The sequence below is a fragment of the Nocardioides epinepheli genome, assembly GCF_037936805.1.
GTDB lineage: Bacteria > Actinomycetota > Actinomycetes > Propionibacteriales > Nocardioidaceae > Nocardioides.
Window position 1 is genome coordinate 57,672 of sequence record NZ_JBBMMC010000010.1, and the last position, 57,671, is coordinate 115,342.

The window sequence follows — 57,671 nt, forward strand, 5'->3', positions numbered from 1 at the left end:
CATCAAGAGCGCCCGCGAGGCCGCCGACGACGGGCGCCCGGCCCGGCAGAAGGACTGAGGTAGACCCGTGAACTACTACATCCCGCAGTGGGAAGAGCGCACGTCGTACGGCTTCCGCCGCATCGACCCCTACGGCAAGCTGTTCGAGGAGCGCATCATCTACCTCGGCACGCCGATCTCCGACGACGTCGCCAACGCCGTCATCGCCCAGCTGCTGTGCCTGCAGTCGATGAACCCCGACCAGGACATCAGCATCTACATCAACAGCCCGGGTGGCTCCTTCACCGCACTCACCGCCATCTACGACACGATGCGCTTCATCAAGCCCGACGTGCAGACGGTGTGCCTGGGCCAGGCGGCCTCGGCCGCGGCGATCCTGCTCGCGGCGGGCGCGCCCGGCAAGCGCCTGGCACTGCCCAACAGCCGGATCCTGATCCACCAGCCCTATACCGAGGGCACGTTCGGCCAGACCTCCGACATCGAGATCCAGGCCAACGAGATCCTGCGGATGCGCGAGCTGCTGGAGAAGATGATCTCCGACCACAGCGGCCGCTCCATCGAGGACGTCAGCCGCGACATCGAGCGCGACAAGATCCTCACTGCCGAGCAGGCGGTCGAGTACGGCCTCATCGACTCGGTCCTGGAGTCGCTGAAGACTCCGGCGCTGGCCTGAGCCCGTGTCCCACCCGGTACCGCCGTGTCCGGCCCCCGCGCGGGGCCGGTACGCGGTACCGTCGGGGGTCCGGTTATCGCCCGGCCCCCACGCTGCGCCCCACCGCAGCCCGTACGACCGCTTGATCGACCTGTACCAGACCTGGAGGACCGACCGTGGCACGCATCGGTGACGGAGGCGACCTGCTCAAGTGCTCTTTCTGCGGAAAGAGCCAGAAGCAGGTCAAGAAGCTCATCGCCGGCCCCGGCGTCTACATCTGCGACGAGTGCATCGACCTGTGCAACGAGATCATCGAGGAGGAGCTGAGCGAGGGCGCCGAGGTCAGCCTCGACGAGCTGCCCAAGCCGAAGGAGATCTTCGAGTTCCTCAACTCCTACGTGATCGGCCAGGAGCAGGCCAAGAAGGCCCTCGCGGTCGCGGTCTACAACCACTACAAGCGGGTCCAGGCCGGCCTCCAGCCCGCCGCCGGCGGCAAGGGCAAGCACACCAAGGACGAGGTCGTCGAGGTGGCCAAGTCCAACATCCTGGTCATCGGTCCCACCGGTTGCGGCAAGACCTACCTGGCCCAGACGCTGGCGCGGATGCTCAACGTGCCGTTCGCGATCGCCGATGCCACCGCGCTCACCGAGGCCGGCTACGTCGGTGAGGACGTCGAGAACATCCTGCTCAAGCTGATCCAGGCGGCCGACTACGACGTCAAGAAGGCCGAGACCGGGATCATCTACATCGACGAGATCGACAAGGTGGCCCGCAAGGCGGAGAACCCCTCGATCACCCGCGACGTCTCCGGTGAGGGCGTGCAGCAGGCACTGCTGAAGATCATCGAGGGCACCACCGCCTCGGTGCCGCCGCAGGGCGGCCGCAAGCACCCGCACCAGGAGTTCATCCAGATCGACACCACCAACATCCTGTTCGTGGTGGGCGGCGCCTTCGCCGGGCTCGAGCACATCATCGAGCAGCGGGTCGGCAAGAAGACCCTCGGCTTCACCGCCGAGGTCCGCGGCGCCGAGGAGCGCGCCCAGGAGGACCTGCTGGCCATGGTCCGTCCCGAGGACCTGACCAAGTTCGGCCTGATCCCCGAGTTCATCGGCCGGCTCCCGCTGATCGCCAGCGTCAACAAGCTCGACCAGACCGCGCTGGTCCAGATCCTCACCGAGCCGCGCAACGCGCTGATCAAGCAGTACCGCAAGCTCTTCGAGCTCGACGACGTCGAGCTCGAGTTCACCGTCGAGGCGATCGCCGCGATCGCCGACAAGGCCCTCGAGCGCGGCACCGGCGCCCGCGGCCTGCGCGCCATCATCGAGGAGGTCCTCCTCCACGTGATGTACGACGTCCCCTCCCGCGGCGACGTCGGCAAGGTCGTCGTCACCGAGCAGGTGGTGCTCGGCGAGGACACCCCGACCCTGGTGCTGCGCGACGCCAAGCCCAAGAAGAAATCGGCCTGACCCGTCGCGAGCGCACGCCGACCCCCACCTGCTCGATCCTCGACGACGCTGACCCGTCAGCTATAGCTGACGGGTCACCGTGGGATCTGCGCTGACCCGTCAGCTATAGCGGACGGGTCAGCGCAAAATGGGTCAGTCGGGCTGGTCGGCCAGCTCGGCGAGCACCGAGATCTCGGTGGCGTCGTCGGCGGGGGTGAGGACGAGGTCGCCGGTGATCCGGCCGACGGCGCGCAGGTCGGCCTCGGCGCGGCCGATGGCCTCGACCGCCTCGGCGGGCCCGGTGATCTCCACGCGGGACAGCGGCGTCTTCATGCTCACCTTGGCCGTCGACTTGGCGCCGCGGATGCCCGCCAGGGCGGAGGCGACCGCCTCCAGCATGGCCGGGTCGGCCGCGGCGGCGGAGCCGAGCTCGGTGACGGTCGGCCAAGAGGAGCGGTGGATCGAGCCCTCCTGCCACCACGACCAGACCTCCTCGGTGACGTAGGGGAGGAAGGGCGCGAGCAGCCGCAGTTGGACGTCGAGGGCGATCACGAGGGTGGCGCGGGCCGAGTCGCGGGCGGTGGACTCCTCTTCGGCGTAGGCGCGCTCCTTGACCAGCTCGAGGTAGTCGTCGCAGAACTCCCAGAAGAACTTCTCGGTGACCTCGAGGGCGCCGGTGTAGTCGTAGGCCTCGAACGCCTCGGTGGCCTTGTCGACGACGTTGGCCAGTCTGCCGAGCAGCGCGCAGTCGACGGGCTCGACGACGCGGACGGGGTCGAACGCGCTGGCGCCGATGTTGCCGAGCACGAACTTGGAGGCGTTGAGGACCTTCATCGCCAGCCGGCGCCCGACCTTCATCTGGGTCTCGTCGAAGGGGGAGTCCATGCCGGGGCGGACCGTCGCGGCCCGCCAGCGGACGGCGTCGGCACCGAACTTGTCGAGGATCTCGGTGGGCACCACGACGTTGCCCTTGGACTTCGACATCTTCTTGCGGTCCGGGTCGAGGATCCAGCCCGACAGCATCGCGTGCGACCACGGCGTCGCGTGGTTCTCGAAGTGGGCGCGCACGATCCGCGAGAAGAGCCAGGTGCGGATGATCTCGTGGGCCTGGGTGCACAGGTCCATCGGGAAGACCCGCTCGAACAGGTCCTCGTCGACGCTCCAGCCTCCGGCGATCTGGGGGGTGAGCGACGAGGTCGCCCAGGTGTCCATCACGTCGGGGTCGCCGATGAAGCCGCCCGGCTTGCCGCGCTGCTCGGGCTCGTAGCCGCGGGGCGCGTCGGTGGACGGGTCGACCGGGAGCTCGGCCTCGGTGGGCATCAGCGGGTGCGCGTAGTCGGGCTCGCCGTCGTCGTCGAGCGGGTACCAGACGGGGAACGGGATGCCGAAGAAGCGCTGCCGGGAGATCAGCCAGTCGCCGGTCAGGCCGCGGACCCAGTTGTCGTAGCGGGTCCTCATGTGGGCCGGCAGCCAGGTGATCTCGGCGCCGTGCTCCAGCATCTCCTCGCGCAGTGCGGAGTCGCGGCCGCCGTTGCGGATGTACCACTGCCGGGTTGCCACGATCTCCAGGGGCTTGTCGCCGCGCTCGTAGAAGTTGGCCATCCGGGTGGTCGGCGTCGGCTCGCCGTCCAGGTCGCCGGACTCGCGCAGCAGGGTGACCATCTCCTCGCGGGCCGAGAAGATCGTCTTGCCGGCGAGCCGTTCGTAGGCCGCGCTCGCCTCGGGGGCGGCCAGCCACTCCGGTGTCTCGCGGGAGAGCCGGCCGTCGCGACCGACGACGGTGCGCACCGGCAGGTCGAGCTCGCGCCACCACTGGACGTCGGTGAGGTCACCGAACGTGCAGCACATGACCAGTCCGGAGCCCTTCTCCATGTCCGCGGCCGGGTGGGCGACGATCGGGATCTCGACACCGAAGACGGGCGAGGTGGCGGTGGTGCCGAAGAGCTCCTGGTAGCGCTCGTCGTCGGGATGGGCGATCAGCGCGACCGCCGAGGCGATCAGCTCGGGGCGCGTGGTCTCGACGTAGATGCGGGTGCCGTCGGGCTGGTGGTACCCGACGCGGTGGTAGGCGCCGGGGTACTCGCGGGCCTCGATCTCGGCCTGCGCGACCGCGGTGCGGTCGGTGACGTCCCACACCGTCGGCGCCTCGGCCAGGTAGGCCTCACCGCGGGCGAAGTTGCGCAGGAAGGCGCGCTGGCTGATCTCGCGGGCCTTCGGTCCGGCGGTCGTGTAGGTCTGCGACCAGTCGACCGAGAGGCCGAGGGTGCGCCACAGCGACTCGAAGACCTTCTCGTCCTCCTGCGCAAGCTCCTCGCAGAGCGCGACGAAGTCGGGACGGCTGATCGGCACCTGCTTCTTCGGGTCCGGCTTCTCCGGCGGGGTGAAGTCGGGGTCGACCGGCAAGGACGGGTCGCACCGGACGCCGTAGTAGTTCTGCACCCGGCGCTCGGTCGGGAGGCCGTTGTCGTCCCAGCCCATCGGGTAGAAGACGGTCTTTCCGCGCATCCGCTGGAAGCGGGCGATCAGGTCGGTGTGGGTGTAGGAGAACACATGGCCCACGTGCAGGCTGCCGCTCACCGTCGGCGGGGGCGTGTCGATCGAGTAGACATTCTCGCGCGGCTGGCTGCGGTCGAAGGCGTAGGTGTCGTCCTCGCGCCAGCGGGCCGCCCACTTGTCCTCGAGGCCCTCGAGGGCAGGCTTGTCGGGTACGACGACGGCACGGGGATCCGTGGTCGTCGTGTCCGTGGCCTGCTCGATGATCTCGGTCATAGGCGAAATCCTAGGACCTCGGGTGTCAGATCAGCCGCTCGGGCGCGTAGCGTCGCTGCCATGTCTCGGGGGGAAGTGGACGACAGGGCTGCCGCGCGCCCGCAGCGCAGCATCGATGTGACCAGGTTCGTGGTCGTCTCGGTGATCGGATTGGCCATCGCGAACTCGGTCGGTCTGGGACTCGGATTCGTGGCTCAGCGGCTGCAGGACTCGGTGGACACGCCCTTCTATGAGTCGGTCGCGAATCGCGGGACGTCGTGGTGGACCGACGTGCTGTCGGTCGTCACCAAGATGGGCAACGTCCCGCAGACCAAGGTGCTCACCGTGGTCCTGGCGGTCGTGCTCGCCGGCTACTTCGCCGTGCGTGGATCGCGGTGGTGGATGCCGCTCCTCGCGCTCCCGGGAGCGTGGATCGTCACCAGGCTCGGGCAGCGGGTGCTGGCCAAGATCATCGACCGCGATGCCGGCCTCCCGAGCATCACCGGGACGCCGATCGGCGACTTCCCCTCCGGGGGCTGCGCACGCATCATCGTGGTCCTCGGGACGGCGGTGCTGCTGCTGGTGCACTACCTGCGGCTCTCGCGGCGCACATCGCGAGTGCTGATCGGGGTGGTGGTGCTCGCCGGGTTGGTCGAGGCCTACTGTCGCGCGAGCCTGAACCAGCACTGGCTCACCGACGTGATCTCCGGCGTCCTCTACGGCGCGATGATGATGGCGGTGATCGTGACCGCGCTGCGGGCGCTCGACCCGGACCCGCCGCACCTGCGCGCGCACCCGGGCGCGTGAGCGAGTGAGGTTGTCGGGCCCTCGTTTAGGCGACGAACCGACGGGCACGTGTTCCTCATGCCCCGAACCACACGCGTCCTGCTCTCCGCCGGCCTGCTGGCCTCGAGCGCGCTCGTGACTGGATGCGACGGCGGCGGCACCGATCCGTTGCAGGGAGGCGACGACTACTCGACCCTGGATGCGCTGGGCGAGCTCCCCGAGTCGGCGGCGGGCGACGCCCCGCTGGTCCTTACCGGCGACCTCGCCCGAGCCAGCGAGATCGGGGGCCTCGACCGGCCATCGAACCCCGACGACTCCGACCCGGTCCACGAGTGGATCAGCGGCCTGGGCGGAGGCACCCTTCAATCCGACGTCTTCGTGCCGTGGCCACAAGCGCTGTTCCCGTCGACGTCGCAACCGGTGGAGGCGAAGGACACCTACGGATGGTCGGTGCTCGACGTCGACGCCTTCGCCGCCGTCTCCCTGCCGCCCGACGACTTCCTCGTCGTATCGGGTGACTTCGACGACAAGACGCTGGACGGCGGTCTGGCCGAGGTCGACGGCGAGGAGGACATCGTGACCGACCTCGACGGCGCGGACCACGATACGGGCACCCTCGATCCGACCCCGCTCAATCGCTACGGGGCGCCCACGCGTCTCGCCGAGGACGACGGACGGATCGCAGCGTCTCCGAACACCGAGGCGGTCCGCGACTGGCTCGACGACACCGAGTCGCTCGCCGACGACGACTCCTACGCCGATCTCGCGCGCGCCCTCGACGAGCACGACGTGTACTCGGCGGTGTTCACGGCGGCGGAGGACGGCGACCCGGCAGCCGCCATGCTCGGCGAGGGCGCGGGCCCCGAGGAGGTGGAGGAGCTTCGCGCCGAGCTGGACGGCGTGCTGCCCGACGACCCCTACGACACCATCGGCCTCGGCTGGGCCTCTGACGACGACGGTGCGCTGGTCGTCACGGCCTATCACTTCGACTCCGACGACGCTGCCGAGAACAGCAAGGACGCCCTCGAGGAGCTCTATCGCTCGGGCACGGGCCAGCGCTCGCAGACGTCGTTCAGCGACTACCTCGAGGTCGACGGGGTCGAGGCCGACGGCTCCGTGGTCGTGGTCACCTCCCGACCGGCCGAGGAGGCTCCACTCGGCTACGCCTTCGAGGCCCTGCAGTCGCGGGAGTTGCTCTTCCTCAGCTCCTGAATCAGCCCACCCGGCTTGCTCAAGCCCCGCGGCCGGCCCGGTGCTCGCACTGCACCGTTCGGCGCGATTGCGCCGTCCGGGTCATCGACCGCTGCTCGTACTGCACCGTTCCGCGCGATTGCGCCGTCCGGGTCATCCGCCGCCGGCGTCTTTGAGGACAGCAAGGTGGTTTCGTCGGCCTGCTCAGCCTCCCGAGACGGGCCGGGCCCGGATCGCTCATGGAGGAGCGACCCGGGGCCCGGGTGGTGGGTCCGGTCAGCGCTTGAGCTTGCGGAACCGGAAGGTGGTGCGGTCGGTCGCGTAGCCGTCATCGCCGCCGTAGGTGGCGACGACCCGGTAGGTGCCCGCCTTCAACCGCGGGCCCAGCGTGCAGGTCGCGCGGCCGTCGACCACCGTGGCGGCGCACAGCCGCTTGCCGCCGCTGGTGAAGGTGACCTTGCCGGTGGCCTTCTTGGCCACGGTGGCGACCAGGCGCACCGGCTTGCCCGCCTTGACCGTGGCGGGCTTGGCCTTGGCGCTCAGCCGGGCGTCGGCCAAGGTCTTCTCGGTGATCGTCAGCACGACGAACTTGCGCGAGGTCTCGTGCTTGGCGTCGCCGGAGTAGACCACGTTGACGACGTACTCGCCCGGAGGCGGCATGACGCCGATCTTGCAGGTGGCGACGCCGTTCTCGACCGTGGCCGTGCACAGCGCGTCCTCGCCGTTGAGGAACTCGACCGTGCCGGTGGCGGTGTTGGGGCTCACGGTCGCACGCAGTGTGACGTCGTCCCCGAAGGCCGCCTTGACGTTGCCCGAGGCGACCTTCGTCGCGGTGAGCACCGGCTCGGCCGGCTCCTTCACCATGACCACCCGGCTGGCGATCGCCTGGTTGCCGTTGGCGTCCCGCACCACATAGGTGAGCCCGTAGGTGCCGGCCGTCGCGGTGTCGACCAGGCCGCTGACCTCGACGTCGGCGGTGACGTCGCCGTCGCTGTCGTCGATCGCGGTGACGCCCGCCATCGGGTCGAACGCAACTCCGACCTCGACCACATTGTCGGGGTTGTCGGCACCGGACGGCACCGTCAGCACCGGAGCGGTGACGTCGGTGCCGGCAGCCGTGGCGACGAAGACGCCGCCGAACTGGCGCAGACCGCGGACGACCTCACCGCCGGCGGTGCGGCTGTCGGCCACCCACGCGTAGAGCTCGCCGTTCTTCAGGCCGCTCCACTTCACCGTGGCCGGCCAGCCCGACTTGGCGGTGGCCTCGCCGATCACGGTGTCGGTGGGGGTGACCACGGTGAGGGCGTCGGTCTCGAAGGAGGTCTTGCGGGTCTCGAGGTCGACGGGCAGGACCAGGTTGTCCTCGGCGCCGTTGTAGCGGTGCCGGTCGTCGTACTCGGTGGCGCCGAAGTTGTCGAAGTACGGCGAGTAGGTGTCGATGCTCACCTGGGACCTCTCGACGTCGAACTGGAGCAGCCGGAGGAAGCTCGCACCGAACTGCAGCAGGTCGCTCGCGTTGTGGTCCGCGACGCCGTCGCCGTCGAGATCGATCCGCCCGTTGACCACCTTGTCGGGCCACAGCTCCCCGGCGGAGACCTTGTAGAACTGGTAGTCGGCGAGGAGCTCGACGACGTTGTGGCTCACCGTGGCACCCACGTCGGACTTCACGTTGGTGCCGACGCCGTGCTCGTGTCCGGCCAGCACCAGGAACACGTTGGGGTTGTCGGCGACGACCTGGTCGTAGAGGCGGTTGCCGTCGGCGGAGAAGGTCGAGCCGCGCCCGTCGGGTGCCGAGGACGGCGCGAGGTAGGCGTGGGTGATGAGGATCCCGTTGCGGTCGCCGTAGCGCTCGAAGACGTCGTTCGCCCAGGCGGCCTCCTCCTGGGTGACGCCGTAGGAGAGCCCCACCGCGACGAAGTCGAGGCCCCCGGCGGAGAACAGGATGTAGTTGTTCTGGTTGTCCTGTCCCTGGGTCACGGTGGCGCCGTTCTCGTCGGTCACCTCGTCGTAGGCGTGGTAGGACGCGCCCTCGGGCCACTTCTGCGCGGCGTCGTAGTAGCGCTCGGGCCCGTACCAGCGGTTGAACCGCGAGTCGGGGCCCGACTCGTTGCCGAGCTGGTTGTCGTGGTTGCCGGCGATCACCTGGTTGACCACGCCGGCGTCGTCCATCGTCGCCTGGGCGGCGGAGGTGAAGTCGAACTCGGCGGTGACCTGTTCGTCGAGACCGGGCCAGCGCAGGTTGCCGTTGGCGTCGGTGGCCAGCGGGTTGTTGTAGTCGTTCTCGATGACGTCGCCGGTGTGCGCCGCGTAGGCGATCTTGCGGCTCTGGGCGTTGTCGGCGATCCACTGCGTCGAGGCCTCGTAGGCCGAGGCCCAGACGTCCTGCTCCAAGGGCTGCATCAGGTCGGTCGGCTCGTCGACGCCGTCGAAGTCGTTGTAGGTGCCGCCGGCGGCACCCTCGGAGAGGTACTGGGTGTCGGTGAAGTGCGCCAGGGAGAAGTCGTAGTCCGAGGGGTCCTCGAAGGTGTCCTTGTCGCTCTGGGCGCTCTCGTCGCGTGGTGCGAGGTCGTCGGCGAACGGGTCGATGCCGGTGACGAGCACGTGGACGGTCTGCCCGTCGACCTGGCTCGCCTTGATCCGCCCGGTGACGACGGTGTCGCCGGTCTCGACGCCGCGGGACTCGCCCACCTGCACCCACCGGCTCGCGGTGGTGTCCCAGGCGTGCAGGGACACCGAGCGCTCCGGGTCGGCCACGCCGCTCCAGACGATGCGCTGTCCGGCGACGGCACCGGAGACGGCGACGTCGTAGCGCTGGAACGGGATCTGCTTGGTGGAGGCACTCGCCGACATCTCCCCGTCGGGGAGCTGGGTGCCGGCGGCCGGGGACTCCTCGGTGAAGTCGAAGTCGAGCGTGGTGGGCATCGTCGCGACGACGCCGCTCACGCCGTCGGCCGCGGGGGTCGCGTCGGCGGCCCGGAAGGTGGTGGTGACGTCGGACCCGTCGGGGCTGGTCGCGATCGCCGACAGCGATACCGAGCCGTTGCCCTGGCCGCTGCCGGTGCCGCCGCCGGTCGGGATCGCGGTCGAGGTGAAGTCGATCGTCCACGAGTACGCCTCGCCGAAGACCCCGGTCGCGGTGATCACGAGGCGGTGGTCCCCGGCGCGCATGCCGGGCCCGATCTCGTCGCCGGGCTCGACGGCCTCACCGTCGAGCCGGTAGCTCCAGTTGGTCGCATGGTCGGCGTTGGTGACCTCGACGTCGAAGGTCGTGGGCTCGGTGAGGTGGTCGCCCTTCGCGGGGACGGTGCGGTCCAGCCGCACCTGCGCTCCGGGGACGCTGCCGAGCTCGGCGGCGTACAGCGAGCCGATCTGGGCGGTGTCGAGGGCCCGGCTGTAGACGCGGGACGCCGCGATGGTGGTGGGGGCGTAGAACTGCGCGCCCTCGTTGTTGGCGGCGTCCGCGCCGAGCACCCACTGGGTCGCGGTCGCCGACGGCTTGCCGAGCGCGCCGGGGGCGGCGCCGGACTCCTGCAGGAGGCCGTTCACGTAGAGGTGGGCGCTCGCGCCGTCCCAGACGCCGACGGCGTGGTACCAGCGTCCTGGCTGCATGGGCATGCCGACGCCTCGGTAGGAGCCTCCGGTGTGGGGGTTGAAGGTGAGCTCGTCGCCGTAGATCGCGATGGACGTGCCGCCGGCCTCCTTCGAGGAGCAGATGTCCTCCTCCTGCGCGGCGGGGAGCGGCGCGTCGAACTTGAAGGTGCACTCGATGCTGTAGCCGTTCGCCAGCGCGTCCCACTGCTCGTAGAAGCGGTAGCCGTAGGCGTCGTCGACGCCGTCGAAGACGCCGACCTTGCGGCCGAGCGCCGAGTCGTCGGTGATGGTCGGCGCGCCCCAGGTCTTCAGCGCCAGGCCCTGGGCGTGGTCGGTGGGGGTGCCGTCGGCGAAGTCGACGTCGAGGATGTCGGCCTTCGGCACGGTGACCTCGAAGCCGTACTCGGCGGCCGCGGCGGCCACCTCGGCGGCGTTGAGCTTCTTCGACCAGACCCGGCTGCCGAGGAAGGACGCCGGCGGCGCCCACTGTCCGACGCCGGTCGGCGATGCGTCACCACCGATCACGAAACGGTGCGTCGCGGCGTTCGGCGGGGCGAGGAAGGCGCCGGTCGCGGGCGTGGAGCCCACCGGGGCGCCGTTGAGGTAGAGGGTGAGGCTCGCGCCGTCCCAGACCGAGACGGCGTGGTACCAGGTGTTGCCCTCGATCGGGCTCAGCACGCGGCGGTAGTCACCGCCGATGTGGGCCATGGTGCCGAGAGTGCCGCCGGTGACGTACAGCGACAGGCCACCTGCCTCCTTGGAGGAGCACAGGTCCTTCTCGCTGCCGATCGGCATCGTGGTGTCGACCCGGAAGACGCACTCGACCGCGAAGCCGTCGGTGATCTTGCTCCACTGGCCGGCCCAGTCGAAGGACACCGCGTCGTCGGCGAGCTGCGGGTTGCCGCTCGGGGCGGTCACCTGCATGATCTGGCCGCGGTCGGCGTCGGTGGTGTAGGTCGGCGTGCCCCATTCGGTGCGGGGCAGGCCCTGGGCGCGGTCGGTCGCCGTCGCGCCGTCGAAGTCGACGTCGAGAAGGTCTGCGGCCGGGAGGGGAGCCGGCTCGGCGGGATCGGGGGCCGCGGCGCTGGATGTCGCGCTGCCGAGGGTGGCCAGGACGCCGACCACGAGCGCGACGGCGAGGCCGAGGGCCAGCCCGGCGAACCCGGACCGGTGTGGCGGAGCTGAACGAACGTGTCGTGCGGTCACGACTGGTTCTCCTTCGTCGGTGTGAGAGGGGTGGTGCGATGACGCCGGAGCCACAGGACCCCGGCGAGAACGAGGAATGACAGGCCGAGTACCGCGCCCATCTGGATCGCCGCGCTGCGGCCGAGGTGTGGTCCGTCGGTGTCGTTGGTGTCGTCGGGCGCGGCGTGCTCGCCCGAGGCCGGCGGGGGCGCGGCGGCGGCCGTGGCGCCCGCGTCGACCAGCGCGGCGCTCGCCTCGGGAAGCTGCCAGGTGTGGCTGGTGGCGTCGGCGCTGTAGACGGTGCGCTGTCCGTCGGGTCCGCTGGCCAGCGTGCGGTAGGCCTCGTGCAGGTCGAGGAGGGTCGACACCTCGACGTCGGCGGTCTGGGGGAGTGCCGGCCGCCCGGCCGCGTCCGGGCAGCCGAACTGGAGGGTGGCGCCCTGCTTGATCAGGTCGCCGACGGCGACGACCTCGCCGGTGCACGTCTCGCCGTCGACGGCGACCTCGATGTGCTCGAGCAGGTAGTCGTGGAGCTCGGCCGACTCCGCGACGGCCGTCGCGTCGCCGTCCTCGTAGGTGATCGCGCCGTCGAGGAGGACCCGATCCTCAGGCAGCACGCCCAGGGAGATGCCGAGGAGCGTGAGGTCGTCGGACATGCCGACCCGCCACACCACCTGGACGGTCGGGCCGCTGCGGCCGACCTCGATCGTCTGCGGGTCGCCGAACGGATGGGCAGCGACCTCCGCCCCCGCAGGCGCGGTCGAGGCGATGCTCAGTGCGAGCGGAGCGAGGAGGAGGGCGACCAGCAGGAGGGGCAGCCGGGCGAGCCGGGGGGCGCTCATGCCCCGACCAGCCCGGAGACCGCGCCGAGGGAGATCCCGACGCCGATGAGGGTGATCGTCACCGCTGCGACCGCGGGCCCGACGAGGGTGGCGAACCGCAGCGTGCGGTGCGATCGTGCGGCTCGGGCGACGACGTCGCGTCCGGCGAGGGCGAGCAGGCCGACGCCGAACAGCACCGCGGCCAGGCCGAGCCCGAAGGTGATCACCAGGGCCAGCGCGAAGCCCGAACGCCCCGTGAACAGGCCGGTGACCAGGACCAGGAAGGCCGTGGGCGAGGGCACCAGCCCACCTGAGATGCCGAGCAGGATGACGCCCGGCCGGGTGCGACGGCGTGAGCCATCGATCTCCGGTGCGACCGAGACGCGCTCCAGGGTGGCGGTCTGCCCGTGCCCGTGGCCGTGTCCGTGGCCGTGCCCGTGCCCGTGTCCGTGGCCATGTCCGTGACCGCCGCCGTCGCGGACCGCTCGCCTGACGAGGAACGCCCCGACGCAGATCACGATGAGCCCGCCGGCCAGCTGCAGGATCCCGGTGAGCTGCTCGAGCCGCACCAGGTCCGAGAGGGAGAGGAAGGTCCACGCCAGGGCGACCAGCAGGACCGAGACGGTGTGCATCAGTGCGACGCTGCCGCTCATCCAGGCGGCGTCGCGAACCCGGCCCTCGGAGCCGACCAGGTACGCCGCCGCGAGACTCTTGCCGTGTCCGGGCCCGATCGCGTGGGCGGCACCGGCGATGAACGCCACCACGAAGGCGACCGGCACGAAACCCGGCGCGGTGACCAGCCCGACGAGTCGCTCGCCCCATGCGGTCGCGAACGAGAACTCGAACGAGGTCGGCCACGGCACCGACAGCATCGAGTGGGTGGTGGGCACGGAAAGCAGGGCAGCAGGGGGCATCGGCACTCCGAGGGTCGACGTCGAGACGAGCCGCAGCGCGCGCCCTGGACCCCCGGGCGGCGACCGCGCCCGTCAACCCAACTGGGCCGGCCCCACCTCCGACCGACCCTGAGGTGGACCGTGCGGGACCGGTGCGTGAACAGTTCGGCGGACGCGACGCCCTCGAGGGGCGTGTCTCCCAATTCATGGCGGCGCCGGACGCCGCCTAGGCCGCACGCCGACGGACACCGCAGCTGCTTTGAATACGCCCGGTATGCCCACGCACCTGCGGCACCGTCATCGCACGACCTAGACGACGCCGGCATCCACCAGCAATAGGAAGACACGCCCTAGACTCGGGAACGCCATGAGCGACCTGTCAGATCAGAGCCCCGAGGCCCCCGCGCCGCGCCCCGCCGAGACCTTCGAGGAGGCCGAGGACGCGCTGCTGTCTCGGTGGCCCGAGCACAAGCTGGAGCCCTCGCTGGACCGGATCCGCGCCTTCACCGAGATCCTCGGCGATCCGCAGACGGCCTACCGCTCGGTGCACCTGACCGGCACCAACGGCAAGACATCCACCGCCCGGATGATCGAGGCGCTCCTGCGCGCCCTCGACCTGCGCACCGGCCGGTTCACCTCACCGCACCTGGAGAGGATGTCCGAGCGCATCGTCATCGACGGTGAGCCGCTCGACGACGAGACGTTCGTCCAGGCGTTCAACGACATCGCGCCCTACACCCACCTGGTCGATGCCGACCAGCCCTACCCGCTCAGCTTCTTCGAGACGATCGTCGCGATGGCCTACGCCGCCTTCGCCGACGCCCCGGTCGACGTCGCCGTGGTCGAGGTCGGGATGGGCGGTGCGTGGGATGCCACCAACGTCATCGACGCAGACGTCGCGGTCGTGCTGCCGATCTCGGTCGACCACGCCAGCTACCTCGGCGACACGCCGGCCGCGATCGCCGAGGAGAAGGCCGGGATCATCAAGGCCGGCTCCACGGTGGTCTCCGCGGCGCAGGAGCCCGACGTCGCCGCGGTGATCGCCGACCGGGTCGCGGAGGTCGGCGCGACGCTGGTGCGCGAGGGCGTCGACTTCGGCGTGGCCAGCCGCGCCGCCGCCGTCGGCGGTCAGGTCGTGACCCTGCGCGGGCTGCGCGGGGTGTACGAGGAGGTCTTCCTCCCGCTCTTCGGAGCCCACCAGGCCCAGAACGCCGCGGTCGCTCTCGCGGCGGTCGAGGCGCTCGCCGGCGAGCAGCCCCTCGACGACGAGCTGGTGCGCGAGGCGTTCGCCTCGGTGGCCTCGCCGGGCCGGCTCGAGATCGTGCGCCGTAGCCCCACCGTCATCCTCGACGCCGCTCACAACCCGCACGGTGCCGAGGCGACGGCCGCCGCGCTGGAGGACTCCTTCCAGCTCGACCCGGTTATCGGCGTCATCGGGGTGATGGGCGACAAGGACGCCGAGGGCCTGCTGGCGGCGTTCGAGCCGCACCTGGCCCACGTCGTGTGCACCCAGAGCACCTCCGACCGCGCGCTCCCGGCCGCCGACCTCGCGCGGATCGCGGTGGAGGTGTTCGGCGAGGACCGGGTGACCGTCGAGCCGCGCCTCATCGACGCGATCGAGCAGGCCGCCACGCTCGCCGAGGCCGGTGAGGCGCTCACCAGCTCGCTGAGCTCGGGTGCGGTGCTGGTCACCGGCTCGATCGTCACCGTCGGTGAGGCCCGCACGCTGCTCAAGGGGCGCAGCGCGTGAGCCTTGATTCGGACGGAGATCCCCGCGGGCCCGCCGAGTACCACGCGCTCGAGGACCCCGATCGGACGCGCTCTCCCCGGCGCGGCATGTGCGCCGCGGTCCTGTCGCTGGAGGCGATCACCCTGGGCCTGAGCACGCCGGTGATGATCACCGTCGCCGACGTGCCCCCGAAGGTCGCCCTCCCGATCGGCCTTGGTCTGATGGTCGCGTGCCTGCTCGTCGCCGGGCTGCTGCGCCGCGAATGGGGCTACGTGCTCGGCTGGATCCTCCAGGTCGCCGCCATCGCCCTCGGCTTCTTCACCGCCACCATGTTCTTCCTCGGTGGGGTCTTCGCGGCGCTGTGGGCCACGGCCTACCTCCTGGGCCGCAAGATCGAACGCGACCGGGCGGCCGCCTACGCCGCCTTCGACGCCCAGCAGTAGGTCCAGCAGTAGGTCCAGCGTCGCCCCGAGACGGAGTCAGCTCCTCGCCAGACCGCGCCGCAGCGCGGCGAGCACCCGGTCGAGCTGGGCGTCGGTGACGCCGCCGAAGGCGACCACCAGGCCGGTGAGCGGCGAGGTGCGGGTGTAGTCGGCCAGGAGCGGGACGTCGAACCCGGCGCGGCGGGCCTCGGCCCGAGCGGTGCGGGCTCGCTCGGCGTCCATCAGCCAGGTGGAGTACATGCCGGCACTGGGCCCGGCGGCCGTCGCATATGGCGACATGGCCTCCACGACCCGAGGGGCTCGCTCGGCATAGACCCGGCGCGCCGACCGCACGACCTTGTCGACGTAGCCGTCGCGCAGGAGGGTGACGAAGGCGCGCTGCACCGGCCAGGGGACGGAGTCGTGGGTCGCGGCGCGACGTCGCCGGATCGCCTCACCGAGCTCGGGCGGCGGCACCATCCATCCCAGACGCAGGCTCGGAGCGACCGACTTCGACGCCGTGCCGAGGTAGGTGACGCGGGTGCGGTCGAGGGAGGCCAGTGCCGGTACCGGTGCGACGTCGTAGCGGAACTCCGAGTCGTAGTCGTCCTCCACGATCTGGGCCTCGGCCGTGGTCGCGGCAGCCAGCAGCGCGAGACGGTCGGCGGCCGACATCACGACGCCGAGGGGGTGCTGGTGGGCCGGCGTCACGTACGCCGCGGCGGCTCCGACCAAGGCGTGTGGGCCGACCGGTCGGCCGGCCGGCAGGTCGACCACCGCGCGACCCGCCGCCTGCACCGTGGCGACCGCCGCGCGGTAGCCGGGGTCCTCGGCTGCCACCGGACCGGGGCGCAGCTCGGCGAGCAGGTGGCGCAGGCCGTCGGTGGTGCCGCCGGTGACCACGACCTCCTCCGGGTCGCACCGCACGGCGCGAATCCGGCCGATCCGCTCGGCCAGCAGCCGGCGCAGCTCGGGCAGGCCGCGGGGATCGTCGTATCCGCGTGGCGGTGCGGCCGTCGACACCTCGCGCCAGGCGCGGCGCCAGCCGGCTGCATGCCGTGGGTCGATCCACGGCATCCCGGTGTCCAGCCGGAGCACCGGGCGCTTGTCGGTCTCGGGCGGACGCGACGGGATCGGAGCGATCGCGTGCCCCTGGGCCGCGACGTAGGTCCCCGCGCCCCGCCGCGTCTCGAGCCAGCCCTCGGCGACGAGCTGGTCGTAGGCCTGCTCGGTGACCGAGCGGGCCACGCCCAGGTCGGCGGCCAGGGCACGAGAGCTGGGGAGCCGCTCGCCCCGTGCCACGACGCCGTCGGCGAGCAGGGTCCGGATCGCCAGCGACAGCTGGCGGTGCAACGGGTCGGCTGCCCGGCGGTCGAGCGTGACCGGGAGGATCGGCACAAAGTGTCCTGTTCGAGTCGTAGGAAACTGGACCGTTCGCCCAGGCCAGTTCTCTGTCAGCCTAGAGGGGTGAGTACCTCCGATCTGTCCCCGACCCCGCGCACCACGGTCCGGCGTGGGAAGGAGCGCGCGCTCGTCGATCGGGAGGAGATGTTCGCGCTGCTCGACGATGCCCTGGTCGCCCATGTCGGGGTCGTCGTCGACGGTCACCCCGTGGTGATCCCCGTGGCATTCGCCGTGGACCGCGACGGTCCGGACGCGGACGGCACGCTCTACATCCACGGCTCCGTCGCCGCGCGCTGGCTCACCGGAGCCGAGGACGCGACCGTGTGCGTGACCATCACCGAGCTCGACGGACTGGTGGCCGCGCGATCAGGCTTCCACCACTCGATGAACTACCGCAGCGTCGTGGTGATCGGGCCGGCCCGCATCGTGGCGGACCCCGAGGAGCGGGCCCGCGCGCTCGACCTCACCGTGGACCACATGATCGCCGGCCGCGCCGCGACGCTGCGGCCACACACCAAGAAGGAGCTGGCCGCCACCTCGGTCCTCGCCGTCGCGTTGCACGAGGCCTCGATGAAGAAGCGCGCCGAGGGACCCGTCGACGATCCCGAAGACGTCGCCGCCGGCGTCTGGGGCGGGGTGGTGCCGCTGCGCCGGGTCAGCTCCGGTCCGGTCTCGGGAGCCGACTCTCACGACGAGGTGCCCGCCGACGTGCTCGCCGCCGCGGCCCGGTTCACCTGACGCCGGTCCGCCACGTACGGGGTCCGCCACGTACGGGGTCCGCCACGTACGGGGTCCGCCACGTACGGGGTCCGCCACGTACGGGATCTCCCACGTGCGGGAGCCGCCACGTGCGGGAGCCGCCACGTACGGGATCGTCCACGCACGGGATCCCGTGCGGCGCGGTGCCGCGCCGCGGCACTACGCTGCCGGTCATGACGCAGCGCACCCTCGTCCTTCTCAAGCCCGACACGGTTCGCCGCGGTCTCGTGGGGGAGGTCCTGTCCCGGTTCGAGGCCAAGGGACTCACGATCGTGGCCATGGAGCTGCGCACCATCGACGGCGAGATGGCCGACCGCCACTACGCCGAGCACGTCGACCGCGACTTCTACCCGCCGCTGCGGGACTTCGCCACCAGCGGACCGCTCGTCTCGCTCGTGCTCGAGGGGGACGAGGCGATCGACGTCGTGCGCGCGCTCAACGGCGCGACCGACGGCCGCAAGGCCGCCCCCGGCACGATCCGCGGTGACTTCTCACTCTCCAACCGCGAGAACCTCGTGCACGCCTCGGACTCGCCGGAGTCCGCGGCCCGCGAGATCGCGCTCTGGTACCCCGCGCTCAGTTGATTCTCAGATTCGTCGTTTCCTCCGGTCGGCGCCGGGGGAGGCTCACCGGGCATGAGCCACTCGGATCCGCTCCCTGATCCCTTCTGGCGGGCGTTCCATCGCCGTCAGCCCGACGTCGACCTGGTCCTCCTGCCACCGGCCCATCCCGCCGAACAGTCGACGGCCCGCACCGCCGAGCGAGCCCTCGACGACGCCGCAGCCGCGGCCACCCTGACCCGCATCGAGCACACCCTGCACGCGATCTGCGCGGGGCTCGCGCCGCCGGTGGACGCGGCGCCCTCGGCGCGCTGGTCCTACGACGCCGACCCCGGCCGGATCCGCGCGACCGCTCAGGTCGTCGAACGGCGCGCCGACGGACTCCAGGTGCTACTCGCGCTCGCCGGACGGCTGGACGACGACGGGTGGGTCCTCACCCGGCCACCGGCCAAGGTCGCGCGGCTGCTGGCCCGCCGCGGCGACCTCGAGCTCGCGGCGTCCTACGCCGAGCCCGGCGGCGTCCTGCTCCTCACGCTGGCCACCACGCCCTACGACGTCGGCGTCGACCGTGCCCGCACGGTGGTCCGCGCCGTCCGAGGCCGGGCGAGCTGAGGTGGCCGGCGAGAGCTCGTGGGAGGTCGTGCCGGCCACGGTCGGCGTCGTCTCGCGCCGCTGGGACGAACAGCATCTGGACCTCCAGGCGGCAGCCGGCCAGATCCGCGACGCCGGGACCAGCGGATTCACCGCCGCGGTCACCGGGCCGGCCCGCCGGTTCCTGACCACCTGGGACCGCCACGCCACCGGGCTGGGGAACACCTGCGAGACCACGGCCGACGGCCTGCGGGTCGCGATCGAGGACTACCTCGCCACCGACCGGGCGACCGAGGCCGAGATCGGAGCGCTCGATCCCTATCGCGAGGAGGAGCGCTGATGGCAACCCCCGTCGCGCTCGTCACGCTGCCGACACTTCCACGCCGCCCGCGCCCGGTCCCGCCCCTCACCGTGGCCCCGGAGTCGGTCCGCACCTGCGGAGCCCAGCTGCTGGCCGCCTCCGCGCAGGTCGACGACCTCGGCACCTTCATCGCGGGAAAGGCCCGCGCCGGCGACTGGCACGGCACCGGCTCCACCTCGTACCACGCGACCCTCCCGCCGCTGGGTCGTCAGGCGGACGCGATGTCGCTGGCCCTGCGCGGTGTCGCGCAGCGGGTCGACGCGCACGCCGACGAGATGGAGTCGCTGGTCCGCCGGCGTACGGACCTGCTGGAGATGCGCACCGGCCTCGACGCCGAGATCGATGCCCTCGAGGCTCGCGCCGCGGCCGGTCCCACCGCGGAGGAGGTGGTCGCCCTCGGCGACGACTGCGTCAGGGTCCAGGGGAGGGTCGAGGCCTACGAGGCCGACGTGACCCTCTGGCGCGGCGACGTGTCCGCCGAGGAGAGCGAGATGGTCGCTGCGTTCGAGCGCGTGCTCGACCTCGACGCCGTCGACCGGTTCTACGGCGGCGTGCCGGATCCGGCGGACGCCGCACTCGCCCGCAGGCCCGGAGCCGGCGCGAGCGCCACCGAGGTCAACGACTGGTGGGACAGCCTGACCTCGACCGAGCAGGCCGCGATCATCGCCGCCGCACCCGGTTCGATCGGCAACCTCGACGGCATTCCCGCCTCCGCCAGGCACGCCGCGAACGCCGTCGCGCTCGACCGCGATCTCGCCGACTGGGGCAATGCCGAGTCGCAGGGCCTGCTCTCCGAGGAGGAGGAGCGTTGGCTGGAGAACGCCCGGGCCGCCCGCGACGCCCGCGACGAGATCGAGAACCGCACCGACCCGGTCACCGGTGAGCCGATCCTCGCGCAGATCTACATCTACGACCCCACCGCCTTCGACGGCGACGGCGCGATCGCCATCTCCGCGGGCGACCTCGACACCGCCGACAACGTCGCGGTCGTGGTGCCCGGGCTCGGGACCGACGCCGAGAGCGCGCCCTACCAGGCCGATCGCGCGGCCACGCTGTATGAGTCCTCACGCTTCCTCGACCCCGACGAGACCAACGCCTCGATGTTCTGGATCGGCTACGACGCCCCCGACAACCTGCCGTGGGACGAGGGCTGGGACTGGGCGCAGGTGGTCAACGAGGACCTCGCCACGCAGGGCGGCGAGCACCTCGCCGACACCATCGACGGACTGCGCGCCGCTCGCGACGGCGACCCCGCGCATCTCACCGCGATCGGGCACTCCTACGGCTCGACCACCACCGGCCACGCCGCGCACGACCACGGTCTCGACGTCGACGAGATCGTCGTCGTGGGCAGTCCCGGACTGGGCGGGGACACCGACCAGGCCAGCGACCTGGGCATCGATCCGGACCACGTGTGGGCCGGATCGAACAGCCGCGATCCCGTCGCGCAGCTGGCCAACGACGGGTGGGTCCACGGCGAGCTGCTCGACGGCGCGGGGCTGGGGGACGACCCGGTCGAGGACGACTTCGGCGCCAACCGGTTCGAGGCCGAGGACGTCTCGCGGCCAGATCACATCGACTTCGGGCAGCACTCCCTCTACTTCGAGCACAACACCGAGTCGCTCTACAACATCAGCCAGATCGTCAACGGCGACGGCGCCACCGAGGCCACCCAGGCCGGTCATGTCCACGATCCCTGGTGGGGCGGCCCGCAGGACCCCGAGTGGGACCGCGACCCGTCGACCACCACCACCCAGCCCAGATCTCAGTCAGGTAGCCGGTCGGTCTCCTCCGGAGGCTCGTCCGGCCCCTGGTAGGAACCCGGCACCGAGTTCCGCGACACGCCCCCGCGCCTGCGTCGTCCCACCAGCCCCACTGCTTACGCTGGCTACCGGGTACGGCGTCTCGTGCGCGACGCCATGCCACCTTCCCCCGATTCGCGCACGACCAGTGAGGCACGCGCGCATGGCGAACAGCATCATCGGCCGCGACATGGCCGTGGATCTCGGCACCGCCAACACGCTGGTCTACGTCCGCCGCAAGGGCGTGGTGCTCGACGAGCCGAGCGTCGTCGCGCTCAACGACACCACCGGCGAGGTCCTCGCCGTAGGGCACGAGGCCAAGCGGATGGTGGGCCGCACCCCTGACAACATCACCGCGCTGCGGCCCCTCGAGGACGGTGTCATCGCCGACTTCGAGGCCACCGAGCAGATGCTGCGCCACTTCATCCTGCGGGTCCACCGGCGCCGCTACTTCGCCAAGCCGCGCATGGTCATCTGCGTGCCGTCGGGGATCACCGCCGTCGAGCAGCGGGCGGTGAAGGAGGCCGGCTACCAGGCGGGCGCCCGGAGGGTCTACATCGTCGAGGAGCCGATGGCGGCCGCGATCGGCGCCGGGCTGCCGGTGCACCGGCCCACCGGCAACATGGTCGTCGACGTCGGAGGCGGCACCACCGAGGTCGCAGTCATCTCCCTCGGCGGCATCGTCACCAGCCTGAGCATCCGGACCGCCGGCGATGACCTCGACCAGGCGATCGTGAACTGGATGAAGAAGGAGCACTCCCTGATGCTCGGGGAGCGCACTGCCGAGGAGATCAAGATGACCCTCGGCTCGGCCTTCCCGACCAGCGACGAGCCGGTCGCCGAGGTCCGTGGGCGGGACCTGGTCAGCGGGCTCCCGCGCACCATCGAGGTGAGCGCCAGCCAGATCCGCAAGGCGATCGAGGAGCCGCTGCACTCGATCGTCGACGCCGTCCGGGTCACCCTCGACCAGACGCCGCCAGAGCTCGCCGGCGACATCATGGACCGCGGCATCGTGCTCACCGGCGGTGGCGCGCTGCTGCGCGGACTCGATGAGCGCCTGCGCCACGAGACCGGGATGCCGGTCCACGTGGCCGAGAATCCGCTGCTCTCCGTGGCGATTGGCGCGGGCCGGTGCGTCGAGGAGTTCGAGGCCCTCCAGCAGGTGCTGGTCGCCGACACCAGGCGGGTGCGATGAGATCGTTCCGGCAGCGCCGCTTCGGCCACGCCCGGAGCGAGGGTGAGGGCTCCCAGCCCGGCACTCCGCCCCGATCGCTGGTGCTCGCACTGGTGCTCGCCTGCGCCAGCCTGATGGTGCTCGACCAGAGCGGCTCGGTGCTCGACCCGGCCCGCCGTGCGGTGGGGGAGGTCGTCGGGCCCGCGCAGTCGGTCACCGCCGACGTCGTCCGCCCGATCGTCGAGTTCCCCGACCGGCTCGAGCGCCAGGACCAGCTGCGCGCCGACCTCGCCGCGCTCGAGGCCGAGAACGACGACCTGCGCTCCAAGGTGCGCACCTCCGGCCTGGACCGCAACCGCCTGGCCGAGTACGACGGCCTCACCTCGGCCGCGGAGGAGATCGGGGCGGCGCTGGTGCCCGCCCGGGTGATCGGCATCGGGGCCTCCCAGTCGTTCTCGAGCACCGTCACCATCGACGCCGGCTCCGACTCCGGCATCACCCCCGACCTCACCGTGGTCAACAACGACGGTCTGGTCGGCCGAGTGCTGCGGGTCACCAGCACGACGGCCACCGTGCTCCTGATCGTCGACCCCGACTCCGCCGTCGGCGCGCGGGTGGCCGACGACATGGAGCTCGGCTTCCTCACCGGCCGCGGCGACCTCGGTGGCGACGCCCGCCTCGACCTCGAGCTGGTCGACCAGACCGTGGTGCCGCACAAGAACGACGTGGTGGTCACCTGGGGGAGCAGCCAGGGCCAGAGCCCGTACGTGTCCGGTGTGCCGGTCGGCGAGGTCGTGTCGGTGTACTCGAGCGTCCGGGAGACCAGCCAGCGCGCCGTCGTCGATCCGTTCGTCGACTTCGCCGCCCTCGACCTGGTCGGCGTGGTCGTGCCGTCCGGGACCCGCAGCGACCGCGCCGTGATCGAAGCCGACGGGAGCCTGCGATGAGCGCGCCCACCAGCACCCCCACGCGCACCGGCCGGCTGCGTGACCTCGGCGCCGGCCGCGGACCGAGCCGGCTCACCGGACTGCCGGGGCTCGGAATCGCTCGGGGCGCGTTCGTCGCCCTGGCGGTCGGGGTCGCGCTGCTGTTCCAGACCACGGTCTTTCCGCACTTCCACTGGCACGGCGTCGGCCCGAACCTCGTCCTCCTCGTCGTCGTGGCCAGCGGCCTGGCCCGCGGCGCGCACTTCGGCATGGTGGCCGGGTTCGCCGCGGGCCTCCTGCTCGACCTTGCGCCGCCGGCCGACCACGCCGCCGGTCGGTGGGCGCTGGCCCTGATGGCGGTCGGGTACGTCGCGGGCCGGGTCCGGCAGGACGCGCCCGCCGGCGTCGGGGGTGCGCTCGCGGCCGTGGCCGCCTGCTCGTTCCTCGGCTCCTCGATCTTCGCCCTGACCGGCCTGGTGCTCGACCCCGGTGTCGGCGTCCCCGACCTGCTCGAGGTCGTCCTCGCCGGCGTGGTGTGGGACCTCGTGCTCGCCGCGTTCGTGGTCCCGGTCGTGCTGCGCGGGCTCGCCGCGCTCGACCCCTCGACGGACCGCTCGTGACGGCGCCGGCGGCAGCCACCGCGACCCGCAGCCGGCTGCGGCTCGTCGTCATCCAGGCGCTGGTCTTCTCGCTGTTCGCGACACTGCTGGTCCGCCTGTACTACCTCCAGGTCGTCAGCGGCGAGGAGTACCAGGGACGCGCCGCCGCCCAGTCGGTCCGGGAGATCGTCGTCCAGCCGACCCGCGGACTCATCGTCGACGACCAGGGACGCCCGCTGGTCACCAACCGGCTCACGTGGGTCGTGTCGCTGGACCGCAACGTGCTCGACAAGCTCGACGACCACGACCGCCGGGTCCTGCTGCGCCGCGTGTCGCGCGTGGTGGACGTGAAGCCGCGACGGATCGAGAAGAAGCTGGTCAGCTGCGGCGCCGAGGGCTCCGAGCCCGGCGTGTGCTGGAACGGGTCGCCCTACCAGCCCGTGCCGATCGCCTCCGACATCGCCCAGCGCAAGGCCCAGCAGTTCCGCGAGCAGCCCGAGGACTACCCAGGCGTCGTCGTCGACCAGCAGAGCGTGCGGGCCTACCCGCAGCCGTTCGGCGTCAACGCCGCCCACCTGCTCGGCTACCTGAGCCCGATCACCGAGGACGAGCTCGACGCCGCCGAGGGTGACGGCGACCGCTCGGTCAACGGCGCCTCCGTGGTCGGCCGTGCCGGGATCGAGCAGCAGTACGACAAGTGGCTGCGGGGGATGCCCGGCTACGACCAGGTCGACGTCGACTCGATGGGCCGGGTGATCGGCGACCACGACCGCGTGGAGGCCCAGCCCGGCGACACCCTGGTCACCTCGATCGATGCGAAGGTGCAAAGCGTCGCCGAGCAGCAGCTCCACGAGGCGATCACCACCGCTCGCGCCACCCGCGACCCCGTCACCGGCCGCAACTACGTCGCCGACTCCGGCGCCGTCGTCGTCCTCGAGGCCGACACCGGTCGCGTGGTCGCCGCCGCCAGCCAGCCGACCTACGACCCCTCGGTGTGGGTCGGGGGCATCACCAAGAAGCAGCTGTCCGCGCTGTACTCGGAGAAGTCCGGGACGCCGCTGCTCAGCCGCGCCACTCAGGGACAGTTCGCGCCGGGCTCGACGTGGAAGCCGTTCATGACGGCCGGAGCACTCACTCACGGCTACAGCCCCGACACCCGGCTGGACTGCTCGTCGTCGTTCCGGGTGGGCAACCGCGACTTCAAGAACTACGAGTCGGGCGCCTACGGCTCCATCTCGTTCGCCCAGGCCCTCGAGGTCTCCTGCAACACGTTCTTCTACCGGGTCGGCTACGACTACTGGCAGCGCTTCGGCTCCGACGTCGGCGACGTCGACGCGCCCGACCCGCTCGTGGCCGAGGCCAAGAAGTTCGGCTTCGGCTCCGAGACCGGCATCGACCTGCCGGGGGAGGCATCGGGTCGCATCGCCGACCGTCGCTGGAAGCGGGCCTACTACAACTCGATGAAGGACTACTACTGCGGCATCGCCGACAAGCCGCAGGACTCCGACACCTCCGACTTCGTCTACAAGTTCGCCCGCGAGTTCTGCGTCGAGGGCTACGCCTATCGCGCCGGCGACGCCGTCAACTTCGCGATCGGGCAGGGCGACACGATCGTCACGCCACTCCAGCTCGCCCGTGCCTACGGCGCGATCGCCAACGGCGGCACGCTCTACGAGCCGCGGGTGGCCCGCGCGGTGGTGGCCGCCGACGGCACCGTGGTGCGCAACATCGCGCCGAAGAAGGCCGGCACGGTGGACCTGCCCGACCATGTGATCGGCTACCTCGACGAGGCCCTCAAGGGCGTCACCCGGCAGGGCACGATGGCCTGGCGGATGGACGGCTTCCCGCTCGAGGAGGTCCCGATCCGCTCCAAGACCGGCTCGGCCGAGGTCTACGGCAAGCAGTCGACCTCCTGGGTCGCCTCCTACTCCGACGACTACGTCGTGGTGATGATGGTCAGCCAGGGCGGCACGGGCTCGGGCACCTCGGGGCCGGGGATCCGCAAGATCTGGGAGGCGCTGTACGGCGTCCGCGACGATCAGGTGGTGCCCGACCGGGCCGCCATCCCCGGCACCACGCTTCCTGGGGACCTGCCGGTCTTCCAGGACAACGGCTCGATCCTGCCGCCCGCGCGGTCCAAGGACGACTGAGCGACGCACATGGAGGTGAGCGAACGATGAAGACCGTGCCCGGCCTGGACCGGATCCTGCTGGCGGCAGTGGTCGCGCTGAGCGTGATCGGCTGCCTGCTCGTCTGGTCCGCGACCAGCGCCCGCGCCGATCTCACCGGTGGCGACCCACGGGCGTTCCTGGAGAAGCAGATCGTCAACGTCGCCATCGGGCTCGGCCTGCTGCTCGTCGTCTTGATGACCGACCACCGGTGGGTGCGCATCATGGCGCCGCTGGTCTACCTGGCCTCGATCGGCGGCCTGGTCCTCGTGCTCGCCATGGGCACGGTCGTCAACGGCTCCCGGTCGTGGCTGATGATCGGCGGCCTGTCGATCCAGCCCTCGGAGTTCGCCAAGCTCGCCGTCGTGATCGGGATGGCGCTGGTCGTCGCCGAGCGCGCCGAGGGACGCCGGCGCGGCCGGGTCGGCCTCGGCGACGTGATCGCGCTGCTGCTCATCGCCGCGATCCCGGCCGCCCTGATCCTGCTCCAGCCCGACCTCGGCACGATGCTGGTCCTCTCGGCCACCGTCTTCGGTGTGCTCGCCGCCGCCGGGACGCCGCGCCGGTGGCTGTTCCTGGTGGCCGGCGGCGGTCTCGGCGCCGTCGTGATCGCCGTCTCGGCCGGGGTGCTCGAGGACTACCAGATCGACCGCTTCCTCGCCTTCATCAACCCCGACCTCGACCCGCGCGGTGCCGGCTACAACGTCGAGCAGGCGCGCATCGCCATCGGCAACGGCGGCCTGTGGGGGCAGGGCCTGTTCGACGGCTCGCAGACCCGGGCCGGCTTCGTGCCGGAGCAGCACACCGACTTCGTCTTCACCGTGGCCGGCGAGGAGCTCGGCCTCGTCGGCGCCGGGCTGATCATCGCGCTGCTCGGCGTCGTGCTGTGGCGCGCGCTGCGCATCGCCCGGCGCACCGACGACGTGTTCGGCCGGGTCGCGGCCGCCGGGATCGCCTGCTGGTTCGGCTTCCAGGCCTTCCAGAACATCGGCATGTGCCTGGGCATCATGCCGGTCACCGGCGTCCCGCTGCCCTTTGTGTCCTACGGCGGCAGCTCGATCTTCGCCTCGATGCTCGCCGTCGGCCTGCTCCTCAACATCTCCCGGCGGGCCGCCGAGTCGCCGGCGGCTCGACTGCAGCCGACGTCGCGCGTGCTGGTTCGCGTCTGAGGCCACGAGGCGGCGCCGCGACTTGTCGGGTGAAATCTGAACTTCGCGGCCGGGATATCGCCCGACAAGTTCAGGTTTCCCCGGTCGACCGGGGAAATCCCGGACCGGGCACAATGGGCCCGTGCTCACGGTCCGCGTCCTGCCGCGCCGGGGGATCCCCCTGCGCGCGGCATGCGCGAGCCTCGAGGTCACCGGGGTCCTCACTCTGGGTCACGTGTGGGCCGGTGGTGTCCTGCCGTCGCTGCCGTGGCTGGCCGCGATGGCGGCCGTGGTCTTCGGTGCCGGCCTGTTGGTGCTCCGCGGCCGGATCCGTCCCCTGGTCGCCGTGCCGGCGCTGGTCGCGGTGCAGCTGCTGCTGCACGCCTGGCTGAGCGCCCTGACCATGGGCGGCGCCCACCACGAGCACCTGGGCAGCGCGCACGGAGCCGCCCTGGCGCCCGCGATGCTCGCCGTGCACGTCGCCGGGGGCCTGTTCACCGCGCTCGCGTGGGAGCTGCGCGCCCGCGTCGTCGACGTCGTGGTCACCTGGACTCGCCTGACGAGCCCGCCCTATCTCCTCGCCCGCCGGGCCCCCGCCCCGGTCTTCGGTCCGACTGCCTGGTCGCGCCGCTTCGTCGTCTCCGCCGCCCCGCGCCGCGGACCGCCCGCGCGCCCGCTCCTCACCCCTGCCTGAATACGCCTGCCTGAATCCACCGGGGAGGCGAGTCGGCGCATCTGTGCGCCGACTCGGCACTGGCTGCCGCCCCGACCCACGTACTTCGCGCGCTCAAGCGCGCCCTTCGACGAAGGAAGAAAACCTCATGAACCTGCGACCCAGTCGCCGCGCGCTCGCGCGCCTCGGTGCCGCCGCCGGCGGTACCACCGTCCTCGCGCTCGCCCTCGCGGCGCCCGCCTCCGCGCACGTCACCGTGACGCCGTCCGACACCGCGGCCGGTGCCTACACCGTGCTCACCTTCAGTGTCGGGCACGGCTGCGAAGGCTCGCCGACCACCGGGATCCGGATCCAGATCCCGGAGGGGATCAACTCGGTGACCCCGACGCGCACGCCGTTCTACGACGTCACCAAGCAGACCAAGAAGCTCGACCCGCCGGTCACCGACGCGCACGGCAACCAGCTCACCGAGCGCGTCGACACCGTCACCTACACCGCGAAGACGCCGCTGCCCGACGGCATCCGCGACACCTTCGAGCTCTCGCTCCAGCTGCCCGAGGACGCCGCCGGACAGGACCTGGCGTTCAAGACGATCCAGACCTGCCAGACCGGTGAGACGGCGTGGATCGAGATCCCGGCCGAGGGCCAGTCCGAGGACGACCTAGCCAGCCCGGCGCCGGCGTTCACCGTCACCGACGCCGAGGGCGACGGCCACGGTCACGGCGAGATGGCCGAGACCGGCGAGACCGGCGAGACGGCCGGGGACGCCGGGGACGGCACCCAGTCCGACACCTCGGAGGAGGCCGCCACGGACACCGACGCCGGCGACTCCGACGACTCCGGGAATGGTCTGGCGATCGCCGGCCTGGTGGCCGGCATCGCGGGCATCCTGGTCGGCGGGTTCGCGCTGATGCGCGGCCGCGGCAACGGCAGCGGAACCGCGAACAGTTGACCAGGGTCCCGCGGTCGCTGACGGCCGCGGGGCTGGCGCTGGCCGCCCTCCTCGTCCTCGCCGCAGGACTGGTGGTGGGGGCGGCGGCGCCGGCCTCCGCCCACGCGACGCTCGTCGGCACCGACCCCACCGAGGGGGAGGTGCTGACGAGCACGCCCGACGTCGTCACCCTCACCTTCGACGAGGCGGTCTCGGTGCCCGCCGACGGCGTGCTGGTCTACGACGCCGCCGGCGAGCCGGTCGAGGCCGAGGTGCGCAGCGCCGACAAGCAGATCACCACCGACCTGCCGGAGAGTCTCGACGACGGCACCTACGTGGTGGTGTGGCGCGCGATCTCCGCCGACGGGCACCCGATCGCCGGCTCCCTCACCTTCTCCATCGGTGCGCCGAGCCCCGAGGTGGCCGCCCCCAAGACGCCGGAGGCCGACTCCGGGTCGGTCCGGACGGCGTTGAGCATCGCCCAGGGCATCAACTACCTCGGCCTGCTCGCGGCCGCCGGGCTGGTCGTGTTCCTCGCCTGGACGCTCGCGGGTGTCCGGATCGACGACGGCGTCCGGGACCGACTGCACCGGGTCTTGTGGTCGGCCGCCGGCCTGGCGTTCCTCGGGGGGATCGCCACGATCCCGCTCACCGGCGCCTACCAGCAGGGCCTCGCGATCACCCAGCTCGGGGAGTCGCAGGCCGTCGACCTCGCCTTCGTCGGCGACGACCTGCTCGTCGTCGGCCTCGAGGTGGTGGGTCTGCTCGTGGCGATGGTGACGATCACGCGCGCCGGCCTCGGCCCGCGCGGGCGCCGCCTGGCGATCGCAGCCGCGGCGGTGGCCGCGCTCGCACCGGCCCTCGTGGGCCACTCGCGTGCCATCGACCCCGTCTGGCTGGTCACCACGACCGACCTGCTGCACCTGGCGGCCGGCGCGACCTGGCTCGGCGGCCTCCTCGGGCTGGCGCTCACGCTGCGCTCGCTCAGCGGCCGCGAACAGGACGTCGCCCGTGTCCTCACCCGGTTCTCGGGTATCGCCGCGGCGCTGCTCGGCCTCCTCGCGGTCACCGGCGTGCTCATGGCGTGGCGCATCCTCGACGGCTGGCGGCCGCTGTTCGACACCTCGTACGGACGACTGCTGATCGTCAAGGTCGCCATCGCCGGAGTCGTCGCGATGGTGGCCGGCTACAACCGCCTGCGCCTGCTTCCCGCCGCCACCGGCGGGCTCGGCCACACCGCGCGACGCGACGCCGCACGTCGCGTCGGCCGCGCCGTCCGCGTCGAGGCTGGGCTGCTCGTCGTCCTGCTCGGCGTCACCGGATTCCTCACCAACCAGTCGCCGCGCGAGGCGCCGGTCGTGCGCGACCCCGTTGCCTCGCGGGTCGAGGTGGGCGTGCTCGACGAGTCCGCCACGGCCTCGGAGCAGGACGCCGCGAAGGTGCTCGCCACGCTCCTGCCCGGCACCCGCGGCGCGAACACGATCACCGTGCAGATCCAAGACGTCGGGGGCGAGCCGATCGACGGCGCCGCCGAACCCGTCCTCACCGTCCGCTCGGCCGACGGCGAGGTCGACCTGGGCACCCAGCCGGTGGTGCCGACCGGCGCCGGCACCTTCGTCGCCGACCTGGTGATCCCCGCGTCGGGCCAGTGGGTGCTCCAGGTGAGCCTGCGCGCCAGCGAGTTCGACAACCCGCTCACGACCGTCACATTCGAGGTGCGCTGATGCTCAGGAGTCCACGCCTGCTGATCGCCGTCGCGGCCGCGGTGGCCGTCGTCGTCGCGGTATCGATCGTGCTGCTCACCCGATCGACCGACGCCCCCGCCGATCCGGACCGGAAGGTGATCTCGCCCGCAGGCGAGGGCGAGAAGCACACCCACGTCAGGCTGATCGGCGACGGCACCACCCCCACCGCCGGCGGCTATCGGCTGGCCGAGGTGACCTTCCCGAAGCGCTCGCGGGAGATCGGCGACCTCACCTTCAAGATCCTCGACCCGCAGGGTGCGGTGGTCACCGACTACGTGGAGGAGCAGACCAAGCTCCTGCACCTCTACGTCGTCCGCGACGACCTCGTCGACTTCCGGCACCTGCACCCGGTACTCGGGGACGACGGCGTCTGGCGCGCCCGGGTCGACGTGGCCGACCCCGGCCGCTACCGGGTGATCGCCGAGTTCGCGCCGACCGCGCTGACCGACGGCAGCCAGGTCGTGCTCGGCACCCACGCCGTCGTCGAGGGCACGCCGCCACCGGCCGGACCGGCCCCCGAGAGCACCGGATCCGACGGGCTGGTGACCCTCACCGGCCCCGAGACGCTCCCCGCGGGCCAGGACAGCCGGTTCGAGATCGGCGTCAGCGACGGCGCCGACGGCGTCCTCAACCTCGGCACCTACCTCGGCTCCTACGCGCACCTGACCGGCTTCGACGTCGAGACCGGTGCCTTCGTGCACGCCCACCCGCTCGGTGCACCCACGGCCACCGACCGGGGGAGCGACCTGACCTTCCACACCTCTTTCGACGTCCCCGGCACCTACCGGCTGTTCGTGCAGGTGCGGGTCGACGGCTTCGTGCACACGGTCCCGTTGAGCGTGATCGTCCGGTAGCGGTTCGGGCCTCGGTGGGAGCGCCGCGGGACCCTCCGGGTCCGGGATTTCCCCGGTCGACCGGGGAAACCTGAACTTGTCGGGCGAAATATCGGCCGTCAAGTTCATGGATCAGCCGCCCAGTCGGACGCGAACTCGGGAGATCCGCCGGCCACGGCCGCCCGCTCCAGAGCGAGACGGGCCGGCGCTCACCCCGTCGATCGGAGCCAGGGGTCAGGGGTTGCGGCGCACCCGGATCGTCGGGCTGACGTCGCCGCGGCAGCCCGGCTTCGCCTTCACCTTGGCGAAGAAGCGTCCCTCGGTGCCGGTGTTGCCGGTCGACCAGTCGTAGGTGCCGTCCGCGTTCGGCTCGTCGCCGGTGGTGTCGGAGGCGAACAGGTGCGGGACGCCGTCGACCAGCTTGTAGACGCGGACCTCGCGCTCGGCCGCACATCGCACGGGACGGGTGCTGCCGAGCGTGCCGAACATGTCGGTGCCCTCGGAGTCGATGGTCACCGTGACCGGGGCGCGCGCGGCGCGGGCCGCGTCGTCTGCCGCGGTCGCGGGTCCGGTGGCGCCAGGCGCAGCGCTGATGGCCAGGCCGAGGGCGCCGGTGAGCAGGGTCAGGCCGAGGCCGGTACGGACGGCGTCGGCGGGGGTCGCGAACATGGCTTTCCTCTCCGGGGACGGATCTCGTCCTCCGCTCGCAAGGAGCGCCTCGGCGGCAGCCTGATACGTGTCAGAGCACCCCCGGGCGCCCTGTAAACTCATGCCTCACGGGCGCCTGTCGGACGGCGTCCCGAGTGCGTGGACCGCCGGTCCGCGTGCCGCGCTTCGATCGACCTTCGGAAGGCCGGATCCCTGCTCGCTCTCGTCCTGGCGCACGGCGTCGCCGCGGCCCTCGCGCCGGTGTTGGTTCGCGCGCTCGGACGCCGCGCGTTCCTCGCCCTCGCGCTCGCGCCCCTGGCCGCGGTGGTGTGGGCGTGCGCGCAGACCGGTGAGGTGCTCGACGGCGGCGTGATCGTCTCGTCGACGTCGTGGATCCCCGCGTTGGGCTTCGATCTGGTCTTCACCCTGGACGCGCTGCGCTGGCTGATGGTGCTCATCGTGGCCGGCATCGGCGTCGTGGTGCTCTTCTACTGCACCTGGTACTTCACCGACGCCTCGCGCGGGCTGGTCACCTTCGCCAGCAGCTTCATCGCCTTCGTCGGGGCGATGCTCGGCCTGGTCCTGGCCGACAACCTGCTGGTGCTGTTCGTGTTCTGGGAGCTCACCACGATCTCCTCCTTCCTGCTGATCGGGTTCAACCCGACCAGTGCCGCGAGCCGCCGCGCCGCGGTGCAGGCGCTCCTGGTCACCACGCTCGGCGGCCTGGCGATGCTCATCGGGATGCTGCTGCTCGGCGCCCGTGCCGAGACGTTCTCGCTAGGCGCGATCCTGGCCGCGCCGCCCTCCGGCACCGCGATCACCGTCGCGGTCTGGCTGATGCTGATCGGCGCGTTGAGCAAGTCGGCCATCGTGCCGTTCCAGTTCTGGCTGCCCGGCGCGATGGCGGCACCGACGCCGGTGAGCGCCTACCTGCACGCGGCGTCGATGGTCAAGGCCGGGCTGTTCCTGGTCGCAGTGCTGGCCCCCACGTTCGACGACACGCCGGGATGGCGCCCGGTCCTGCTCACCCTCGGCGTCGTCACCATGCTCAGCGGCGGCTGGCGGGCGCTGCGGCAGCTCGACATCAAGCTCCTCCTGGCCTTCGGCACGGTCAGCCAGCTCGGCTTCCTGCTCGTCCTGCTGGCCCTCGGCACCCGCACCGCCGCACTCGCGGGCACCGCGCTGCTGCTGGGCCACGCACTGTTCAAGTCGACCCTGTTCCTCACCGTCGGCATCATCGACCGGCTCACCGGCACCCGGGACCTCCAGGAGCTGAGCGGAGTCGGACGCCGCCTGCCGGTCCTCACGGTCGCCGCCGTGCTCGCGGGCGCCTCGATGGCCGGGCTACCGCCGCTGCTCGGCTTCGTCGGCAAGGAGTCGATGTGGGCGGCGCTGCTCGAGCTCACCCATGCGGGCAACCCGGCCGGCGTCGAGCCGTGGGCCGGGTGGCTCCTGCTCGGCGGCGTCCTGGTGGGCTCGATGTTCACCGTCGCCTACACCGCGCGCTTCTTGTGGGGCGCCTTCGCCGACAAGCGCGGTGTGCCGCCGACCGTGGTGGCTCCGGCGCCGCCGCCGTTCCTCGCCGGGCCGGTGCTGCTGGGCTTCGGCGGTCTGGCACTCGGCTTCGCCGGTGCAGCCCTCACCTCGGCGCTCGAGCCCTACGCCGACCTGCTGCCCGACGGCGACCACCCGGCCTACCTCGCGCTCTGGCACGGCTGGGAGCTCCCGCTGCTGCTCACCGCGATCGCCGTCATCGTCGGCCTGGGACTGTTCCGGGTCCGAGACGCGGTGTGCGCGTTCCAGGCGCGGTTCGAGCTGCCGATGTCGGGTGCCCGGGTCTACCGGGCGGTGCTGCGCGATCTCGACCGGCTGTCGGTCGAGGTCACCGGCCGGGTGCAACGCGGCTCGGCCGCCTCCTACCTGGCGATCATCCTAGTCGTGCTCGCGCTCGGACCGGGCACGGCGATGGTCCTCGCCCTGATCGAGGGACCCGAGATCTCGGTCTTCTTGTGGGACACCCCCGGTCAGGTGCTGATCGCGGTCGTGATGATCCTGGCCGCCCTGTTCACGGTGCGCTCGCGCCGCCGCCTGCGCGCGTTCATCCTCGCCGGCTTCACCGGCTACGGCTGCGGCCTGCTGTTCATCCTCCAGGGCGCCCCCGACATCGCGCTCACCCAGATCCTGGTGGAGACCGTCGCGCTGGTCGTGGCCGTCCTGGTGCTGCGCAGGCTGCCCGACTACTTCACCGACCGGCCGCTGCGCCCGATCCGGTACGCCCGGATGGCGCTGGCCGCGGTCGTGGGTGCGGTGGTGTCCGGCGTCCTCGTCGTGGCCGCCAGCTCGCGCACCGCCGAGGCCATCTCGACCCGGTTCGCCGAGGCGGCCTACGACTTCGGCTACGGCCGCAACGTCGTGAACGTGACCCTGGTCGACATCCGAGCCTGGGACACCTTCGGCGAGATCTCGGTCCTGGTCGTCGCGGCCACCGGCGTGGCGTCGTTGATCTTCCTCGACTCCCGCAGCGGCGGGGTGAGGCGCCTGGCCCAGGCCGGGCCACGCACCACCGAGATCCGCACCGCGGATCAGCCGGCGCCGACCACGCGGAGCCGCACCTGGCTGCCGGCTCCGGGCACGATGAGCCCAGAGCGCCGCTCGATCGTCTTCGAGGTCATCACCCGGATGATCTTCCACAGCATCCTGCTGTTCTCGGTCTACCTCCTCATCGCCGGCCACAACCTTCCCGGCGGCGGCTTCGCGGCCGGAATGGTGGCCGGTCTCGCGCTGATGGTGCGCTACCTGGCCGGCGGCCGCTACGAGCTCGCCGAGGCGCTGCCGGTCGATGCGGGCGTGCTGATCGGTACCGGGCTCTTCGTAGCCGCCCTCTCGGCGCTCGGGCCGGTCGCCTTCGGTGGCCAGGTGCTGCAGACCGCCGACGTCTACCTGAGCCTCCCGCTCCTCGGCGAGCTCCACCTCGTCTCCTCGGTCGGCTTCGACATCGGGGTCTACCTGGTGGTGATGGGCCTGGTGCTCGACCTGCTGCGCACCTTCGGCGCCCGCCTGGACCGTCAGATCATCCAGGCCCAGCGCGACGAGACCGCCGAGACGCACGGGGAGGTGTCGTCCTGATGGAGATCAACCTCACCTTGGTGATCGTCGCCGGCGCCCTGGCCGGGTGCGGTGCCTACCTACTGCTCGAGCGCAGCCTGACCAGGGTCCTGGTCGGCCTGGTCCTGCTGAGTAATGGCGTCAACGTCGCGATCCTCTCCACCGGCGGCCGAGCAGGAGAGGCGCCGTTCTTCGGATCCGCCGCGGTCGACGAGATGTCGGATCCGTTGCCGCAGGCGATGGTGCTCACCGCGATCGTCATCACCCTCGGCACCCTGGCCTTCCTGCTGGCCATGGCGCACCGCAGCTGGCAGCTGACCGGACACGACGACGTCCAGGACGACACCGAGGACGCCCGTATCCGGCGGCTGGCCGACACCGATGCCACCTCCGACAGCTACGACATGACCGTCGACGGCGAGGAGAACGACGAACCCGAGGAGGAGGGCGCATGACCTCGTTGGTCCCGCTGCCGGTACTGCTCCCGCTCCTGGGGTCGGGTGCCGCGCTGATGCTCTTCCGCTTCCCGAGGGCCCAGCGGCTGGTGAGCGTCAACGTGCTCGCCCTGGTGGTCGTGGTGTCCGCGATCCTGCTCGTCGTGGCCGACCGGGAGGGCCCGCAGGTCGTCTGGCTCGGAGGATGGGGCGACCTCGGCGTCGCGCTGGTCGCCGACCGGCTCGCCGCGCTGATGCTGCTGGTGTCCTCGATCGTCACCCTCGCTGTGCTGCTGTACTCGCTGGGGCAGGGCATCACCGACAGCAACCGCTCGGCTCCGGTGTCGATCTACCACCCGACGTTCCTCACCCTGGTGGCCGGCGTGAGCAATGCCTTCCTCGCCGGCGACCTGTTCAACCTGTTCGTCAGCTTCGAGATCCTGCTGTTCGCCAGCTACGTGCTGCTCACCCTGGGCGGAACCGGCGGCCGGATCCGGGCGGGGACCATCTACGTGGTCGTCAACGCGCTCTCCTCGATGCTCTTCCTCATCACGATCGCCGCCGTGTACGCCGCCGTCGGCACGCTCAACCTGGCCCAGATCGCCGAGCGACTCGACGACCTGCCCCACTCCACGTCGTTGATGCTGCACCTGCTGCTGCTCGTCACGTTCTCGATCAAGGCCGCGGTCTTCCCGCTCTCGCTGTGGCTGCCCGACAGCTACCCGACGGCGCCCGCACCGGTCACCGCGGTGTTCGCCGGCCTGCTCACCAAGGTCGGCGTCTACGCGATCATCCGCACCGAGACCCTGCTCTTCCCAGGCGGCGACCTGGGACCGGCGCTGATGGTCTTCGCGATGCTCTCGATGCTGATCGGCATCCTCGGCGCGATCGCGCAGTCGGACATGAAGCGGCTGCTGTCCTTCACCCTGGTCAGCCATATCGGCTACATGATCTTCGGCATCGGCCTGGCCACCGAGGCAGGCACCGCCGGTGCGGTGTTCTACGTCGCCCACCACATCACCATCCAGACCGCACTCTTCCTGGTGGTCGGGATGATCGAACGGCAGGCCGGCAGCACCTCGCTGCTGCGGGTCGGAGGACTGGCCCGGCTGTTCCCGTTCCTGGCGCTGCTGTTCTTCGTCTCGGCCATGAACCTCGCCGGAATCCCGCCGCTGTCGGGCTTCTTGGGCAAGGTCGGCCTGCTCCAGGCGGGTGTCGCCGTCGACACTCCGCTGGCGTGGGTGCTGGTCGGCGTCGGCACCCTGACCAGCCTGCTCACGCTGTACGCCGTCGCGAAGGCCTGGTCGTTGGCCTTCTGGCGCTCGCCGGCCGAGGCGCACGCGATGGCCGAGGAGATCGCGGCCGCGGACGCGGCGGTCGACGCCGCGAAGGATCTCGCGTCCGGTCGCGCCGCGGTGGGGCGGCGCGCGCAGGTCCGGGTCGGCACGACGTCCTTCGATGCCAGCGAGATCGCCCAGGCCGGCGCCATCGTCGACGCCGACCAGCCCGATCGCGATCTGCACCAACGCCTGGAGTCCGACGGCGTCCCGGCGCGCCTGCCCCGGCTGATGACCGCCCCGGCAGCGGGACTGGTCGCGGTCAGCGTCGCGATCACCGTCGTCGCCGGTCCGCTGTATGCCTTCACCGAGCGGGCGGCAGCCGACCTGATGGCCCGCGACCCCTACCTCACCGCGGTCAGCGAGGCCGCCCGATGAACGCCACGCGGATCAAGGTCCGCCGGGCCACCCAGCGCGCCCGGCGCCACGTGCAGTGGCAGATGGTGCTGTGGCTGACGCTGGTGTGGTGGGTGCTGTGGGGTACCTGGTCGCTGATGTCGCTGGTCGGGGGAGCCCTGATCTCCACCTCGCTGCTGCTCCTGTTCCCTCTGCCGCCCCTCGACCTGGCGATCCGGATCCGTCCGTGGGGGGTCGTGGTGCTGGTCGCCCGCTTCTTGTGGGACGTCGTCGTGGCCAGCCTCCAGGTCGCCGCGGCCGTGCTCCGGCCCCGCCCCGACCTGCGCAATGCGATCGTCAAGGTGCCCCTGCACACCGACTCCGACCTGGTGCTCGTCCTCGTCGCCGAGCTGGTCTCGCTGGTGCCCGGCACGGTGGTGGTGGAGGTACGTCGTTCGACCTCGACGTTGTACCTGCACGTCTTGGACCTCACCTCGCCCGAGCAGGTCGAGGACGTGCGCCGCAACGTCTGGGCGCAGGAGAAGCGGGTCCTGGACGCCCTCGCGCCGGTGGCGCTGGACGACTCGGCCAAGGAGAAGGGAGCGGGGTCGTGACCGGCGTGCTGATCGCCGCCGTCGTGGTCCTCGCGGTCGCGGCGGTGCTGGTGACCGTGCGGATGGCGATCGGTCCGACCATGCTCGACCGGGCCATCGCCTTCGACGTCGTGGTGGCGATCTCCATCGTCGCGATCTCCGTCGACGCCGCCCTGCGCCGCACCTCGGAGAACCTGCCCCTCCTGCTGGTCGCCACCCTGCTCGGCTTCGTGGGGTCCATCAGCATCGCGAGGTTCAGTCCCGGCAGCGACGACCCGGAGCCCTCGGGCGGCGACGACGGCGACCGGGCCGACGACGAGGAGGAGGACGGCGCGCCCGTGATCGACGGCTCCGACGGCGGCGCCGGTGCTGCGGGGCTCGCGGGGGAGGGGACGCGATGACCGACGTCCTGGACCTGCTCGGCGCGGTCTGCATCCTCCTCGGCTCCTCGCTGAGCCTGATCGCGGCCATCGGCGTGCTGCGCTTCCCCGACCTGCTCAGCCGGATGCACGCGGCCACCAAGCCCCAGGTGCTCGGCCTGATGCTGGTGATGACGGGCCTCACGCTGGTCCTGCGCGAGCCGTCGGCGGCCGCCCTCGGAGTCCTGATCGTGTTCGCCCAGATGAGCACCGCGCCGGTCGCCGCCCACATGGTCGGACGCGCCTCCTACCGCGCCGGGCAGATGCGCGATGACCTCCTCCTCGTCGACGAGCTCAGCGACGACGACGATCCCGAGCTCAACCCGCCGCCCGGTCCCGGCTCGCCCGAGCTCGACCCGCCTCGCTGATCTGGGGTCATCGGTGATCGGGGGTGATCGGGACCGTTCCGCGCAATTGCGTGGATCGGGTCGGTCTACCTGCGGGTAATGGTGCCGAACGGCGCAATTGCGCGGAATGGTGCGGTCGGGGCGGGCTGGTGCGGCGCAATTGCGCGGAAGGGTGCAGTTGGGCGGGCTGTTGAGGGCCCGAACGGCGCAATTGCGCGGAACGGTGCAGTTGGGCGGCCTGGCGAGGGCCCGAACGGCGCAATTGCGCGGAACGGGTCGACTCGGAAGGGCACGAAGCCGCCGTGGTCGCCGTCCATTCGGGTCAGCGGCACAACGCTCGTAGAGTTGAGCGCATGTCTGTTGGGCAGTCTGTGGGATCCGCGAGCGTCTTCCCCCGCCTCGAGCCGCGCCTGGCCTCGGTCTCCAAGCCGATCCAGTACGTCGGCGGCGAGCTGAACTCGACGGTCAAGGACTGGGACTGCGCGCCGGACGGCGAGACGGTGCGCTGGGCGCTGATGTACCCCGACGCCTACGAGGTGGGTCTGCCGAACCAGGGCGTCCAGATCCTCTACGAGGTCCTCAACGAGCGCGACTGGATCGTGGCCGAGCGCACCTACGCGGTCTGGCCCGACATGGAGGCGGTGATGCGCGAGGGCGACGAGCACGGGCCGATCCCGCAGTTCACCGTCGACGCGCACCGTCCGGTCCGCGACTTCGACCTCTTCGGGCTGAGCTTCTCCACCGAGCTCGGCTACACCAACATGCTCAACGCGCTCGACCTGGCCGGCATCCCGGTGCACTCGGCCGACCGGACCGACGCCGATCCCGTCGTCCTCGCCGGCGGGCACGCCGCGTTCAACCCCGAGCCGATCGCCGACTTCATCGACGCCGCCGTCCTCGGTGACGGCGAGGAGGTCGTCCTGGCGATCTCCGAGATCGTGCGCGAGTGGAAGGCCGAGGGCCGCCCTGCCGGCGAGATGGGCTCCGGCCGCGACGAGCTGCTGCGGCGCCTGGCGGTCACCGGCAACATCTACGTGCCGCGGTTCTACGACGTGACGTACGACGACGGGCCGGGTGGCACCGGTGCGATCGCGGAGGTGGCCCCCAACCGCCCGGGCATCCCGCACCGGGTCCGCAAGCACACCCTGATGGACCTCGACGCCTGGCCCTACCCGGCCAAGCCGCTGGTGCCGCTGGCCGAGACCGTGCACGAGCGGTTCAGCGTGGAGATCTTCCGCGGCTGCACCCGCGGCTGCCGGTTCTGCCAGGCGGGGATGATCACCCGCCCGGTGCGCGAGCGCTCGATCGAGACCATCGGCGCGATGGTCGAGAACGGCATCCGCAAGAGCGGTTTCGAGGAGGTCGGCCTGCTCTCGCTGTCCAGCGCCGACCACACCGAGATCGCCGAGGTCGCCGAGGACCTCGCCGATCGCTACGAGGGCTCGAACGTCTCGCTCTCGCTGCCCTCCACCCGCGTCGACGCCTTCAACATCACCCTGGCCAACGAGTTCTCCCGCAACGGACGCCGCTCCGGTCTCACCTTCGCCCCCGAGGGCGGCAGCGAGCGGATGCGCAAGGTGATCAACAAGATGGTCACCGAGGAGGACCTCATCCGCACCGTCGCCACGGCGTACTCGCACGGCTGGCGTCAGGTGAAGCTCTACTTCATGGTCGGCCTGCCCACCGAGGAGCTCGACGACGTGCTCCAGGTCGCCGAGCTGGCCAAGGCCGTGATCGCCAAGGGCCGCGAGGTCACCGGCCACAACGACATCCGCTGCACCGTCTCCATCGGCGGCTTCGTGCCCAAGCCGCACACGCCGTTCCAGTGGGCCGCCCAGCTCGACGTCGAGACCACCGACGACCGGCTACGCCAGCTGCGCGACGTCGTCCGTGCCGACAAGCGCTTCGGCCGCGCGATCGGCTTCCGCTACCACGACGGCAAGCCCGGCATCATCGAAGGCCTGCTCTCCCGGGGCGACCGCAGGGTCGGCCGCATCATCGAGGCCGTGTGGCGCGACGGCGGCCGCTTCGACGGGTGGAGCGAGCACTTCTCCTACGAGCGCTGGATGCAGGCGGCCGAGACGGCGCTGGCGGGCACCGGCGTCGACCTGGCCTGGTTCACCACCCGCGAGCGCGACTACGAGGAGACCCTCCCCTGGGACCACCTCGACTCCGGCCTCGACAAGGACTGGCTCTGGGCCGACTGGGAGGACGCCCTCGCCGTCGCCGACGGCAGCGCCGACGTCGAGGTCGAGGACTGCCGCTGGACCCCCTGCTACGACTGCGGCGTGTGCCCCGAGATGAACACCGAGATCCAGATCGGTCCCACCGGGCAGCGGCTGCTGCCGCTCAGCGTGGTCTAGGGATCAGCTGCCCGAGGCCGCGGCCCGCGCCTACGGCAGCTGCTTGCTGCTGAACCGGTCGTCCTTGTCCTTGGGGGCCACGTAGCACAGGGCCTTGTCGCTGCTGGCGGGGTCCTGGTCCTCGTTGACCAGTTGGTACCGGACGTTGTCGCCGAGCTTGGCGGCCACGCCGGGGGTCTCCTGCTCCATGAGGGCGGTGCAGATGAGGGCCGAGGCGCCGGCGTCGGTGAAGTCGTCGGGGTTCGAGGGTGTGAGCGGGTTGCCGTCGGGGCCCTTGAGATCGGTGATCTCGCCGAAGGTGCCGGTCCAGGTGATCTCGGCGTCGTGCTTCTCGTCGCACTTGGCCTCGCGCAGCAGCACGGAGTCGTCGGTCTCGTCGACGTTGATGCACTGGCCGACCTTGGCCTGGTCGACGTCGACCACCGACTTGGCGTAGATGACGAAGAAGACGATTCCGCCGGCCATGATCAAGGTGCCGAGGACGCCGATGATCGAGGCCGAGATCGCCGCCCAGCGACCCTTGCGCTTGCCGTTCTTGGTGCGGCCGAGGCCGATGAAGCCGAGGATCGCGCCGACGATCGAGAGGCAGCAGGTGAGGCTGAAAATGAAGCCGGTGATCGAGACGGCGTCGGTCTTCGCCGGCTGGCCGCCGTACGGGTTCGGCTGCCCGTAGGGGTTGTTGCCGTAGGGCTGCTGGCCCTGGTTGGGGTTGTACGGGTCGTACGGGTTGCTCATGCGTGGTCCTCGGAGTCCGGTGGTCGGCCCGAGGGTGGGCCGAGCGGGAGCGGGCGGGTGCCGGGGTGATGGTGGCACACAGTCTCGCAGGAGTGTCCCCGGAATCCGGCACCATATGCCCGTGAGCCTTCCTGTGCCCCCGGTGCGTCACCTCGATGACGCCGAACGCCGCCGCCGGCTGGCGCGCCGGCACGGCATCGCGCCCTGGTCGCGACTCGCCTCGCCGGAGGCGGCCACCCGCGCGATGACGGTGCTCCACTCCACCGAGCCGGCCACCGTGTACCTCTCGTTGCACGCACGGGTGTCCGACCTCGCGGTCGCCGATGTCGACCGGGCGCTGTTCGAGGAGCGCAGCCTGGTCAAGCAGCTCGCGATGCGCCGCACCCTGTTCGTCTTCCCGCGCGACCTCCTGGCGGCCGCGTGGGGGAGCGCCTCGGCGCGGGTCGCCGACATCGAGCTCAAGCGGATGGCCAAGGACGTCGAGCTGGCCGGGCTCAGCCCCGACGGCGTGGCCTGGGTCCACGACTCGCGGGCCGCGATCCTCGGCGCCCTGGCCGACCGGCCCGATGGCCTGACCGCTCTCGAGGTCCGCGACCTGCTCCCCGAAGTGGCGGTGAAGCTCGACGTCACCGCCGGCTCGGTCTGGAACCACAGCCGGATCCTCACCCACCTCGGCCTCACCGCCGACCTGATGCGCGGCACCAACACCCAGCACTGGCGGCTCTCGCGACCTCGCTGGACCCGCACCGCCGACTGGCTCGACGACGTCCCCGAGCCCACGACCTCCGCCGAGGGCTACGCCGAGCTCGTCGCCCGCTGGCTGCGCACCTTCGGGCCGGGCACCGAGGCCGATCTGGTGTGGTGGCTGGGCAGCACCAAGAGCGCGGTGCGCGCCGCGCTCGCGAGCCTGGACGCCGCGGCGGTCACCCTCGACGGCGGCGCGATCGGCTGGCTGCTGCCCGACGATCTCGACGAGGAGCCGGACTGCGAGCCCTGGGCCGGGTTGCTGCCGGTGCTCGACCCCACCGTCATGGGCTGGAAGGGGCGCGACTTCTACCTCGGCGGCCATGGCCCGCAGCTGTTCGACCGCAACGGCAACGCGGGCACCACCGCCTGGGTCGACGGCAGGATCGTCGGCTGCTGGGTGCAGGACGACGCCGGGACGGTCGGCGTGCGACTGCTCGAGCCGGTCTCCGAGGAGGCCGCCGCCGCGCTGCGCGCCGAGGCCGAGCGCCTCAGCGGGTGGCTCGACGGCACCCGCGTGGGGACGGTCTACCCTTCGGCAGCGATGAAGAGCAACGACGCCGCAGAGGGGGGATGGATCCCGCTATGAGCCGCCAACCACCCGAGCAGCAGGCGCCACCGGTGCAGCGACTGCGGATCCGCTACGCCAAGCGCGGGCGGCTCCGGTTCACCAGTCACCGCGACTTCAGTCGCGCCTTCGAGCGCGCGGTCTTCCGCGCCCGCATCCCGATGGCGTACTCCTCGGGCTTCAACCCACACCCGCGCATCTCCTATGCCGGCGCCGCGCCCACCGGCTCGGCCAGTGAGGCCGAGTACCTCGAGATCGCGCTCGCGCAGGTGGTCGAGCCCGCCGACGTGCACGCGCAGCTCGCCGAGGCCCTGCCCGACGGTCTCGACGTCCTCGAGGTCATCGACGCCGCCACCCTGCGCCGGCCCCAGCCGTCGGGCCAAGCAGCGGTGCCGAGCCTGGCCGACCTGCTCCAAGCCAGTCGGTGGACGATCGGTCCGCTCGCCGGGGTCAGCGCGGCGGACGCTGAGGCCGCCGTGACGCGCTTCCTCGCCGAGGAGTCGGTGCTGGTCGAGCGGATGACCAAGAAGGGGCTGCGGGAGTTCGACGCCCGCGCCGCCGTCCTCGATCTCGGCGTCCGCGACACGCCCGGCCACGCCGACGACGCGGTGTCACTCGAGCTCGTCCTGCGGCACACCGTCCCTGCCGTGCGCCCCGACGACGTGCTGGGCGGCCTGGCGCGTCTCACCGGCCTCGACCCGGGCCCCTCGCCCCTGCTCACCCGCCTCCAGCAAGGCCCGCTCGACGAGGCCACCGGCGAGGTCGGCGACCCCTTCGCGCGATAGCTCTCCGGCGAACGGCGAATCCCGGCGCCGGGTGTGGTGTGCGATACTGCGAGTGGTGACCGAGCGGTGCTCCCCGAGCCCCGCGAAGCCACCCGACGACGAACTGGCCGGCCGAGCTCGTGGGCCGACCCGATGAACCAGGTCGTCGCCAGACCGCGACGCGGTCCGGGATCGGTGAGAGCGGTCTCGGGCAGTGCGACCGCGGCAGGCGGCCGACGAGGTGCAGCGCCGCCCTGCGGAGGACGCCGCCGCCGACCAGACTTCGTGTTGCCGCGCCTGAGTACGCCGGTGCGACAACACCAGACCCCGGCTGTGCCGGGATGAGGAGCAGCACGCCATGGCTGACGACGAGACCCAGGCCGACAACCAGACCGACGCGACGCAGGCTCCGCCCTCGCCGGAGGAAACCGAGCCGCCCGCTGCCGCCCCGGCGAAGAAGGCCGCGGCCAAGAAGGCGGCGCCCAAGAAGGCGGCTGCCAAGCGGACCACCAAGAAGGTGGCCGCACCCGCCGAGCCGCCCGAGCCCGCCCTCGACCCGACCGACCAGGTCGAGGCCGGCGCCGCCGCGCCGGGCGAGGCAGGCGAGTCGGGCGAGGCCGCGGCCCCGGCCAAGAAGGCCCCGGCCAAGAAGGCCGCTGCGAAGAAGGCCGCCAAGAAGGCGCCGGCCAAGAAGACCGCTGCGAAGAAGACGGCCAAGAAGGCGCCCGCCAAGAAGGCCGCCGCGACGGCCGAGGCCGCCCCCGCCGACGAGGTGCCCGCCGACGACGAGACCAGCGGGTCGTCCGCCGAGTCGGGCGATGGGTCCAGCAGCCCGTCCGGCACGATGCCGCTCTTCCAGGTGCCCGAGACCGAGCCGGCGCCGGCGAAGAAGACGGCTGCGAAGAAGACCGCCAAGCGGGCGACCAAGAAGACCGCGAAGAAGCCCGAGCAGCCCGAGCCGGCCGAGTCGGTCGCAGAGTCCGCCGACGCCGAAGAGCCGGACGTGGCCGATGCCCCGGCCGTGGCTCCCGCCTCGGAGCCCGCGGACGACGTCGAGAGCAGCGAGCCGGCCGAGGGCGCCGAGGGTGCCGAGGGTGCTGAAGGCACGGGGCAGGTCGACGACAGCGATGAGACCGCGAGCTCCGACGACGATGCCGAGTCGGAGAGCGGGCCGCGCCGCCGTCGTCGCCGGGGCGGCCGGCGTCGCCGTCGCAGTGGCGACTCCAGCGACTCCGCCAACGACGGCGACGACGACCCCGACACCTCCTCCGGCCGGTCGGAGGGCTCGGGGGGCTCGGAGAAGTCCGACGGCTCGGCCGAGGACGCCGGGGGCGAGGGTGGCGGCAGCTCGTCGCGCCGCCGCCGCAAGCGCCGCCGCGAGGGCGACTCCGGCGACAGCAGCGGCGACGACCCGAGCAACACCACCACCCGCGTGCGCCGGGCCCGTTCGCCCGAGGACGAGATCACCGCGGTCAGCGGCTCCACCCGCCTGGAGGCCAAGAAGCAGCGCCGCCGCGAGGGCCGGGAGGCAGGTCGCCGCCGGGCCCCGATCGTGAGCGAGGCCGAGTTCCTGGCCCGCCGCGAGTCCGTCGACCGGGTCATGGTCGTGCGCCAGCGCGAGGACCTGACCCAGATCGGCGTCCTGGAGGACAAGGTCCTCGTCGAGCACTACGTCGCGCGTGAGTCCCAGACCTCGCTGATCGGCAACATCTACCTCGGCCGGGTGCAGAACGTGCTGCCCTCGATGGAGGCGGCGTTCATCGACATCGGCAAGGGCCGCAACGCGGTCCTCTACGCCGGCGAGGTCAACTGGGCCCAGTTGGGCCACAAGGACGGCAACCCCCGCAAGATCGAGTCGGTGCTCTCCTCGGGCCAGACCGTGCTGGTGCAGGTCACCAAGGACCCCATCGGCCACAAGGGAGCCCGCCTGACCAGCCAGATCAGCCTGGCCGGCCGGTTCCTCGTCTACGTGCCCGACGGCACGACGTCGGGCATCTCGCGCAAGCTCCCCGACACCGAGCGGCACCGCCTCAAGACCCTGCTCAAGGAGATCGTCCCCGACACCGCGGGCGTCATCGTGCGCACCGCCGCCGAGGGCGCCAGCGAGGCCGAGCTGACCCAGGATGTCGAGCGGCTCAAGGCCCGCTGGGAGGAGATCGAGGCCAAGACCAAGGGCCGCGGGAACAACCCGCAGCTCCTCTACGGCGAGCCCGACCTCACCCTCAAGGTCGTCCGCGACCTGTTCACCGAGGACTTCGCCAAGCTCGTCGTCCAGGGCGACGACGCCTGGGAGCTCGTGCGCGGCTACGTGCACGACGTCGCTCCCGACCTCGAGCAGCGCCTGGAGAAGTACGACCCCGCCGAGCACAACGACGTCGACGTGTTCGCGGCCCACCGCATCGACGAGCAGATCGCCAAGGCGCTGGATCGCAAGGTGTTCCTGCCCTCGGGCGGTTCCCTGGTCATCGACCGCACCGAGGCGATGACCGTGGTCGACGTCAACACCGGCAAGTTCACCGGCTCGGGGGGCAACCTCGAGGAGACGGTGACCAAGAACAACCTCGAGGCGGCCGAGGAGGTCGTGCGCCAGCTGCGGCTGCGCGACATCGGCGGGATCATCGTCGTCGACTTCATCGACATGGTGCTGGAGTCCAACCGCGACCTGGTGCTGCGCCGACTCGTCGAGTGCCTGGGCCGCGACCGCACCCGCCATCAGGTCGCCGAGGTCACCTCGCTCGGCCTGGTGCAGATGACCCGCAAGCGGATCGGCACCGGCCTGCTGGAGTCGTTCAGCGAGAACTGCGAGCACTGCCAGGGTCGCGGTGTCGTCGTCCACGAGCTGCCGGTCGAGCCCAAGCGCGGCCAGAACGACGACCATGGCTCCTCGGGGTCGGGCTCCGGCTCGGGGGAGCGTCGCAGCGGACGTCGCCGCGGCGGTCGCGGACGTGGCGACGACTCGGCCGCCGCGCCGGCCGCGATCACGCCGCCGGCCCACAAGCCGAGCCCGGCGGAGTTCGCGGCCATGGCCAATGCGGAGTCGCACAAGGACGACGAGCCCAAGGACGCCGAGGTCAAGGCCAGCGATCCCAAGGACAGCGAGACCGCTGTGGCGCCGGCCGCCGAGAACGGCGCTGCCAAGGGCTCGCGGAGGGCCGCGGGGAAGGCGCCCGCGAAGGCCATCGAGAAGGCGTCCGCGAAGGCGATCGAGAAGCGTGCCGACGACGTCGGCGAGCCCGCGCCGACCGACCCGAAGGCGGAGGCGCCGGCGCCCGCAGCGGGCACCGTGCCGCCGACCGAGCCCGCCGAGCCGACCGAGCCGGCCGCCCCCCGCGTCGTCACCCGGGCCCGGCGTGGTGTGTCGCGCACCGTCGCGAGCACCCCGGCCGCCGCGCTGACTCCCGTGGAGCCGGTCGTCGCTGACGCCTCGGCCGTGCCGGTGGCGCCCGACGTCGCCCCGGAGCCTCCCAAGGTCAGCACCCGGACCCGGGGCCGGGGCAGCGCACGCGCTGCCCGCGCCGCGGCTGCCGGGGAGGACGCGGCCGCGACCGGCCACGGGCCTGACGGCGATGACGCCGGCGCGCCGGGCGAGCAGACCGAGCACGCCGACGACAACGGCCTGCACGTGCCGATCAAGCGCAAGGGACGCAAGCGCTGATCGTCGCGGGCGGGTGCCCGGCCCGGCTCGTTTTGCCCAGCCGGACTCCGATCCGTACGATTGACCCTCGGTGCGTGCTCGCGACGTGACGAGACCCACCGGCTCGTGCCCGGCACCCGAGTTTCTCTACCGAGTCTCTTGGCCGTGCGGCTGAGCCCAGATCACCTCACGGCAAGTAACCGAGCAGCAGCAACAGACGGCAACACGATGAAGGAGACCGCGGTGTACGCGATCGTGCGCGCAGGCGCCAAGCAGCAGAAGGTCGCTGTCGGCGACGTCATCGAGATCGACCAGGTCTCGACGCCGGTCGGCGACACGCTGACCCTGCCCGTCGTGATGGCCGTCGACGGCGAGACCGTCACCGCCACCGGTCTGGACAAGGCCGCGGTCACCGTCGAGGTCCTCGGCGGCACCAAGGGCCCGAAGATCGTCATCCAGAAGTACAAGAACAAGACCGGCTACAAGCTGCGCCAGGGTCACCGCCAGAAGTACACCCAGGTCAAGGTCACCGACATCTCGCTCTGAGCGCCTCTCGCGCTCGGATCGGCCCCAAACCGCCAGCACACAAGGAACTGACATGGCTCACAAGAAGGGCGCGGCGTCCACCAAGAACGGCCGCGACTCCAACTCCCAGCGCCTCGGCGTCAAGCGCTTCGGCGGCCAGACCGTCAACGCCGGCGAGATCATCGTCCGCCAGCGGGGCACCCACTTCCACCCCGGCAGCGGCGTCGGCCGCGGCGGCGACGACACGCTGTTCGCGCTGATCCCTGGCGCGGTCGAGTTCGGTCGCAAGCGCGGCCGCAAGGTCGTCAACATCGTCCCGGGCGAGTGACCTGACGCTCACCCCGCGCACCAGCGCATCCCGTAGCACCTCGACAGGGCGTCCCGATCCGGGGCGCCCTTGTTGATTTCACCAGCAGTCACCCAGGGCAGGAGCTCGTCATGGCCGTACCCACCTTCGTCGATCGGGTCACGCTCCACGCCAGCGCCGGCCGCGGCGGTCACGGAGTCGCCTCGGTGCACCGCGAGAAGTTCAAGCCGCTCGGTGGCCCCGACGGCGGCAACGGCGGCCCCGGCGGCTCGGTGATCCTGCGGGTCGACCCCGACGTCACCACGCTCGTCGACTACCACCACAGCCCGCACCGCAAGGCCGAGCACGGCGGCCAGGGGGCAGGCTCGCACCGCAACGGCGCGCATGGCTCGGACCTGGTGCTGCCGGTGCCCGACGGGACCGTGGTGAGCCTGAAGAACGGCGAGGTGGTGGCCGACCTGATCGGCCCCGGAACCGAGCTGGTCCTGGCCCAGGGCGGCCGCGGCGGCCTCGGCAATGCCGCCTTGGCCAGCGCCAAGCGCAAGGCGCCCGGCTTCGCGCTGCTGGGGGAGCCCGGCGACGAGGTCGAGGTCATCTTGGAGCTCAAGGTCGTGGCCGACATCGGCCTGGTGGGCTTCCCGAGTGCCGGCAAGTCCAGCCTGATCGCTGCGATCTCGCGAGCGCGGCCCAAGATCGCCGATTACCCCTTCACCACCCTGGTGCCCAACCTGGGCGTCGTCCGGGCCGGTGAGGTCACCTTCACCGTCGCCGACGTGCCCGGCCTGATCGAGGGCGCCAGCGACGGTCGCGGGCTCGGCCACGACTTCCTGCGCCACATCGAGCGCTGCGCCGCGATCGTGCACGTGCTCGACACCGCCACCTTCGAGCCGGGCCGCAATCCCGTCGACGACCTCGACATCATCGAGAACGAGCTGAGCCGCTACGGCGGCCTGGAGGACCGGCCGCGGCTGGTCGCGCTGAACAAGATCGACGTCCCGGACGGGCGCGACATCGCCGACATGGTGATCGACGACCTGCGCGAGCGCGGCTACCGCGTGTTCCCGGTCTCCGCGGCCTCCGGCGAAGGTACCCGCGAGCTGATCTTCGCCATGGCCGAGATCGTCCTGGCCTCTCGCGAGGCGAAGGCGGTCGACGTCGCCGAGCGGATCGTGCTGCGCCCGCCGAGCGCCGACGGCGGTTCCGACTTCACCGTCGAGCAGACGGGCGAGGGGTGGCGGGTGCGCGGGACCAAGCCGGAGCGCTGGGTGCGCCAGACCGACTTCAGCAACGACGAGGCGGTCGGCTTCCTCGCCGACCGGCTCAACCGGCTCGGGGTGGAGAAGAAGCTGCTCGAGCTCGGCGCCGAGGACGGCGACACCGTGCTGATCGGGCACCCCGACAACTCGGTGGTCTTCGACTTCCGGCCCACCCTCGACGCCGGCGCCGAGAACCTCGCGCGCCGGGGCGAGGACACCCGGCTGCGCGAGGAGCGCCCGGCCGCCGGACGCCGTCGGGCGATCCAGGAGGCCCTTCCCGAGCGCGGCGAGGGCGAGACCCGGGCCGACGTCGCGCGGCGCATCGACAAGCCCGAGGTCTACGGGCCGACCTCGTACGAGATCGGCTCCGCGGAGGACCCCGACTGGGGCGAGAGCGATCCCGGTGAGTAGCCGGTGACCGCCGACCTGTCCCGGGCCGAGGTGGCGCAGGCGCGCCGCGTCGTGGTGAAGGTCGGTTCCTCGTCGCTCACCACCGCCGAGGGTGGCATCGATCCCGACCGGCTGGGCCGCCTGGTGGAGTCGCTGGCCGCGGCGCGGGCGCGCGGCGTCGAGGTGGTTCTGGTCTCCTCCGGGGCCATCGCGGCCGGGCTGGCGCCGCTGGGGATGCCACGCCGCCCGCGGGTGCTCGCCGCTCAGCAGGCGGCCGCGGCGGTCGGACAGGGGCTCCTGGTCCACCGCTACACCGAGGAGTTCGCCCGGCACGGGGTGGTCGCCGGACAGGTGCTGCTGACCGCCGACGACGTGACCCGGCGCAGCCACTACCGCAATGCCCACCAGACCTTCGCGATGCTGCTCGAGCTCAACGTGCTGCCGATCGTCAACGAGAACGACACCGTCGCCACCTCCGAGATCCGGTTCGGCGACAACGACCGACTGGCCGCGCTGGTCGCCCACCTCGTCCACGCCGACCTGCTCGTCCTGCTCTCCGACGTCGAGGGCCTCTTCGACGGCAACCCGGCCGATCCCGCCAGCAGCCTGATCGACGTCGTGCTCGGCGACGACGACCTCGACGGCGTCCGGATCGGCAAGACCGGTTCCGCAGGGCTGGGCACGGGCGGGATGCAGACCAAGGTCGAGGCGGCGCGGATCGCGACCGGCGCCGGGATCCCCGTGGTCCTCACCTCGGCACCCTTGGCCGGCCGAGCGCTCGCCGCGGAGCGCGTCGGGACGCTGTTCCGGCCGACCGGGCGCAAGCGGCCGACCCGGCTGCTGTGGCTCAAGCACGCGACCGTGGCCAGTGGCCGCCTCGAGCTGGACGCCGGGGCGGTGCGCGCCGTCGTCGAACGCGGTGCCTCGCTGCTCCCGGCCGGGGTGACCGGCGTGTCGGGCCGGTTCGTCGCCGGCGACCCGGTCGACCTCGTCGGTCCGGACGGCGCCGCGGTTGCCAGGGGACTGGTGAACTTCGACGCTGAGGAGCTGCCGTCCCTGCTCGGCCGCTCGACCCGCGACCTCAAGCGCGACCTGGGCGCGGCCTACGAGCGCGAGGTCGTGCACCGTGACGATCTGGTCCTCCTGTTCTGAGTCGGTGGGACCGGCCGCCGCTGACGTCGGCTGAGTCGGCAAGTGGCCGGCAGGGCGGTGGTAGCGGGTTGACGCGCGCGTGCATACACGGATGGATGCGTATGTGAAGGCCCGTCCCCTATGGTGGGTCGGCGCGCCTTCCCGAGAGGCGTGTGACGCGCGTACGAGCGCCGTCGGCGCGACCGGGCAACCCCCCCATCTCCGGTTCGCGAACGTTCGGTGCTCGCCCGCGCAACCCGACGGGGCCGCCCAGCATCGCTGTCCGGCCCCGTCGCCTTCTCCTGCCGGTGGCACGGCATGATGGTGGTGTGCCCAGCACAGCCGGACCTAGCTCCGGCCCCCCCACCGGTGGCGACTTCTCCGGCGTGCTCGCAGCGGCGATCGCGCGCCGGCGGTTGAGCCTGCGCGAGCTCAGCGAGCGACTCGCCGCCCGCGGCGTACCGGTGAGCGTGGGGGCCCTGAGCACGTGGCGCAGTGGACACCGTCGCCCCGAGCGCGGGGCGTCGCTGGATGCACTGCCGCACCTGGAGGAGCTGCTCGACCTGCCCAGCGGCTCGCTCGTGGCCCATCTGGGTCCCTCGCGCCGGGTCGGTCCCGAGGGCAGGGAGGACTACGACGTTCTGATCGGCCGGGACGTCGACCTCCAGGCCATGGACGAGGCTGTGGGGTGCGTGCCGCCGACCCAGCTCGACGGCCTCGGCGGGGTGACGATCGTCGACGTCGCAGCCGACCGGCGTTCCTATGCGGTGAGCAGACTGACGCGGTGGCGAGCCCGGGTCGACGGTGCGGTGCGCGCTCCGCGGCACGGCTACGTCGAGTCGCCGGCGAGCGAGCCGCAGGTCGAGGTCCGCTCGGGAGCCAGGGTCGGGCGCACGGCCTGGTGCGCGCAGACCGGCTACTTCGTCTGGGAGATGCTGCTGGACCGGCCACTGCCGTTGGGGGAGACGACGATGTCGTCCGACGTGGCACGGGTCGAGGAGTCCAGCGACGTGATCGGATACAGCGCGGTCGCCGAACGGCGGGTCACGTCCGCCGATCTGTGGGTGCGGTTCAAGGGCACCCTCCCCACGGCCTTCAGCGCCGTCGAGGACTCCGCCGCGGGTCTGCAGCGGCGCGCGGTGCGGCCGGTCGGATCGACGGTGCACTTGGGCGTGCTGGGCTTCGGACCCGGGGTCTACCGGCTCGAATGGACCTGGTGAGCGGTTCCGCGACGGCCGCCGAGGAACCGGACCGTGGTCGGCTCTGCCCGGCCTCGTCCGGCGCCGTACGCTGGGTGCTGCCATGACCACCGAGAACGGGCCCGCCCACTATCTCGACCACGCCGCCACCACGCCGATGGTGCCCGCGGCGGTCGAGGCGATGACCGCGCAGCTGGTCACGGCGGGCAACCCCAGCTCGCTCCATGCCTCCGGTCGCCAGGCCCGCCGCGTCGTCGAGGAGTCGCGCGAGACCATCGCCCAGGCCATCGACTGTCGCCCCGGCGAGGTCGTGTTCACCTCCGGCGGCACCGAGTCCGACAACCTGGCGATCAAGGGCCTCTACTGGTCGCGGCGCGAGGGCGACCCCGCGCGCCGGCGGATCCTGGCCAGCGCCGTGGAGCACCACGCCGTCCTCGACCCGATGGAGTGGCTGGCCCGTGCCGAGGACGCCGAGGTCGAGCTGCTGCCGGTGGACCACACCGGCCGGCTCGACCTGGATGCGGCCCGCGCCGCGATCGAGCGCGATCCCGCATCGGTGGCCCTGATCTCGCTCATGTGGGCCAACAACGAGGTCGGGACCATCCAGCCGGTCGCCGAGGTCGTCGCGCTGGCCCATGCCCACGGGATCCCGGTGCACACCGACGCCGTCCAGGCGCTCGGTTCGGTGCCGATCGACTTCGCCGCCTCCGGCGTCGACGCGATGACGCTCACCGGGCACAAGGTCGGCGGTCCGTTCGGGGCCGGCGTCCTGATCGTGCGGCGTGACCTCGACCTCGTCGCCCTGGTCCACGGTGGCGGCCAGGAGCGCGACATCCGCAGCGGCACCCTGGACACCCCGGCGATCGCCGGGCTGGCGGCCGCCATCGAGCTCGCGGTCAAGCGACAGGCCGAGCACGCGACCCACCTGGCCGAGCTGCGCGACGACCTGGTCCGCCGTGTCGTCGAGGTCGTACCCGACGCGCACCTGCACGGGGCGCCGCTGGAGTCTCGGGACGCGCGACTGCCCGGCAACGCCCACCTCGGCTTCCCCGGATGCGAGGGCGACTCGCTGCTCATGCTGCTCGATGCCCGCGGTATCGAGTGCTCCACGGGCTCGGCCTGCTCGGCCGGCGTCGCCCAGCCCTCCCACGTGCTGCTGGCGATGGGCTGCACCGACGACGCTGCGCGCCACTCGCTGCGCTTCTCCTTCGGCCACACCTCCACCGCCGCCGACGTCGACGCGGTGGTCGAGGCCATCGGCCCGGTCGTCGAGCGCGCCCGGGCCGCGCGCCGCGCGTGACCGGCATGACCGAGCGGCAGGGCGACCGGTTGCGGGTCGTGGCGGCGATGTCGGGCGGGGTTGACTCCGCGGTCGCGGCCGCGCGCGCCGTGGAGGCAGGCCACGACGTCACCGGCATCCACCTCGCGCTGTCGCGCAACCCGAAGTCCTACCGCAGCGGCGCCCGCGGCTGCTGCACCATCGAGGACGCCAACGACGCCCGCCGCGCCGCCGACGTGATCGGCATTCCCTTCTACGTCTGGGACCTCTCCGACCGCTTCCACGACGACGTCGTGGAGGACTTCCTCGACGAGTACGCCGCCGGGCGCACCCCCAACCCGTGTCTGCGGTGCAACGAGAAGATCAAGTTCGCCGCCGTCCTCGAGCGGGCGCTGGCGCTGGGCTACGACGCCGTGGCCACCGGTCACTACGCCCAGCTGCGCGCCGGACCGGACGGCGACATCGAGATGCACCGCGCGCTCGACCACGGCAAGGACCAGTCCTACGTGCTCGGCGTCTTGGACCAGCACCAGCTCGCACACTCGCTCTTCCCGCTCGGCGGGTCCACCAAGCCCGACGTGCGCGCCGAGGCGGCCCGACGCGGGCTGCTGGTCGCCGACAAGCCAGACAGCCACGACATCTGCTTCGTCGCCGACGGCGACCACGCCGGCTGGCTGCGCGAGAAGCTCGGCGATCAGGCCCCCAACTCCGGCGGCCCGATCATCGACGACGCCACCGGCGAGGAGCTCGGCCGTCACGAGGGCACCTACGGCTTCACCATCGGCCAGCGCAAGGGACTGCGGATCGGCCGCCCGGCGCCCGACGGCAAGCCGCGGTTCGTGCTCGATATCGAGCCGGTGTCGGGCACCGTCACCGTCGGTCCGCGCGAGCGGCTCGCCGTACACCGGCTGCGCGGTGTCCGGCCCCGATGGTGTGGCGGCGCACCGAGCCGGATGCGCGGCACGGTGCAGCTGCGAGCGCACGGCGGCGAGCTCCCTGCCACGGTCAGCGTCCTCGACGAGTTCGTCGAGATCGAGCTCCACGAGCCCGCCTTCGGCATCGCTCCCGGTCAGGCGGCCGTCGTCTACGACGGCACGCGGGTCGTGGGCTCGGCCACGATCGCGGTGACCGAATGAGCCGGTCCGACCGAACGCGGCTGTGCGGGATCGGCCACGTGGGGGATCGGCTACGTGGCGGATCCGCCACGTGCGGGATCCTCCACGTGGGGGATCGCCCACGTGGGGGACCGACCGCCTACCCGGTCCGCTTCGTAGGGGATCGCGCATGAGCGGCGCCGGCGCCACCGGCGTCGGGTCGATGCCCGGCACCTCGTTCGAGGAGGCCCAACGGGTCGTGCTCGGCGAGTTGAGCCCCGATGTCGGCGCCATGCCGCACCTTGTCGAGGTGCCGGCGCGCGGCGTCGCGGCGGGCATGGTGGGGCGCACCCTCGGCCTGGTCACCGACCTCGGCGCCGACCTCCAGCCGGCCGGCTGGCGGCTCACCGGCGGTCCGGCGTCGGCCGGCGTGGACCATCGCCGGGCGCGCAGCCTGCTGGCCCAGGACCTCGACGTACTCGAGGAGCTCACCGAGGGCTATGCCGGCCCCCTCAAGGTGCAGGTCGCCGGACCCTGGACCCTGGCCGCCACCGTGGAGAAGCCGCGCGGCGACAAGGTCCTCGCCGACGTCGGCGCCCGCCGCGATCTCGCCCAGGCGCTGGCCGAGGGGATCGGCACCCACGTGCGCGACGTGCGTCGGCGGGTCCCCGGTGCCGATCGGCTCGTCGTCCAGGTCGACGAGCCCGCGCTGGCCGCCGTCGTCGGCGGACGCGTGCCCACGGCCTCCGGCTTCGGCAAGCACCGCACCATCCATCCGCCGGAGGCGTCCGAGGCGCTGGGCTGGGTGCTCGATGCGATCGCGGAGCAGGGCGCCGAGCCCTGGGTGCACTCCTGTGCCGCCGGCACCCCGCTCGAGCTCGTGCGCGGGGCCGGGGCTCGCGGGCTATCGGTCGACCTGGACGCCGTCGACGCGGCCGGACTGGACGTCCTGGCAGAGATGCTCGAGTCCGGCGGGAGCGTAGCTCTCGGCGTGGTGCCCTCCACCGACCCGACGACGCCGCCCGGGCAGCGGCAGATCACCGAGCGGGTTCTACGGTGGCTCGATCAGCTCGGCCTGGATCCCGGGATGCTCCCTGACGGTGGCTCCGGACTGATCGTCACCCCGACGTGCGGGCTGGCCGGCGCGACACCCGGCTGGGCCCGGCAGGCGCTGGACCTGAGCACGGCGACGGCCCGCCACCTCCGCGGGGGAGAGTAGGCGGGCCGCCACCGATCGGGCCGGGCCGGTCAGCCGACGTGGACGCCGCCCTCGGGGCCGTCGGTGGCCAGTTCCTGGTGCTTGACGCTCAGGAAGACCCAGATGATCGCCGAGGCGGCGAGCATCATCAGCGAGGCGGCGAAGAAGGCGCTGGTCGCGCCCTCGGCGAACACCTGGTGCTGGACCATCTCCTGCATCGCGGCCACCTGCTCGGCGGTCGGCGCCGGGGCGCCCGGGTTCTGCGCACCGGCCTTCGCGGCTGCCGTGGCCAGCTCGGCGCCGCGGTCGGTGAACACGTGCGTGGCCACGGTGGCGAGGATGGCCAGGCCGAGCGCGCCGCCGACCTGCTGCATGGTGTTGAGCACGCCGGAGCCGATGCCGGAGTCCTCGTTGCGCAGGTGGTGCACCGCGGTCAGCGTGAGCGGGATGAAGGTGAGCCCCATGCCGAACGCCATCAGCAGGATGTAGGGGAGCAGGTCGCTCACGTAGCTCGGGTCGGTCTCGGTGACCGGCCACGTGGTGTCGTAGGGCAGCCGTGAGAACCCGAAGAGCGCCCCGGCGGCCATCAGCGTGCCGACGCCGGCGAGGAACCGCGGGTCGATCCGGCTGATCAGGTTCGAGGAGATCGCGGCGGCGGCCATCAGGCCGACACAGAACGGCAGGAACGCGACGCCGGCGTGCAGCGGGCTGTAGCCCATCACGTTCTGGATGTACTGGGAGAGGAAGAAGAACATCGCGAACATCGCGGCGGGGGCGAGGAACATGGCCGCGAAGCTGCTCGCACGGGTCCGGTGGAGGAACACGCGGAACGGCAGGAGGGGGTGCGCGGCGCGGCTCTCGATGACGAGGAAGGCGGCGAACAGCGCCAGTCCTGCGATGAGCGGGAGCAGGGTCCAGGTGTCGCCCCATCCCTGCTCCCCGGCGCGGGTGATGCCGTAGACGATGCCGACGAGCCCGACCGAGCCGGTGACTGCGCCGGGGACGTCGAGCTCACCGGGGTGGCTCTCGGACTCGCGCAGGAAACGCGGGGCGAGGAAGGCCGCGGCTAGCCCGATCGGGGTGTTGATCAGGAAGGTCAGGCGCCAGCCGAGGCTCGGGTCGAGGCCGGTGAGCCAGCCGCCGAGGATCAGGCCGACGGCCGCGCCGACGCCGGACATCGCGGCGTACACGCCGAAGGCGCGGTTGCGGGCAGGCCCGGCCGGGAACGTCGTGGTGATCAGGGCCAACGCGGCGGGAGCCGCCATCGCGGCACCGAGACCCTGGAGGGCGCGCGAGCCGACCAGCAGGGCCTCGTTGGTGGCCAGGCCTCCGAGCGCCGAGGCGATCGCGAAGACGATCAGGCCGGTCATGAACAGACGGCGGCGTCCGTAGAGGTCTCCGAGACGGCCGCCGAGCAGCAGCAGGCCGCCGAAGGCGAGGGCGTAGCCGGTGACGATCCAGGTCTGGTTCGCCTCGGCGATGTGCAGGTCCTTGCTGATGAACGGGATCGCGATGTTCGCGATGGTGCCGTCGAGCACCACCATCAGCTGCGCGACGCAGATCAGGACGAGCGCCCACCCGAGGTGGAGCTCCTTCTCCTGCCCGGCCGCGGGCTCGGGCGCGAACTCGGGACGTTCCTCCAGTGTCGTGTGGTCGGTCATAGGTCTTCTTTCGGGCTCGGTCGATCGGCCGGCGGCAGGGAGCGCCGGCGGGCGTGGGAGACGCCGGTCGGTCGACCGGTCGTCAGGGGATGTCGTCGAGAACGGTGGTCAGGGGCGTCCGGAGGACGTCGTGTCAGGGCCTCACGGCCGGAAGGATGATCTGGTCGATGACCCGCTCGATCGAGGTGAGATCGATCGGATCACCCAGCAGGAACTGGCGGTGCAGGAGGATGCCGGGCAGCGCCGCGGCCATCAGGTCGAGGTCGACGTCGTCGCGGATCTCGCCGCGCTCGCGGGCGCGGTCGAAGATGGCGCGGCCGACGGCGGCCTTGGGCGCGACGAACTGGTCACGGAACGCATCGGCGAAGTCACGGTCGCGGCCGATGGCGGTGACGATGCTGGCCAGCAACGAGATCTGGCGTTCGTCGGTGAGGCCGCCCATGCCGCAGGCGGAGGCGAGCAGGTCG

General features: G+C 71.8%; 48 protein-coding genes (2 of these 48 cut by a window edge). 39 read left to right on the forward strand and 9 right to left on the reverse strand.

Annotated elements, in window-relative coordinates:
- The 3 genes from WMR31_RS14600 to clpX form a co-directional block, all read left to right on the forward strand.
- Positions 1-58, forward strand: partial view of an ATP-dependent Clp protease proteolytic subunit gene (locus WMR31_RS14600; RefSeq protein ID WP_445321635.1) — the end only. It extends 548 nt beyond the left edge of the window; 58 of the gene's 606 nt are visible here — the last part of the coding sequence; the start codon falls outside the window, past its left edge; its stop codon occupies positions 56-58.
- A 9-nt stretch (positions 59-67) separates the two neighbouring features.
- On the forward strand, positions 68-673 hold the full coding sequence (locus WMR31_RS14605) for an ATP-dependent Clp protease proteolytic subunit (RefSeq protein WP_340539587.1): 606 nt from the start codon (positions 68-70) through the stop codon (positions 671-673).
- Positions 674-828: 155 nt separating this feature from the next.
- Entirely contained in the window at positions 829-2,118 is a 1,290-nt protein-coding gene (gene clpX / locus WMR31_RS14610) for an ATP-dependent Clp protease ATP-binding subunit ClpX (protein WP_340539588.1), read from the forward strand.
- 132 nt (positions 2,119-2,250) lie between these two features.
- Here clpX and valS read toward each other — a convergent pair whose 3' ends face one another.
- Positions 2,251-4,866, reverse strand: a complete 2,616-nt coding sequence (gene valS / locus WMR31_RS14615) for a valine--tRNA ligase (RefSeq protein WP_340539589.1) — start codon at positions 4,864-4,866, stop codon at positions 2,251-2,253.
- 60 nt (positions 4,867-4,926) lie between these two features.
- On the opposite strand from valS, the gene WMR31_RS14620 reads away from it, so the two are divergent.
- A complete protein-coding gene (locus WMR31_RS14620; RefSeq protein ID WP_340539590.1) occupies positions 4,927-5,652 on the forward strand; it encodes a phosphatase PAP2 family protein in 726 nt (241 codons plus the stop codon).
- Positions 5,653-5,709: 57 nt separating this feature from the next.
- Positions 5,710-6,843, forward strand: a complete 1,134-nt coding sequence (locus WMR31_RS14625) for a hypothetical protein (protein WP_340539591.1) — start codon at positions 5,710-5,712, stop codon at positions 6,841-6,843.
- 255 nt (positions 6,844-7,098) lie between these two features.
- On the opposite strand, the gene WMR31_RS14630 is transcribed toward WMR31_RS14625, so the two are convergent.
- From WMR31_RS14630 to WMR31_RS14640, 3 genes are read right to left on the reverse strand one after another with little or no spacing between them, the layout of a single operon-like run.
- Entirely contained in the window at positions 7,099-11,619 is a 4,521-nt protein-coding gene (locus tag WMR31_RS14630; RefSeq protein WP_340539592.1) for an Ig-like domain repeat protein, read from the reverse strand.
- Positions 11,616-12,440 (reverse strand): hypothetical protein, encoded by an 825-nt coding sequence (locus WMR31_RS14635; RefSeq protein WP_340539593.1) that lies wholly within the window; start codon positions 12,438-12,440, stop codon positions 11,616-11,618. The genes WMR31_RS14630 and WMR31_RS14635 overlap by 4 nt, the downstream gene beginning before the upstream one ends.
- A complete protein-coding gene (locus WMR31_RS14640) occupies positions 12,437-13,309 on the reverse strand; it encodes a HoxN/HupN/NixA family nickel/cobalt transporter (RefSeq protein WP_340539594.1) in 873 nt (290 codons plus the stop codon). The genes WMR31_RS14635 and WMR31_RS14640 overlap by 4 nt, the downstream gene beginning before the upstream one ends.
- A 370-nt stretch (positions 13,310-13,679) precedes the next feature.
- Between WMR31_RS14640 and WMR31_RS14645 the strand changes: the two genes are divergently transcribed.
- Complete coding sequence (locus tag WMR31_RS14645) at positions 13,680-15,062, forward strand: bifunctional folylpolyglutamate synthase/dihydrofolate synthase (RefSeq protein ID WP_340539595.1); 1,383 nt, start codon at positions 13,680-13,682, stop codon at positions 15,060-15,062.
- The gene (locus WMR31_RS14650; RefSeq protein ID WP_340539596.1) at positions 15,059-15,484 is read left to right on the forward strand and encodes a DUF4233 domain-containing protein; all 426 of its coding nucleotides are present in this window, start codon (positions 15,059-15,061) and stop codon (positions 15,482-15,484) included. The genes WMR31_RS14645 and WMR31_RS14650 overlap by 4 nt, the downstream gene beginning before the upstream one ends.
- 36 nt (positions 15,485-15,520) lie before the next feature.
- Here the strand turns inward: WMR31_RS14650 and pdxR are convergent, their stop codons facing one another.
- On the reverse strand, positions 15,521-16,861 hold the full coding sequence (pdxR, locus tag WMR31_RS14655) for a MocR-like pyridoxine biosynthesis transcription factor PdxR (protein ID WP_340539597.1): 1,341 nt from the start codon (positions 16,859-16,861) through the stop codon (positions 15,521-15,523).
- A gap of 69 nt (positions 16,862-16,930) precedes the next feature.
- On the opposite strand from pdxR, the gene WMR31_RS14660 reads away from it, so the two are divergent.
- The 14 genes from WMR31_RS14660 (at position 16,931) to WMR31_RS14725 (ending at position 31,158) form a co-directional block, all read left to right on the forward strand.
- Positions 16,931-17,605, forward strand: a complete 675-nt coding sequence (locus tag WMR31_RS14660) for a pyridoxamine 5'-phosphate oxidase family protein (protein ID WP_340539598.1) — start codon at positions 16,931-16,933, stop codon at positions 17,603-17,605.
- A gap of 194 nt (positions 17,606-17,799) precedes the next feature.
- Positions 17,800-18,210, forward strand: a complete 411-nt coding sequence (gene ndk, locus WMR31_RS14665; RefSeq protein ID WP_340539599.1) for a nucleoside-diphosphate kinase — start codon at positions 17,800-17,802, stop codon at positions 18,208-18,210.
- Between the two features lie 51 nt (positions 18,211-18,261).
- On the forward strand, positions 18,262-18,798 hold the full coding sequence (locus WMR31_RS14670) for a hypothetical protein (protein WP_340539600.1): 537 nt from the start codon (positions 18,262-18,264) through the stop codon (positions 18,796-18,798).
- A 1-nt stretch (position 18,799) separates the two neighbouring features.
- Positions 18,800-19,117, forward strand: a complete 318-nt coding sequence (locus WMR31_RS14675; protein WP_340539601.1) for a hypothetical protein — start codon at positions 18,800-18,802, stop codon at positions 19,115-19,117.
- Complete coding sequence (locus WMR31_RS14680; RefSeq protein ID WP_340539602.1) at positions 19,117-20,955, forward strand: alpha/beta hydrolase; 1,839 nt, start codon at positions 19,117-19,119, stop codon at positions 20,953-20,955. Before WMR31_RS14675 ends, WMR31_RS14680 begins: the two co-directional genes overlap by 1 nt.
- A gap of 148 nt (positions 20,956-21,103) precedes the next feature.
- Positions 21,104-22,135, forward strand: coding sequence for a rod shape-determining protein (locus WMR31_RS14685; protein WP_340539603.1), 1,032 nt, complete (start codon positions 21,104-21,106; stop codon positions 22,133-22,135).
- Positions 22,132-23,061 (forward strand): rod shape-determining protein MreC, encoded by a 930-nt coding sequence (gene mreC / locus WMR31_RS14690; protein WP_340539604.1) that lies wholly within the window; start codon positions 22,132-22,134, stop codon positions 23,059-23,061. Before WMR31_RS14685 ends, mreC begins: the two co-directional genes overlap by 4 nt.
- Positions 23,058-23,660: a rod shape-determining protein MreD gene (mreD, locus tag WMR31_RS14695; RefSeq protein ID WP_340539605.1), complete on the forward strand. Its 603-nt coding sequence runs from the start codon at positions 23,058-23,060 to the stop codon at positions 23,658-23,660. The genes mreC and mreD overlap by 4 nt, the downstream gene beginning before the upstream one ends.
- A complete protein-coding gene (gene mrdA / locus WMR31_RS14700) occupies positions 23,657-25,789 on the forward strand; it encodes a penicillin-binding protein 2 (RefSeq protein ID WP_340539606.1) in 2,133 nt (710 codons plus the stop codon). Before mreD ends, mrdA begins: the two co-directional genes overlap by 4 nt.
- A 26-nt stretch (positions 25,790-25,815) precedes the next feature.
- On the forward strand, positions 25,816-26,976 hold the full coding sequence (gene rodA / locus WMR31_RS14705; RefSeq protein WP_340539607.1) for a rod shape-determining protein RodA: 1,161 nt from the start codon (positions 25,816-25,818) through the stop codon (positions 26,974-26,976).
- Positions 26,977-27,097: 121 nt separating this feature from the next.
- Positions 27,098-27,649, forward strand: coding sequence for a hypothetical protein (locus tag WMR31_RS14710; protein WP_340539608.1), 552 nt, complete (start codon positions 27,098-27,100; stop codon positions 27,647-27,649).
- A gap of 127 nt (positions 27,650-27,776) precedes the next feature.
- On the forward strand, positions 27,777-28,580 hold the full coding sequence (locus tag WMR31_RS14715) for a YcnI family copper-binding membrane protein (RefSeq protein ID WP_340539609.1): 804 nt from the start codon (positions 27,777-27,779) through the stop codon (positions 28,578-28,580).
- Entirely contained in the window at positions 28,577-30,283 is a 1,707-nt protein-coding gene (locus WMR31_RS14720; RefSeq protein ID WP_340539610.1) for a copper resistance CopC/CopD family protein, read from the forward strand. The genes WMR31_RS14715 and WMR31_RS14720 overlap by 4 nt, the downstream gene beginning before the upstream one ends.
- Positions 30,283-31,158, forward strand: coding sequence for a DUF8832 domain-containing protein (locus WMR31_RS14725; RefSeq protein ID WP_340539611.1), 876 nt, complete (start codon positions 30,283-30,285; stop codon positions 31,156-31,158). The genes WMR31_RS14720 and WMR31_RS14725 overlap by 1 nt, the downstream gene beginning before the upstream one ends.
- Positions 31,159-31,371: 213 nt before the next feature.
- Here WMR31_RS14725 and WMR31_RS14730 read toward each other — a convergent pair whose 3' ends face one another.
- Positions 31,372-31,806: a hypothetical protein gene (locus tag WMR31_RS14730; RefSeq protein ID WP_340539612.1), complete on the reverse strand. Its 435-nt coding sequence runs from the start codon at positions 31,804-31,806 to the stop codon at positions 31,372-31,374.
- A gap of 138 nt (positions 31,807-31,944) precedes the next feature.
- On the opposite strand from WMR31_RS14730, the gene WMR31_RS14735 reads away from it, so the two are divergent.
- From WMR31_RS14735 to WMR31_RS14765, 7 genes are all read left to right on the forward strand, one after another.
- Complete coding sequence (locus tag WMR31_RS14735) at positions 31,945-34,911, forward strand: Na+/H+ antiporter subunit A (RefSeq protein ID WP_340539613.1); 2,967 nt, start codon at positions 31,945-31,947, stop codon at positions 34,909-34,911.
- Positions 34,911-35,345 (forward strand): Na(+)/H(+) antiporter subunit C, encoded by a 435-nt coding sequence (locus tag WMR31_RS14740; protein WP_340539614.1) that lies wholly within the window; start codon positions 34,911-34,913, stop codon positions 35,343-35,345. Before WMR31_RS14735 ends, WMR31_RS14740 begins: the two co-directional genes overlap by 1 nt.
- Positions 35,342-37,039, forward strand: coding sequence for a Na+/H+ antiporter subunit D (locus WMR31_RS14745; RefSeq protein WP_340539615.1), 1,698 nt, complete (start codon positions 35,342-35,344; stop codon positions 37,037-37,039). Before WMR31_RS14740 ends, WMR31_RS14745 begins: the two co-directional genes overlap by 4 nt.
- Complete coding sequence (locus WMR31_RS14750; RefSeq protein WP_340539616.1) at positions 37,036-37,611, forward strand: Na+/H+ antiporter subunit E; 576 nt, start codon at positions 37,036-37,038, stop codon at positions 37,609-37,611. Before WMR31_RS14745 ends, WMR31_RS14750 begins: the two co-directional genes overlap by 4 nt.
- Entirely contained in the window at positions 37,608-37,991 is a 384-nt protein-coding gene (locus tag WMR31_RS14755; protein WP_340539617.1) for an MrpF/PhaF family protein, read from the forward strand. Before WMR31_RS14750 ends, WMR31_RS14755 begins: the two co-directional genes overlap by 4 nt.
- Positions 37,988-38,377 (forward strand): monovalent cation/H(+) antiporter subunit G, encoded by a 390-nt coding sequence (gene mnhG, locus WMR31_RS14760; RefSeq protein WP_340539618.1) that lies wholly within the window; start codon positions 37,988-37,990, stop codon positions 38,375-38,377. Before WMR31_RS14755 ends, mnhG begins: the two co-directional genes overlap by 4 nt.
- Before the next feature lie 332 nt (positions 38,378-38,709).
- Positions 38,710-40,719 carry a TIGR03960 family B12-binding radical SAM protein gene (locus tag WMR31_RS14765; RefSeq protein ID WP_340539619.1) on the forward strand — a complete coding sequence of 670 codons (2,010 nt, stop codon included), beginning with the start codon at positions 38,710-38,712 and terminating at the stop codon, positions 40,717-40,719.
- A 30-nt stretch (positions 40,720-40,749) separates the two neighbouring features.
- Here the strand turns inward: WMR31_RS14765 and WMR31_RS14770 are convergent, their stop codons facing one another.
- Positions 40,750-41,454, reverse strand: coding sequence for a DUF4190 domain-containing protein (locus WMR31_RS14770; RefSeq protein WP_340539620.1), 705 nt, complete (start codon positions 41,452-41,454; stop codon positions 40,750-40,752).
- Positions 41,455-41,575: 121 nt separating this feature from the next.
- Here WMR31_RS14770 and WMR31_RS14775 point away from each other — a divergent pair, with 121 nt between their 5' ends.
- From WMR31_RS14775 to WMR31_RS14825, 11 genes are all read left to right on the forward strand, one after another.
- Positions 41,576-42,787 (forward strand): winged helix DNA-binding domain-containing protein, encoded by a 1,212-nt coding sequence (locus WMR31_RS14775; RefSeq protein WP_340539621.1) that lies wholly within the window; start codon positions 41,576-41,578, stop codon positions 42,785-42,787.
- Positions 42,784-43,551, forward strand: coding sequence for a TIGR03936 family radical SAM-associated protein (locus tag WMR31_RS14780; RefSeq protein WP_340539622.1), 768 nt, complete (start codon positions 42,784-42,786; stop codon positions 43,549-43,551). Before WMR31_RS14775 ends, WMR31_RS14780 begins: the two co-directional genes overlap by 4 nt.
- 337 nt (positions 43,552-43,888) lie before the next feature.
- Positions 43,889-47,185 (forward strand): Rne/Rng family ribonuclease, encoded by a 3,297-nt coding sequence (locus WMR31_RS14785; protein WP_340539623.1) that lies wholly within the window; start codon positions 43,889-43,891, stop codon positions 47,183-47,185.
- Positions 47,186-47,407: 222 nt separating this feature from the next.
- The gene (gene rplU / locus WMR31_RS14790) at positions 47,408-47,710 is read left to right on the forward strand and encodes a 50S ribosomal protein L21 (protein WP_340539703.1); all 303 of its coding nucleotides are present in this window, start codon (positions 47,408-47,410) and stop codon (positions 47,708-47,710) included.
- Between the two features lie 52 nt (positions 47,711-47,762).
- Positions 47,763-48,017, forward strand: coding sequence for a 50S ribosomal protein L27 (gene rpmA / locus WMR31_RS14795; RefSeq protein ID WP_340539624.1), 255 nt, complete (start codon positions 47,763-47,765; stop codon positions 48,015-48,017).
- Between the two features lie 110 nt (positions 48,018-48,127).
- On the forward strand, positions 48,128-49,663 hold the full coding sequence (gene obgE, locus WMR31_RS14800; protein WP_340539625.1) for a GTPase ObgE: 1,536 nt from the start codon (positions 48,128-48,130) through the stop codon (positions 49,661-49,663).
- Between the two features lie 3 nt (positions 49,664-49,666).
- Entirely contained in the window at positions 49,667-50,794 is a 1,128-nt protein-coding gene (gene proB / locus WMR31_RS14805) for a glutamate 5-kinase (RefSeq protein ID WP_340539626.1), read from the forward strand.
- A 308-nt stretch (positions 50,795-51,102) separates the two neighbouring features.
- On the forward strand, positions 51,103-51,993 hold the full coding sequence (locus WMR31_RS14810; RefSeq protein WP_340539627.1) for a hypothetical protein: 891 nt from the start codon (positions 51,103-51,105) through the stop codon (positions 51,991-51,993).
- Between the two features lie 82 nt (positions 51,994-52,075).
- A complete protein-coding gene (locus tag WMR31_RS14815) occupies positions 52,076-53,272 on the forward strand; it encodes a cysteine desulfurase family protein (protein ID WP_340539628.1) in 1,197 nt (398 codons plus the stop codon).
- Between the two features lie 29 nt (positions 53,273-53,301).
- Positions 53,302-54,387, forward strand: coding sequence for a tRNA 2-thiouridine(34) synthase MnmA (gene mnmA, locus WMR31_RS14820; protein WP_340539704.1), 1,086 nt, complete (start codon positions 53,302-53,304; stop codon positions 54,385-54,387).
- Between the two features lie 148 nt (positions 54,388-54,535).
- Complete coding sequence (locus tag WMR31_RS14825; protein ID WP_340539629.1) at positions 54,536-55,564, forward strand: uroporphyrinogen decarboxylase/cobalamine-independent methonine synthase family protein; 1,029 nt, start codon at positions 54,536-54,538, stop codon at positions 55,562-55,564.
- 29 nt (positions 55,565-55,593) lie between these two features.
- On the opposite strand, the gene WMR31_RS14830 is transcribed toward WMR31_RS14825, so the two are convergent.
- Together WMR31_RS14830 and WMR31_RS14835 are read right to left on the reverse strand one after the other, a co-directional pair.
- Positions 55,594-57,204, reverse strand: a complete 1,611-nt coding sequence (locus WMR31_RS14830; RefSeq protein WP_340539630.1) for an MFS transporter — start codon at positions 57,202-57,204, stop codon at positions 55,594-55,596.
- Between the two features lie 133 nt (positions 57,205-57,337).
- Positions 57,338-57,671, reverse strand: the 3' portion of a protein-coding gene (locus tag WMR31_RS14835; protein WP_340539631.1) for a TetR/AcrR family transcriptional regulator. Its footprint extends 269 nt past the window's final position; 334 of the gene's 603 nt are visible here — the last part of the coding sequence; the start codon falls outside the window, past its right edge; its stop codon occupies positions 57,338-57,340.

What these genes read in the sequence shown, in the direction of transcription:
- WMR31_RS14830 (WP_340539630.1), bottom strand. Translation starts at nt 57,204, where the DNA reads ATGACCGACCACACGACACTGGAGGAACGTCCCGAGTTCGCGCCCGAG.
- WMR31_RS14680 (WP_340539602.1), top strand. Translation starts at nt 19,117, where the DNA reads ATGGCAACCCCCGTCGCGCTCGTCACGCTGCCGACACTTCCACGCCGC.
- WMR31_RS14645 (WP_340539595.1), top strand. Translation starts at nt 13,680, where the DNA reads ATGAGCGACCTGTCAGATCAGAGCCCCGAGGCCCCCGCGCCGCGCCCC.
- ndk (WP_340539599.1), top strand. Translation starts at nt 17,800, where the DNA reads ATGACGCAGCGCACCCTCGTCCTTCTCAAGCCCGACACGGTTCGCCGC.
- WMR31_RS14765 (WP_340539619.1), top strand. Translation starts at nt 38,710, where the DNA reads ATGTCTGTTGGGCAGTCTGTGGGATCCGCGAGCGTCTTCCCCCGCCTC.
- WMR31_RS14670 (WP_340539600.1), top strand. Translation starts at nt 18,262, where the DNA reads ATGAGCCACTCGGATCCGCTCCCTGATCCCTTCTGGCGGGCGTTCCAT.
- WMR31_RS14625 (WP_340539591.1), top strand. Translation starts at nt 5,710, where the DNA reads ATGCCCCGAACCACACGCGTCCTGCTCTCCGCCGGCCTGCTGGCCTCG.
- WMR31_RS14745 (WP_340539615.1), top strand. Translation starts at nt 35,342, where the DNA reads ATGACCTCGTTGGTCCCGCTGCCGGTACTGCTCCCGCTCCTGGGGTCG.
- WMR31_RS14825 (WP_340539629.1), top strand. Translation starts at nt 54,536, where the DNA reads ATGAGCGGCGCCGGCGCCACCGGCGTCGGGTCGATGCCCGGCACCTCG.
- WMR31_RS14620 (WP_340539590.1), top strand. Translation starts at nt 4,927, where the DNA reads ATGTCTCGGGGGGAAGTGGACGACAGGGCTGCCGCGCGCCCGCAGCGC.
- WMR31_RS14770 (WP_340539620.1), bottom strand. Translation starts at nt 41,454, where the DNA reads ATGAGCAACCCGTACGACCCGTACAACCCCAACCAGGGCCAGCAGCCC.
- WMR31_RS14785 (WP_340539623.1), top strand. Translation starts at nt 43,889, where the DNA reads ATGGCTGACGACGAGACCCAGGCCGACAACCAGACCGACGCGACGCAG.
- WMR31_RS14780 (WP_340539622.1), top strand. Translation starts at nt 42,784, where the DNA reads ATGAGCCGCCAACCACCCGAGCAGCAGGCGCCACCGGTGCAGCGACTG.
- WMR31_RS14730 (WP_340539612.1), bottom strand. Translation starts at nt 31,806, where the DNA reads ATGTTCGCGACCCCCGCCGACGCCGTCCGTACCGGCCTCGGCCTGACC.
- valS (WP_340539589.1), bottom strand. Translation starts at nt 4,866, where the DNA reads ATGACCGAGATCATCGAGCAGGCCACGGACACGACGACCACGGATCCC.
- WMR31_RS14750 (WP_340539616.1), top strand. Translation starts at nt 37,036, where the DNA reads ATGAACGCCACGCGGATCAAGGTCCGCCGGGCCACCCAGCGCGCCCGG.
- obgE (WP_340539625.1), top strand. Translation starts at nt 48,128, where the DNA reads ATGGCCGTACCCACCTTCGTCGATCGGGTCACGCTCCACGCCAGCGCC.
- mnhG (WP_340539618.1), top strand. Translation starts at nt 37,988, where the DNA reads ATGACCGACGTCCTGGACCTGCTCGGCGCGGTCTGCATCCTCCTCGGC.
- WMR31_RS14725 (WP_340539611.1), top strand. Translation starts at nt 30,283, where the DNA reads ATGCTCAGGAGTCCACGCCTGCTGATCGCCGTCGCGGCCGCGGTGGCC.
- WMR31_RS14815 (WP_340539628.1), top strand. Translation starts at nt 52,076, where the DNA reads ATGACCACCGAGAACGGGCCCGCCCACTATCTCGACCACGCCGCCACC.
- rodA (WP_340539607.1), top strand. Translation starts at nt 25,816, where the DNA reads ATGAAGACCGTGCCCGGCCTGGACCGGATCCTGCTGGCGGCAGTGGTC.
- WMR31_RS14685 (WP_340539603.1), top strand. Translation starts at nt 21,104, where the DNA reads ATGGCGAACAGCATCATCGGCCGCGACATGGCCGTGGATCTCGGCACC.
- WMR31_RS14635 (WP_340539593.1), bottom strand. Translation starts at nt 12,440, where the DNA reads ATGAGCGCCCCCCGGCTCGCCCGGCTGCCCCTCCTGCTGGTCGCCCTC.
- WMR31_RS14715 (WP_340539609.1), top strand. Translation starts at nt 27,777, where the DNA reads ATGAACCTGCGACCCAGTCGCCGCGCGCTCGCGCGCCTCGGTGCCGCC.
- rpmA (WP_340539624.1), top strand. Translation starts at nt 47,763, where the DNA reads ATGGCTCACAAGAAGGGCGCGGCGTCCACCAAGAACGGCCGCGACTCC.
- mreD (WP_340539605.1), top strand. Translation starts at nt 23,058, where the DNA reads ATGAGCGCGCCCACCAGCACCCCCACGCGCACCGGCCGGCTGCGTGAC.
- WMR31_RS14740 (WP_340539614.1), top strand. Translation starts at nt 34,911, where the DNA reads ATGGAGATCAACCTCACCTTGGTGATCGTCGCCGGCGCCCTGGCCGGG.
- mreC (WP_340539604.1), top strand. Translation starts at nt 22,132, where the DNA reads ATGAGATCGTTCCGGCAGCGCCGCTTCGGCCACGCCCGGAGCGAGGGT.